This window comes from Caulobacter sp. GW821-FHT10A10 (genome assembly GCF_059415745.1).
Genome location: NZ_JBWKNV010000001.1, coordinates 930,570 through 984,163, shown reverse-complemented (window position 1 = coordinate 984,163; position 53,594 = coordinate 930,570). Strand labels below are relative to the sequence as shown.

Annotated in this window: 57 protein-coding genes, 1 tRNA gene and 3 pseudogenes (2 of these 61 cut by a window edge); 27 read left to right on the top strand and 34 right to left on the bottom strand. The window is 69.3% G+C overall.

The window, feature by feature from the left end:
- The 4 genes from AC07NS_RS04720 to AC07NS_RS04705 all read left to right on the top strand — a co-directional run.
- Positions 1-3,562, top strand: partial view of an NAD-glutamate dehydrogenase gene (locus AC07NS_RS04720; protein ID WP_494601813.1) — the 3' portion only. Its footprint begins 1,253 nt before the window's first position; only the last 3,562 of its 4,815 coding nucleotides appear in the window; its start codon lies beyond the left edge, outside the window; the stop codon is at positions 3,560-3,562.
- Between the two features lie 279 nt (positions 3,563-3,841).
- A complete protein-coding gene (locus tag AC07NS_RS04715) occupies positions 3,842-5,023 on the top strand; it encodes a DUF418 domain-containing protein (RefSeq protein ID WP_494601812.1) in 1,182 nt (393 codons plus the stop codon).
- Between the two features lie 380 nt (positions 5,024-5,403).
- On the top strand, positions 5,404-7,107 hold the full coding sequence (locus AC07NS_RS04710; RefSeq protein ID WP_494601810.1) for an alkaline phosphatase D family protein: 1,704 nt from the start codon (positions 5,404-5,406) through the stop codon (positions 7,105-7,107).
- An 85-nt stretch (positions 7,108-7,192) separates the two neighbouring features.
- Complete coding sequence (locus AC07NS_RS04705; RefSeq protein WP_494601808.1) at positions 7,193-7,726, top strand: hypothetical protein; 534 nt, start codon at positions 7,193-7,195, stop codon at positions 7,724-7,726.
- 8 nt (positions 7,727-7,734) lie between these two features.
- On the opposite strand, the gene AC07NS_RS04700 is transcribed toward AC07NS_RS04705, so the two are convergent.
- Both AC07NS_RS04700 and hisI read right to left on the bottom strand, forming a co-directional pair.
- The gene (locus tag AC07NS_RS04700) at positions 7,735-8,361 is read right to left on the bottom strand and encodes a LysE family translocator (protein WP_494601806.1); all 627 of its coding nucleotides are present in this window, start codon (positions 8,359-8,361) and stop codon (positions 7,735-7,737) included.
- Positions 8,348-8,770, bottom strand: a complete 423-nt coding sequence (gene hisI, locus AC07NS_RS04695; protein ID WP_494601870.1) for a phosphoribosyl-AMP cyclohydrolase — start codon at positions 8,768-8,770, stop codon at positions 8,348-8,350. The genes AC07NS_RS04700 and hisI overlap by 14 nt, the downstream gene beginning before the upstream one ends.
- A 75-nt stretch (positions 8,771-8,845) precedes the next feature.
- On the opposite strand from hisI, the gene AC07NS_RS04690 reads away from it, so the two are divergent.
- From AC07NS_RS04690 to AC07NS_RS04670, 5 genes are all read left to right on the top strand, one after another.
- Positions 8,846-9,730, top strand: coding sequence for a DUF817 domain-containing protein (locus AC07NS_RS04690; protein WP_494601804.1), 885 nt, complete (start codon positions 8,846-8,848; stop codon positions 9,728-9,730).
- A gap of 258 nt (positions 9,731-9,988) precedes the next feature.
- A complete protein-coding gene (locus tag AC07NS_RS04685; protein ID WP_494601803.1) occupies positions 9,989-10,291 on the top strand; it encodes a hypothetical protein in 303 nt (100 codons plus the stop codon).
- On the top strand, positions 10,288-10,557 hold the full coding sequence (locus tag AC07NS_RS04680) for a hypothetical protein (RefSeq protein ID WP_494601802.1): 270 nt from the start codon (positions 10,288-10,290) through the stop codon (positions 10,555-10,557). Before AC07NS_RS04685 ends, AC07NS_RS04680 begins: the two co-directional genes overlap by 4 nt.
- Positions 10,550-10,726 carry a hypothetical protein gene (locus tag AC07NS_RS04675; protein WP_199228617.1) on the top strand — a complete coding sequence of 59 codons (177 nt, stop codon included), beginning with the start codon at positions 10,550-10,552 and terminating at the stop codon, positions 10,724-10,726. Before AC07NS_RS04680 ends, AC07NS_RS04675 begins: the two co-directional genes overlap by 8 nt.
- A gap of 1 nt (position 10,727) precedes the next feature.
- The gene (locus AC07NS_RS04670) at positions 10,728-10,919 is read left to right on the top strand and encodes a hypothetical protein (RefSeq protein ID WP_494601800.1); all 192 of its coding nucleotides are present in this window, start codon (positions 10,728-10,730) and stop codon (positions 10,917-10,919) included.
- 165 nt (positions 10,920-11,084) lie between these two features.
- Here the strand turns inward: AC07NS_RS04670 and folE are convergent, their stop codons facing one another.
- Positions 11,085-11,726: a GTP cyclohydrolase I FolE gene (gene folE, locus AC07NS_RS04665; RefSeq protein ID WP_494601798.1), complete on the bottom strand. Its 642-nt coding sequence runs from the start codon at positions 11,724-11,726 to the stop codon at positions 11,085-11,087.
- A gap of 192 nt (positions 11,727-11,918) precedes the next feature.
- On the opposite strand from folE, the gene cysS reads away from it, so the two are divergent.
- Positions 11,919-13,310 carry a cysteine--tRNA ligase gene (cysS, locus tag AC07NS_RS04660; RefSeq protein ID WP_494601796.1) on the top strand — a complete coding sequence of 464 codons (1,392 nt, stop codon included), beginning with the start codon at positions 11,919-11,921 and terminating at the stop codon, positions 13,308-13,310.
- A 179-nt stretch (positions 13,311-13,489) separates the two neighbouring features.
- On the opposite strand, the gene AC07NS_RS04655 is transcribed toward cysS, so the two are convergent.
- Entirely contained in the window at positions 13,490-15,073 is a 1,584-nt protein-coding gene (locus AC07NS_RS04655; protein WP_494601794.1) for an ArnT family glycosyltransferase, read from the bottom strand.
- Positions 15,074-15,263: 190 nt separating this feature from the next.
- On the opposite strand from AC07NS_RS04655, the gene AC07NS_RS04650 reads away from it, so the two are divergent.
- The 8 genes from AC07NS_RS04650 to AC07NS_RS04615 all read left to right on the top strand — a co-directional run bounded on the left by AC07NS_RS04650 (position 15,264) and on the right by AC07NS_RS04615 (position 21,797).
- Entirely contained in the window at positions 15,264-17,765 is a 2,502-nt protein-coding gene (locus tag AC07NS_RS04650) for a TonB-dependent receptor (protein WP_494601792.1), read from the top strand.
- Positions 17,766-17,919: 154 nt separating this feature from the next.
- Entirely contained in the window at positions 17,920-18,924 is a 1,005-nt protein-coding gene (locus AC07NS_RS04645) for an agmatine deiminase family protein (protein WP_494601791.1), read from the top strand.
- A gap of 6 nt (positions 18,925-18,930) precedes the next feature.
- Entirely contained in the window at positions 18,931-19,812 is an 882-nt protein-coding gene (aguB, locus tag AC07NS_RS04640; protein WP_494601790.1) for an N-carbamoylputrescine amidase, read from the top strand.
- A 242-nt stretch (positions 19,813-20,054) separates the two neighbouring features.
- Complete coding sequence (locus tag AC07NS_RS04635; protein WP_492856340.1) at positions 20,055-20,378, top strand: ArsR/SmtB family transcription factor; 324 nt, start codon at positions 20,055-20,057, stop codon at positions 20,376-20,378.
- Positions 20,375-20,803 (top strand): SRPBCC family protein, encoded by a 429-nt coding sequence (locus AC07NS_RS04630; RefSeq protein ID WP_110121591.1) that lies wholly within the window; start codon positions 20,375-20,377, stop codon positions 20,801-20,803. The genes AC07NS_RS04635 and AC07NS_RS04630 overlap by 4 nt, the downstream gene beginning before the upstream one ends.
- On the top strand, positions 20,800-20,943 hold the full coding sequence (locus AC07NS_RS04625) for a hypothetical protein (protein ID WP_494601789.1): 144 nt from the start codon (positions 20,800-20,802) through the stop codon (positions 20,941-20,943). Before AC07NS_RS04630 ends, AC07NS_RS04625 begins: the two co-directional genes overlap by 4 nt.
- A 25-nt stretch (positions 20,944-20,968) precedes the next feature.
- Positions 20,969-21,385, top strand: a complete 417-nt coding sequence (locus AC07NS_RS04620) for a DUF1801 domain-containing protein (protein WP_494601787.1) — start codon at positions 20,969-20,971, stop codon at positions 21,383-21,385.
- 25 nt (positions 21,386-21,410) lie between these two features.
- Complete coding sequence (locus AC07NS_RS04615) at positions 21,411-21,797, top strand: DUF1801 domain-containing protein (protein ID WP_494601785.1); 387 nt, start codon at positions 21,411-21,413, stop codon at positions 21,795-21,797.
- 163 nt (positions 21,798-21,960) lie between these two features.
- Here AC07NS_RS04615 and cytX read toward each other — a convergent pair whose 3' ends face one another.
- The 4 genes from cytX to AC07NS_RS04595 all read right to left on the bottom strand — a co-directional run bounded on the left by cytX (position 21,961) and on the right by AC07NS_RS04595 (position 26,898).
- The gene (gene cytX, locus AC07NS_RS04610; protein WP_494601784.1) at positions 21,961-23,214 is read right to left on the bottom strand and encodes a putative hydroxymethylpyrimidine transporter CytX; all 1,254 of its coding nucleotides are present in this window, start codon (positions 23,212-23,214) and stop codon (positions 21,961-21,963) included.
- A 415-nt stretch (positions 23,215-23,629) separates the two neighbouring features.
- Entirely contained in the window at positions 23,630-24,823 is a 1,194-nt protein-coding gene (locus AC07NS_RS04605; protein ID WP_494601783.1) for a carbohydrate porin, read from the bottom strand.
- A 532-nt stretch (positions 24,824-25,355) separates the two neighbouring features.
- Positions 25,356-26,405: an acyltransferase family protein gene (locus AC07NS_RS04600; protein WP_494601781.1), complete on the bottom strand. Its 1,050-nt coding sequence runs from the start codon at positions 26,403-26,405 to the stop codon at positions 25,356-25,358.
- Between the two features lie 417 nt (positions 26,406-26,822).
- Positions 26,823-26,898: transfer RNA gene (locus AC07NS_RS04595), tRNA-Ala, on the bottom strand.
- A gap of 139 nt (positions 26,899-27,037) precedes the next feature.
- Here AC07NS_RS04595 and AC07NS_RS04590 point away from each other — a divergent pair.
- The 3 genes from AC07NS_RS04590 (at position 27,038) to AC07NS_RS04580 (ending at position 29,624) form a co-directional block, all read left to right on the top strand.
- A complete protein-coding gene (locus AC07NS_RS04590) occupies positions 27,038-27,352 on the top strand; it encodes a YggT family protein (protein WP_494601780.1) in 315 nt (104 codons plus the stop codon).
- Positions 27,353-27,381: 29 nt separating this feature from the next.
- The gene (locus tag AC07NS_RS04585; RefSeq protein WP_494601778.1) at positions 27,382-27,660 is read left to right on the top strand and encodes a DUF167 family protein; all 279 of its coding nucleotides are present in this window, start codon (positions 27,382-27,384) and stop codon (positions 27,658-27,660) included.
- A gap of 188 nt (positions 27,661-27,848) precedes the next feature.
- A complete protein-coding gene (locus AC07NS_RS04580) occupies positions 27,849-29,624 on the top strand; it encodes an ATP-binding protein (RefSeq protein WP_494601776.1) in 1,776 nt (591 codons plus the stop codon).
- 52 nt (positions 29,625-29,676) lie between these two features.
- On the opposite strand, the pseudogene AC07NS_RS04575 reads toward AC07NS_RS04580, so the two are convergent.
- Both AC07NS_RS04575 and AC07NS_RS04570 read right to left on the bottom strand, forming a co-directional pair.
- Positions 29,677-29,748, bottom strand: a pseudogene (locus tag AC07NS_RS04575) (hypothetical protein); the annotation flags it as partial.
- A 6-nt stretch (positions 29,749-29,754) separates the two neighbouring features.
- The gene (locus AC07NS_RS04570; protein ID WP_494601774.1) at positions 29,755-30,171 is read right to left on the bottom strand and encodes a very short patch repair endonuclease; all 417 of its coding nucleotides are present in this window, start codon (positions 30,169-30,171) and stop codon (positions 29,755-29,757) included.
- A gap of 23 nt (positions 30,172-30,194) precedes the next feature.
- Between AC07NS_RS04570 and AC07NS_RS04565 the strand changes: the two are divergent.
- A pseudogene (locus AC07NS_RS04565) lies at positions 30,195-30,299 on the top strand (hypothetical protein); the annotation flags it as partial.
- Positions 30,300-30,340: 41 nt separating this feature from the next.
- Here AC07NS_RS04565 and cysK read toward each other — a convergent pair.
- Both cysK and AC07NS_RS04555 read right to left on the bottom strand, forming a co-directional pair.
- Positions 30,341-31,327, bottom strand: coding sequence for a cysteine synthase A (gene cysK / locus AC07NS_RS04560; RefSeq protein WP_494601773.1), 987 nt, complete (start codon positions 31,325-31,327; stop codon positions 30,341-30,343).
- Between the two features lie 77 nt (positions 31,328-31,404).
- Positions 31,405-32,532, bottom strand: a complete 1,128-nt coding sequence (locus tag AC07NS_RS04555; protein WP_494601772.1) for a DNA cytosine methyltransferase — start codon at positions 32,530-32,532, stop codon at positions 31,405-31,407.
- 48 nt (positions 32,533-32,580) lie between these two features.
- Here AC07NS_RS04555 and AC07NS_RS04550 point away from each other — a divergent pair, with 48 nt between their 5' ends.
- A complete protein-coding gene (locus tag AC07NS_RS04550; protein ID WP_494601771.1) occupies positions 32,581-33,048 on the top strand; it encodes a COG3650 family protein in 468 nt (155 codons plus the stop codon).
- 195 nt (positions 33,049-33,243) lie between these two features.
- Here the strand turns inward: AC07NS_RS04550 and AC07NS_RS04545 are convergent, their stop codons facing one another.
- The 3 genes from AC07NS_RS04545 to AC07NS_RS04535 all read right to left on the bottom strand — a co-directional run bounded on the left by AC07NS_RS04545 (position 33,244) and on the right by AC07NS_RS04535 (position 34,619).
- Positions 33,244-33,381, bottom strand: a complete 138-nt coding sequence (locus tag AC07NS_RS04545; protein WP_199228285.1) for a hypothetical protein — start codon at positions 33,379-33,381, stop codon at positions 33,244-33,246.
- Between the two features lie 266 nt (positions 33,382-33,647).
- Entirely contained in the window at positions 33,648-33,956 is a 309-nt protein-coding gene (locus AC07NS_RS04540; protein ID WP_494601770.1) for a hypothetical protein, read from the bottom strand.
- Positions 33,957-34,262: 306 nt separating this feature from the next.
- Complete coding sequence (locus AC07NS_RS04535; RefSeq protein ID WP_110121077.1) at positions 34,263-34,619, bottom strand: cell surface protein; 357 nt, start codon at positions 34,617-34,619, stop codon at positions 34,263-34,265.
- A 133-nt stretch (positions 34,620-34,752) separates the two neighbouring features.
- Between AC07NS_RS04535 and fmt the strand changes: the two genes are divergently transcribed.
- The 3 genes from fmt to AC07NS_RS04520 all read left to right on the top strand — a co-directional run bounded on the left by fmt (position 34,753) and on the right by AC07NS_RS04520 (position 37,216).
- Positions 34,753-35,679: a methionyl-tRNA formyltransferase gene (gene fmt, locus AC07NS_RS04530; protein ID WP_494601769.1), complete on the top strand. Its 927-nt coding sequence runs from the start codon at positions 34,753-34,755 to the stop codon at positions 35,677-35,679.
- Positions 35,679-36,422 (top strand): tRNA pseudouridine(38-40) synthase TruA, encoded by a 744-nt coding sequence (truA, locus tag AC07NS_RS04525; protein WP_494601767.1) that lies wholly within the window; start codon positions 35,679-35,681, stop codon positions 36,420-36,422. Before fmt ends, truA begins: the two co-directional genes overlap by 1 nt.
- Positions 36,423-36,877: 455 nt before the next feature.
- Positions 36,878-37,216, top strand: coding sequence for an endonuclease domain-containing protein (locus tag AC07NS_RS04520; RefSeq protein ID WP_494601765.1), 339 nt, complete (start codon positions 36,878-36,880; stop codon positions 37,214-37,216).
- Between the two features lie 61 nt (positions 37,217-37,277).
- Here AC07NS_RS04520 and AC07NS_RS04515 read toward each other — a convergent pair whose 3' ends face one another.
- The 5 genes and pseudogenes from AC07NS_RS04515 to dapE form a co-directional block, all read right to left on the bottom strand.
- Positions 37,278-37,751, bottom strand: coding sequence for a DUF3916 domain-containing protein (locus AC07NS_RS04515; protein WP_494601869.1), 474 nt, complete (start codon positions 37,749-37,751; stop codon positions 37,278-37,280).
- Between the two features lie 53 nt (positions 37,752-37,804).
- Positions 37,805-38,176 (bottom strand): TonB family protein, encoded by a 372-nt coding sequence (locus AC07NS_RS04510; protein ID WP_494601764.1) that lies wholly within the window; start codon positions 38,174-38,176, stop codon positions 37,805-37,807.
- 86 nt (positions 38,177-38,262) lie between these two features.
- Positions 38,263-39,183 carry a glutaminase gene (locus tag AC07NS_RS04505; RefSeq protein WP_494601763.1) on the bottom strand — a complete coding sequence of 307 codons (921 nt, stop codon included), beginning with the start codon at positions 39,181-39,183 and terminating at the stop codon, positions 38,263-38,265.
- A 61-nt stretch (positions 39,184-39,244) separates the two neighbouring features.
- Positions 39,245-39,364: pseudogene (locus AC07NS_RS04500) on the bottom strand (hypothetical protein); the annotation flags it as partial.
- Positions 39,342-40,517 (bottom strand): succinyl-diaminopimelate desuccinylase, encoded by a 1,176-nt coding sequence (gene dapE, locus AC07NS_RS04495; RefSeq protein ID WP_494601761.1) that lies wholly within the window; start codon positions 40,515-40,517, stop codon positions 39,342-39,344. The gene dapE and the pseudogene AC07NS_RS04500, both read right to left, overlap by 23 nt.
- A gap of 66 nt (positions 40,518-40,583) precedes the next feature.
- Here dapE and AC07NS_RS04490 point away from each other — a divergent pair, with 66 nt between their 5' ends.
- Positions 40,584-41,063 (top strand): cupin domain-containing protein, encoded by a 480-nt coding sequence (locus tag AC07NS_RS04490; RefSeq protein WP_494601760.1) that lies wholly within the window; start codon positions 40,584-40,586, stop codon positions 41,061-41,063.
- A gap of 207 nt (positions 41,064-41,270) precedes the next feature.
- On the opposite strand, the gene AC07NS_RS04485 is transcribed toward AC07NS_RS04490, so the two are convergent.
- The 14 genes from AC07NS_RS04485 to AC07NS_RS04420 form a co-directional block, all read right to left on the bottom strand.
- Positions 41,271-41,720: a DUF805 domain-containing protein gene (locus tag AC07NS_RS04485; RefSeq protein WP_494601759.1), complete on the bottom strand. Its 450-nt coding sequence runs from the start codon at positions 41,718-41,720 to the stop codon at positions 41,271-41,273.
- Between the two features lie 40 nt (positions 41,721-41,760).
- Positions 41,761-43,059, bottom strand: a complete 1,299-nt coding sequence (locus tag AC07NS_RS04480) for a leucine-rich repeat-containing protein kinase family protein (protein WP_494601757.1) — start codon at positions 43,057-43,059, stop codon at positions 41,761-41,763.
- A 5-nt stretch (positions 43,060-43,064) separates the two neighbouring features.
- Positions 43,065-43,910: a 2,3,4,5-tetrahydropyridine-2,6-dicarboxylate N-succinyltransferase gene (gene dapD / locus AC07NS_RS04475; protein ID WP_494601756.1), complete on the bottom strand. Its 846-nt coding sequence runs from the start codon at positions 43,908-43,910 to the stop codon at positions 43,065-43,067.
- Entirely contained in the window at positions 43,907-44,572 is a 666-nt protein-coding gene (locus AC07NS_RS04470) for a pyrimidine 5'-nucleotidase (RefSeq protein ID WP_494601755.1), read from the bottom strand. The genes dapD and AC07NS_RS04470 overlap by 4 nt, the downstream gene beginning before the upstream one ends.
- Positions 44,573-44,708: 136 nt before the next feature.
- Positions 44,709-45,623 (bottom strand): acetylglutamate kinase, encoded by a 915-nt coding sequence (gene argB, locus AC07NS_RS04465; protein WP_494601754.1) that lies wholly within the window; start codon positions 45,621-45,623, stop codon positions 44,709-44,711.
- A 96-nt stretch (positions 45,624-45,719) separates the two neighbouring features.
- The gene (locus AC07NS_RS04460) at positions 45,720-45,995 is read right to left on the bottom strand and encodes a hypothetical protein (protein ID WP_494601752.1); all 276 of its coding nucleotides are present in this window, start codon (positions 45,993-45,995) and stop codon (positions 45,720-45,722) included.
- Between the two features lie 83 nt (positions 45,996-46,078).
- A complete protein-coding gene (locus tag AC07NS_RS04455; RefSeq protein WP_494601750.1) occupies positions 46,079-46,351 on the bottom strand; it encodes a SemiSWEET family sugar transporter in 273 nt (90 codons plus the stop codon).
- Positions 46,351-46,815, bottom strand: coding sequence for a response regulator (locus tag AC07NS_RS04450; protein ID WP_494601748.1), 465 nt, complete (start codon positions 46,813-46,815; stop codon positions 46,351-46,353). The genes AC07NS_RS04455 and AC07NS_RS04450 overlap by 1 nt, the downstream gene beginning before the upstream one ends.
- Positions 46,816-46,830: 15 nt before the next feature.
- The gene (gene lovK, locus AC07NS_RS04445) at positions 46,831-47,940 is read right to left on the bottom strand and encodes a photosensory histidine protein kinase LovK (RefSeq protein ID WP_494601746.1); all 1,110 of its coding nucleotides are present in this window, start codon (positions 47,938-47,940) and stop codon (positions 46,831-46,833) included.
- Between the two features lie 158 nt (positions 47,941-48,098).
- Positions 48,099-49,145, bottom strand: a complete 1,047-nt coding sequence (locus tag AC07NS_RS04440; RefSeq protein ID WP_494601744.1) for a sulfate ABC transporter substrate-binding protein — start codon at positions 49,143-49,145, stop codon at positions 48,099-48,101.
- 113 nt (positions 49,146-49,258) lie between these two features.
- The gene (locus AC07NS_RS04435) at positions 49,259-50,284 is read right to left on the bottom strand and encodes a sulfate ABC transporter substrate-binding protein (RefSeq protein ID WP_494601742.1); all 1,026 of its coding nucleotides are present in this window, start codon (positions 50,282-50,284) and stop codon (positions 49,259-49,261) included.
- A gap of 116 nt (positions 50,285-50,400) precedes the next feature.
- Entirely contained in the window at positions 50,401-50,688 is a 288-nt protein-coding gene (locus AC07NS_RS04430) for a hypothetical protein (protein WP_494601740.1), read from the bottom strand.
- A gap of 130 nt (positions 50,689-50,818) precedes the next feature.
- On the bottom strand, positions 50,819-52,264 hold the full coding sequence (locus tag AC07NS_RS04425; protein ID WP_494601730.1) for an OprO/OprP family phosphate-selective porin: 1,446 nt from the start codon (positions 52,262-52,264) through the stop codon (positions 50,819-50,821).
- A gap of 204 nt (positions 52,265-52,468) precedes the next feature.
- On the bottom strand, positions 52,469-53,594 hold the 3' portion of the coding sequence (locus AC07NS_RS04420) for an autotransporter domain-containing protein (protein ID WP_494601728.1). 2,111 nt of this gene lie beyond the right edge of the window; only the last 1,126 of its 3,237 coding nucleotides appear in the window; its start codon lies beyond the right edge, outside the window; its stop codon occupies positions 52,469-52,471.

Below are 53,594 nucleotides of genomic sequence, written 5' to 3'. Positions count from 1 at the left end.
CGGCGAACTGCTCAGCCAGGCCTTCGACGGCCGCGTCTCGGCCTACTACCCCAGCTTCTCCGACGCCCCCCTGGCGCGCGTGCACTACATCCTCGGCGTCAAGCCGGGCCAGCACGGCGACCCGGATCTGGCGGCCCTGGAAGCGGCCATCGCCGAGACCACCCGCACCTGGGACGACCGCTTCGAGGCCATCGTCCGCGAGCGCGGCGCCACCCGTCCGGTGGTCGACACCCTCTCCCGCTGGGCCGGCGCCTTCCCGCCCGGCTATCGCGACCAGTACGACGCCGCCGAGGCCCTGGCCGACATCGCCGTCGTCGACGACCTGAAGTCCGGCGAGGCCGTGCGCGTGCGCGCCTTCCGCCGCGAGGGCGACGACGCCCTGACCTTCCGCTTCAAGCTCTATCGCCCCGGCGCGGCCGCCCCCCTGGCCGACGTGCTGCCGATCCTCGAGCACATGGGCCTCAAGGCCCTGATCGAGGACGGCTTCAAGCTGAAGCCGGTCATCGACGGCCTGATCTCGCCGACCTGGGTGCATGAGTTCGTGCTGCGCGACGAACAGGGCGAGCACCTGGCCTTCGCCGACGTGAAGAGCGCCTTCGAGGCCGCCTTCGTGGCCATCTGGACCGGCCGCGCCGAAAGCGACGGCTTCAACCGCCTGGTGCTGGAACTCGGGGTCGACTGGCGTGAGGCCGCCCTGGTCCGCGCCCTGGCCCGCTACCGCCAGCAGACGGGTCTGGACCCGTCGCAGGCCGTGCAAGAGGCGGCCCTGGCCGACAATCCCGGCGTCGCGCGCCTGATCCTGGATCTCTTCCGCATCAAGTTCGATCCGGCCATCGCCGTCGACCTGGACGCTCGCAAGGAACAGGCCGTCGCGGTCGCCGACAAGATCACCGAGGCCCTGCAGGCGGTCGAAAGCCTCGACGCCGACCGGGCCTTGCGCCGCATCGCCGCCCTGGTGGGCGCGATCCAGCGCACCAACTTCTACCAGGTCGCCGAGGACGGCGCGCCCAAGCCGCACATCAGCTTCAAGATCGCCTCGCGCGAACTGGCCGACCTGCCCGCGCCCAAGCCCTATCGCGAGATCTACGTCTCGGCCCCGCATGTCGAGGGCGTGCACCTGCGCTTTGGCCCCGTCGCCCGTGGCGGCCTGCGCTGGTCCGACCGCCGCGACGACTTCCGCACCGAAGTCCTGGGCCTGGTGAAGGCCCAGCAGGTCAAGAACGCCGTCATCGTGCCGGTCGGCTCCAAGGGCGGCTTCTATCCCAAGCAGCTGCCGCGCGGCGGCGACCGCGACGCCATCCAGGCCGAGGCCATCCGCGCCTACAAGACCTTCCTGTTCGGCCTGCTCGACATCACCGACAACATCGACGCCGACAACAAGGTGATCGCCCCGGCCTCGGTCGTGGTCCACGACGGCGAGGATCCCTATCTGGTCGTCGCCGCCGACAAGGGCACGGCCACCTTCTCCGACATCGCCAACGGCGTGGCCGAGTCCTACGGCTTCTGGCTCGGCGACGCTTTCGCTTCGGGCGGATCGGTCGGCTACGACCACAAGGTCATGGGCATCACCGCCCGCGGCGCCTGGGAAGCGGTCAAGCGCCACTTCCGCGAACTGGGCAAGGACATCCAGACCCAGCCCTTCACCGTCGTGGGCGTCGGCGACATGTCGGGCGACGTGTTCGGCAACGGCATGCTGCTGTCTAAGCAGACCAAGCTTCTGGCCGCCTTCGACCACCGTCACATCTTCCTCGACCCCGATCCGGATCCCGCGACCTCGTGGGAAGAGCGCGACCGCATGTTCAAGCTGCCGCGTTCGTCCTGGGCCGACTATGACGCCAGCAAGCTCTCCAAGGGCGGGGCCATCGTGCCCCGGAACCAGAAGGAGATCCCGCTGTCGCCCGAGGTCCAGGCCATGCTCGACCTCAAGGCCGCCAGCGTCTCGCCGGCCGAGTTGATGACCGCGATCCTCAAGTCGCGCGCCGAGCTGCTCTATCTCGGCGGCATCGGCACCTATGTGAAGGCCAAGGGCGAGACCAACGCCGACGCCGGCGACAAGGCCAACGACGCCATCCGCGTCAACGGCTCGGACCTGCGGGTCAAGGTGGTGGGCGAGGGCGCCAATCTGGGCCTCACCCAGGCCGGCCGCATCGAGTTCGCGCAAAGCACGGGTCACCTCAACACCGACGCCATCGACAACAGCGCCGGCGTCGACAGCTCCGACCACGAGGTCAACATCAAGATCCTCACGGGCCTCTTGGAGCGCTCGGGCGAACTGACCCGCCCCGACCGCAACACCCTGCTGGCCTCGATGACCGACGACGTCGCCCATCACGTGCTGGAGCACAACTACGACCAGACCCTGGCCCTGACCCTGCTCGAAAGCGACAGCGTCGAGGAGCTCGACTCCCACGCCCGCTTCATGAGCGAGCTGGAAGGTCGCGGCCGCCTGGACCGCAAGGTCGAGGGCCTGCCCGAAGCTTCGGTGCTGGCCGACCGCGCCCAGGCCAAGAAGGGCCTGACCCGGCCGGAACTGGCCGTGCTGCTGGCCTACGGCAAGCTTGACCTGTTCGACGAGATCATCGCCTCGCGCGCCCCGGACGATCCCTGGTTCCAGGCCACCCTGCACGGCTACTTCCCCAAGGCGCTGGGCGTCTATGCCGACGCCATGCAGAAGCACCGCCTGAAGCGCGAGATCATCGCCACGGTGGTCGGCAACCAGATGGTCAACATGTGCGGCCCCACCTTCCCGAGCCGCCTGAAGGCCGCCGCCGGCTGCGACGTCGAGGCCCTGGTGGTCGGCTTCGCCGCCGCCCGCGAGATCCTCGGCATCGACGCCCTGTGGGATCAGGTCTCGGCCCTCGACAACCAGGCCGGCGCCGACGGCCAGACGGCCCTCTACAAGGCCCTGGCCTACGCCCTGCGCAGCCTGACCTTCTGGCTGGCCCGCCGGGCCTTCCGCGACAAGTCGAGCGTCAAGCAGCTGGTCGAGGCCTATGGCCCGTCGGTCGCCGCGCTGAAGGGCCTGACCCCGACGATCCTGTCGACCTTCGAGCAGAAGACCACGGCCAAGCGCGCCAAGGCCTATGTCGCCGACGGCGCCCCACAGGCCCTCGCCGAAGCCGTCGCGGCCCTGCAGCCGACGACCACCGCCGCCGACCTCGTCGACATCGGCAATGCGTCCAGCTGGTCGGTCGAGAACGTCGCCCGCCTCTACCACCAGGTCGGCGCGGCGCTGGGCTTCGACCGCCTGCGCTGGGCGGCCGGCCAGTTCGTCGGCGGCGACAGCTTCGAGCGCCTGGCCGTCCGCCGCCTGATCGAGGACCTGCTGTTCGAGCAGGCCGCCATCACCCAGGCGGTCCTCAAGTTCGCCGCCAACGCCCAGGCCGGCGACGACGAGTCCTCCGCCAAGGCCGCCGTCACCTCCTGGGCCGCCCTGCGCGCCGACCGCGTCAAGGCCGCCAAGCGCACGGTGGAAGACATCGAACAGGCCGGCGGCGGCTGGACCTTCGCCAAGCTCACCATCGCCAACGCGGCGCTGAGGGAGCTGTCGGTTCAGGGGTAGCGACAAGACGGGCTGAAGTCTCCTTCAGCCCGTCGTTCCGCCCCGTCTCCCCAACCTCCCGTCATTCCCGCCCTTGTGGCGGGAACCCCTCTGTCAGCCGCAGGTGCAGCAGGGGCGGCGTGCTGAGCACGCCGCTTGAATCCCACGTGTCAGCGGAACCAGGGTTTCCCGCCACAAGGGCGGGAATGACGGGCCATGGAGAAACCTGGCGCAAACCCGCTACCCGCCGCCCGCGAAGCCCGTCACCATCCCCCGACTCAACCCCGGGGCAAGCGCCGCATGGCCGCCGACAAAGACCGCATCCTCCTGCTCGACGCCCTGCGCGGCCTCGGCGTGCTGGGCATACTGCTGTGCAACGCGCCGGCCTTCGCCTTTCCGCTCGATCTCAGCGACAGCGTGACGGCCTGGCCGTTCGGGACGGGGCCGCAGACGATGTCGGTGTGGCTGGTCACCCAGTGGCTGTTCCAGCGCAAGTTCGTGACCCTGTTCTCGATGCTGTTCGGGATCTCGATGTTCCTGGTCGGCGGCCACAAAAGTCAGGGACGTGGTCCGCTCCTCTATCGGCGCCTCTTCTGGCTGCTGGCGTTCGGGATCGCCCACGGCTTCGCCATCTGGTGGGGCGACGTGCTGCTGAGCTACGCCCTGGCCGGCTTCGTGGTGGCCCAGGCGCGGTCTTGGCCGGCGCGGCGGCTGCTGGGCTGGGGCGTGGGGGTGTGGCTGGTGTTCGCCGCCCTGTCGGCCCTGGGCCTGGCGCTGCTGTCGGGCGAGCCGCCGTCCGAGACCGCGACCGAAGCCGCCCGCGAGGCGGCCAAGGGCGCGGCGGCGATCGCGGCCTATCGCGGCGACTTCATCCAGTCGATGGCCATCAACGCCCGCGAGCGGCTGGAAAGCCTGCCCTACGAACCGATCATCTTCCTGCTGACGACCAGCCTGATGATGATCGGCCTGGGCGCCTACAAGAAAGGCGTCTTCACCGGCGAGGCCTCGAAGCGGACCTACGGCGTGCTGATCGTCGTCGGCCTGCTGGCCCTGGCGGCCACCGGCTGGGCCTATTTCGCCTTCGTGCTGGGCGGGCTGTCGCAGCCGGTGCTGCACCTGGCCGAAGGCCTGCAGACCATCACCGCCCCCCTGACCACCCTGGCCTATGTCGGGCTGATGGCCCTGGCCGCGCGTTCGGCCGGCTTCTGGCGCAAGATCCCCGCCGTCCTGGCGCCGGTCGGCAAGATGGCCTTCACCAACTACCTCTCCCAGTCCTTGATCATGACCGCGATCTTCTATGGCGGCCGCGGCCTTGGCCTCTATGCGCGCCTCGACCGCCCGGCCCTGGCCCTGATCGTCGTCGCCGTCTGGATCGTCCAGATCCTGTGGTCGCGGTGGTGGCTCGACCGCTTCACCGTGGGCCCGCTGGAATGGGTCTGGCGCCGCCTCTATCGCGGCCCCGCGCCGCTGCGGCGGGTTTGAAACCCCTCTCTCTTAGAGAGAGGGAGGGGCCCATCGCGCAGCGATGGGAGGGTGAGTGGTTACACCTTCAGCCGGCGTGCCGGCACATCGTCCGCAACAGCGCCAGGATCGTCGCCAAGATCGTCCACGGGCTTCGCCTACCCACTCACCCTCCCACGCCTGCGGCGCGGGCCCCTCCCTCTCTCCATGAGAGAGGGATCCAAAGCGCGCTCCCCAAGGTCTCCGCTGCAAGGGCGGGGTTGAAAAGTTTGGCGGGCGGGCGATTGTCCATGCCGGTCACAAGAAACCGCCGAGCGAACGGCGTGCGTCACATGTCTGTCGCCGCTCGTCGCTAACGCCGCTTGCAGACGCCGTGGGCGTCCCGTCGGGGAGTGCGTACAATGAAGATCGATCGTCGCGGGCTTCTGGCCCTGCTCGGCACGGGCGCGGCCACGCCGGTCGCCGCCGCGGCTCCCAAGCCCTTCGAGGGCGAGGTCAGGTTCCTGCACGGCCTGGCCTCGGGCGACCCGCTGGCCGATCGCGTCATCCTCTGGACCCGGGTAACGGCTGACGGTGCGACCGCCCCGGTCGCCGTCCGCTGGGAGGTGGCGACCGATCCCGACTTCAAGACCCTCGTCGCCCAGGGCCGGACGCTCACCGACGCCGGCCGCGACTGGACCGTGAAGATCGACGCCACGGGGCTCAAGCCGGGCACGGACTATCACTATCGCTTCCGCGCCCTGAAGGCCGGCAAGCCGGTCGGCGAGGGGATCACGGGCGCGACCCGCACCTTGCCCGAAGGCGGCGTCAAGGACGTGGTCCTGGCCGTCACCTCCTGCTCGCTCTATCCGAACGGTTACTTCACCGCCTACGACGCCATCGCCAGGCTGCCGCGCGTCGACGCCGTGCTGCACCTGGGCGACTACATCTACGAGTACGGCGGCGGGCCCAAGGACTACGGCATGAACTCGCCGGTCGCCGCCCAGCGCCAGCCCGACCCGCCGCACGAGATCGTCAGCCTGTCGGACTACCGCCGCCGCCACGCCCTCTACAAGACCGACCCGATGCTGCAGGCCGCCCACGCCCGCGCGCCGTGGATCGTCGTCTGGGACGACCACGAGACCGCCAACGACAGCTGGGTCGGCGGGGCGGAGAACCACGATCCGGACAAGGGCGAAGGCGACTGGGCCGCCCGCAAGGCCGCCGCGCTCAAGGCCTATTACGAGTGGATGCCGATCCGCGAGCCGTCCAGCGGAACCCTGCCCGAGGCCGCCTGGCGCCGCTTCCAGTTCGGCGATGTCGCCACCCTGCTGATGGTCGAGACCCGCCTGACCGCCCGCACCGAGCAGCTGACCTACGAGCGCGACCTGCCCAAGACCGCCGACGGCAAGCCCGACATCGCCGCCTTCGTCGCCAAGTGGAAGGATCCCTCGCGCCGGATGATGGGCGAGGGCCAGGAGCAGTGGCTGGCCCGCGAGGTCGACGCCTCGGTCAAGGCCGGCACCGCCTGGCAGGTGCTGGGCAACCAGGTGGTCATGGCCCGCGTCGCCCCGCCCAACCTCAAGGCCACGATGGGCGACGAAAAGTTCGACGCCATGCTGGCGGCCTTGCCCGACTATGCCCGCGGCCGGGTGGCCGGCAGCGTCGCCATGTCGGCCTTCGACATCCCCTCCAACCTCGACGCCTGGGACGGCTATCCGGTCGATCGCCAGCGGGTCTACGACATCTTCAAGGCCAGCCAGGCCACCCCGATCGTCCTGGCCGGCGACAGCCACATGTTCTGGGCCAACGAGCTGTGGGACGACGCCGGCTCGACCCGCGTCGCCGCCGAGTTCGGGGCCACCTCGGTCACCTCGCCCGGCTACGGCGACATCATGCCCGGCGCCCCGATCGGCGAGGCCTTCGTCCAGCGCAACAAGGAAGTCAAATACGCCCACCCCAGCGCCAAGGGCTTCGTCCTGCTGACGCTGGAAAAGGGCCGCGCCGTCGGCGAACTGATCGCCGTCTCGACTATCCTGTCGACGGATTACACGACCAGCGTGCTCAAGCGGTATGTGGTGACGCCGGCCGACGGCGGGGGCGTGAAGGCGCTGAGCGAGGTTTGAGGTAGGCGACCCTGGGCCGGCTGTGCGTGAAGGCGCCGGTTCAGGATGCTATGCTTCCGGCGGCTGAAGAGGCCCGGGGGAGCACATGTATCAAACCGTCTATGACGTCACTCAGCTTGGCCTGAGAGCCTACGCCTTTCCGGCCTTTGGGCTGATCTTCGTCGCGATCGGCGGCGCTATCGCCGCGGCGCCGCGCCTTTCCGAGCGGATCCTGCCGTCGGGCTTCCGCGGCGGCGCCCGTCGGCCTTTCGGCCTTGTGTTCATGACGTTCGGCGTCGTCTGGACGACGCTCGCCTTTGGCGCGGTCCACGCCGCGCGTCAGGATCTGGTGTCGGCGCTCGAGGACGGGCGCGCCAGGCGGGTCGAGGGTCCGGTGCGTGATTTCCATCCCATGCCGGCGGAGGGACACGCCCTGGAGACCTTTCAGGTCGGTGGGGTGAGATTTGGCTATTCCGACTACGTCGAAGACGGCGCCTTCAATCAGACGGCGTCGCATGGCGGCCCGATCCGAGAGGGACTGCGGGTCCGGATCGACCATGTCGATGGCAAGATCGCCCGCCTGGCGGTCGCACAGGAGCCGCGGGCCGAAATTTCCAGGGGCGCGAAGGGGGCGCCCTAGGTTTCTACCTACCGCCGCTCCAGCGCCAGCCGCAGTCCAAACGCGATGAACACCCCGCCGCTGATGCGGTCGAGCCAGCGCACCACGGCGGCTTCGCGCAGCAGGCCGGCGAGCGGGGCGGTGGCGGCGATCAGCAGGCCGGCCCAGGCCAGGCCCAGCAGCACGTGGATCCCGGCCAGCAGCGTGCCGAACACGCCGGGATTGGCGCCCGCCGGCACGAACTGCGGCAGGAACGAGATGTAGAACACCCCGACCTTGGGATTGAGCAGGTTGGTGAACAGGCCGCGCCGGAACGAGTCCGCGATGCCGCCGCCGGTCGGCGACACCGCGCCCGGCTCGAAGCGGTCGCGGGGCTTGAGGAGCATCTTCACGCCCACCCACACCAGATAGGCCGCGCCCGCCCACTTCAGGGCGGTGTAGGCGATCTCCGAGGCGGTCAGCAGCGCCCCGGCCCCGAAGGCCGCGGCCATGCCCCAGATCAGGCAGCCCACGCCGATGCCCATGGCCGCCGCGGCCGCGCGGCGCGGGCCTTCGGTGGCGGCGCTGCGCAGCACCAGGGCGGTGTCGAGCCCGGGCGTGATGGTCAGCAGACTGGCGGCCAGGGTGAAGGCGACCAGAGCCTCAGGCGTGGTCATGGAGGTGGTCCTCTTCCCGTTCGACCAGCTGGCCGTTCTCCCAGACGCGATAGAAGCACGAGCGGAAGCCGACGTGGCAGGCCCCGCCGTCGCCCTGCGGCCGCACCTTGATCACCACGGCGTCCTGGTCGCAGTCGACGCGGACCTCGCTGACGATCTGCAGCTGGCCGCTGGTCTCGCCCTTCTTCCACAGGCCGTTGCGCGAGCGGCTGAAATAGTGGGCCACGCCCGTCTCCAGGGTGAGCTTCAGGGCCTCGTCGTTCATCCAGGCCAGCATCAGGATCTCGCCGGTGTCGGCGTGCTGGGCCACGGCCGCCACCAGGCCATTGGCGTCGAAGCGCGGGGCCAGGGCCGGCCCCCGTTCCAGGGCTTGCTTGTCGGGGGCGGAGGGGAAGAAGGCGCTGGTCATCAAAGACATATGGCGCAACACCCCCGGTTTGGGCTAGCCTCCCGCATCCGGCGGGGGACGGGAAAAGACGGGACGATGGACCTCAAGTCCAGGATCAAGGGCGGCGTGGCGGATTTGGACCGCTGGGCGCGGCCCTGGGCTGAACGCTCGAAGGCCAACGCGTGGGCCTACGAATTCCTGTTGTTCGGCCTCAAGCAGGCCTGGGCGTGCCTGTTCGGCGGCCTGATGCTGGCCCTGCTGGTCGGCACCTTCCTGTTCTGGCCCAAGGACGCGGCGCTGGCGCGCTACGACTTCCTCGTCATCGCCTCGGTCGCCATCCAGGCGGCCCTGCTGCTGCTCAAGCTCGAGCGCTGGGACGAGGCGGCGGTGATCCTGATCTTCCACCTGGTCGGCACGGCCATGGAGATCTTCAAGACCGCCCACGGCTCCTGGGTCTATCCGGAAGACAGCGTGCTGCGCATCGGCGACGTGCCGCTGTTCACCGGCTTCATGTACGCTTGCGTCGGTAGCTACATCGCCCGGGCCTGGCGGCTGTTCGACTTCACCTTCGTGAAGTACCCGCCGTTTTGGAGCGCCCACATCCTGGCGGTGCTGGTCTACGTCAACTTCTTCACCCACCACTACGTCACCGACATCCGCCTGGGTCTGTTCGCCCTGTCGGCGGTGCTGTTCGGCCGCACCTGGATCGTCTACACGCCCGACCGCCGGGCGCGGCGCATGCCGCTGCTGCTGGGGCTGATGCTGGTGGCGCTGTTCATCTGGTTCGCCGAGAACCTGGGCACCTTCGCCGGGGCCTGGATCTATCCCAGCCAGGCCGGCGGCTGGCACATGGTCGCCATCGAGAAGCTGGGGGCCTGGTACCTCCTGATGCTGATCAGCTTCGTCCTGGTCAGCCTCGTCCACCGCCCCCTCGACGCCTGCGTCGAGCGCCTGCGCGAAGGCATCCGCGCGGCCGCCTGAGGGGCGTTCCAAGGGGCGCGTCGAGCCGGAGAAATCCCGCCGGGATCGCCCGCTTCGTGCTATGATGATCCATGCGCCGAAGAGCGCGCCAAGGGGTTCCGTTCGCGGCGACCTCGACCTGGTTCGGCGGCCCGCCGGTTTCATGCCGGCGTCGTTCGTGGGCCTTTTCGTTCAAGGCCGTTTTCGTTCATCGCCGCCGACGTCCGGCGCGCCGTCCTATCGCCAGGACGTGCGTCGGCGCGCGCCTGGAGATCCTCGATGTCCCGCTTCCCGCCGACTGACCCGCCGATCGCTTCGCAGACCGAAGGGCGCTCGCTGCGCCTGTCGCGGGATCTTCGCCTGCTGGCCCTGTCGGATGTCCTGCGGCGCTATGCGGCCCGTTTCCAGCCCGACCTCAACGCCGCCGGCCTGCTGGCGCATCGCGCCATCGCGGCCGCGTTCGCCAAACCGGTCGCCGCCGCCGACGCCAAGGGGGCGATGGAAGCCGGGCTGCGCGCCCATATCGACGACAGCCTGGCCGATCAGGCCGCGAAGACGCCTCCTCCTGGCCGGCGCTCATGAGCGCCCGCAGCGTCAGTGGAAGCGCGCCGTTCGGGCGCCACGACTACGAGATCACCTATGGCTGGCGGGACGAGGCGCTCAGCGTCACGATCGGCGGCCAGCTGGCGACCCCGCCGGTCATCGGCGATGTCTACACCCTGGGCTCGCCCGACGGCGGCATCCAGGACTTCACGGTCATGCAGATGACGCGTGAGCGCGGACAGGGCTGGGTGGCGCGTTGCAGCGCCGCGGCTCGCCCGCCCCGCCTGGAGGGCTCCGATGACTGAGGAAACCGACCGCATCCAGCGGGAGAACGAGTATCTCAAGCGCCGCAACGCCCAGCTCCAGGCCGAGGTCGGCGACCTCACGGCCGAGGTGGTGCGGCTGCAGCAGCGCCTGGGGGCGTTCGCCGTCCGCGCCGCCGTCGCGCCCAACCCGCTGTCGGGCGGCCAATAGGATGGCCCTCTCGCCCGAGCAGGTGACGGCCCTGCGCAACCTCGCCCGCAAGAAGCAGGGCCACGAGGTCGACTGGATCAACATCGCCGACGCCCGCGGCCTCACCGACCTTGGCCTGGCCGAGCGCGGCCGCACCGGCTGGATCATCACCGCCGCCGGCGAGGCGGAACTGCTGGCGCACGAGCGGGGCTAGGGTCCGGGGTGGTTCGCATCTAATGACCCTCTCCCTGAAGGGAGAGGTGTCCGCGAAGCGGACGGAGAGGGAAGCAGCGCGATAGGCGGCCGCTTCAGCGGAAGCTGAAAACGGCCCCCCTCCGGCCCTCCGGGCCACCTCCCCCAGAGGGGGAGGGCCTTGTGCCTATTTCCGGGTCACCAGGTCCATGAACCGCTGCTGCAGGACCTTGTCGGTCTTGAACACGCCGCGGAACTGGGTGGTGATGGTCGAGACGTCGTGGTGGTGGACGCCGCGGGTGCTCATGCACTGGTGCTCGGCGTCGATCAGCACCGCCACGCCGGCGGCCGAGAGGTGGTCCTCGATGGCGTCGGCGACCTGCATGGTCATGGTTTCCTGCGTCTGCAGGCGCTTGGCGAAGATCTCGACCAGGCGCGCCAGCTTCGACAGCCCCACGACCTTGCCGGTGGGCATGTAGGCCACCCAGGCCTTGCCCAGGAACGGCGCCATGTGGTGCTCGCAGTGGCTCTGCACGTCGATGCCGCGCAGCATGACCATGTCGTCATAGCCCTGCACGTCCTCGAAGGTGCGCGACAGCTCCTTGGCCGGGTCGCCCGCATAGCCGGCGAACCACTCGCCATAGGCGTCGACCACGCGCTGGGGCGTGTCGAGCAGGCCCTCGCGGTCGGGGTTGTCGCCGGCCCAGGCCAGCAGGGTCCGGACGGCGGCCATGGCCTCGTCTCGGGAGGGGCGCTGGGCGGGTTCAAGATCAAGACCGGCGTTGTCATCAGAGCCGATCAGGGTTCGCTCGCGGGTCAGTGCGTCCATGTTTTCGAAGGGGGCTTTCCACGGGCTGAGTTGCGCCGGAGCGCCGTTCGCCCCGGAATTACGCGTGCCACCCGTTAAAGGGCGCGCCTCTCACGTCGCAAAGACGTGGTTCGAAGGCTCGCTCCCCGCTATATGGGTCCGGTTTTTCGTTCCGACAACACCCTTCCGCTGCGTCAAGGCGACCGAGTTTTCATGACCATCAGGCTCTACGACACCATGGCGCGCGAGAAGCGCGACTTCGTTCCCGCCGATCGCGACCGGGTGACGATGTATGTCTGCGGACCGACGGTCTACGGCTACGCCCACATCGGCAACTTCCGTCCGGTGGTGGCCTTCGACGTGCTGTTCCGCCTGCTGCGCCACGAATTCGGCGACGAGGCGGTGGTCTATGCCCGCAACGTCACCGACGTCGACGACAAGATCAACAAGAAGGCCGCCGACGAGGGCGTCGAGATCAAGGTCATCACCGACCGCTATCTCGCCGCCTATCACGAGGACGCCGACGCCCTCGGCGCCCTGCGCCCGACCCTGGAGCCCAAGGCCACCGACCACATCGACGCCATCGTCGAGATGATCGGCAAGCTGGTCGACAACGGCTCGGCCTACGCCGCCGAAGGCCACGTGCTGTTCGACACCCAGAGCTTCGCCGACTACGGCCAGCTGTCTGGCCGCCCGCTGGACGACATGATCGCCGGCGCCCGCGTCGAGGTCGCGCCCTACAAGCGCCACCCGGCCGACTTCGTGCTGTGGAAGCCGTCCAAGGAGAACGAGCCCGAGTGGGAAAGCCCCTGGGGCGCGGGCCGTCCGGGCTGGCACATCGAGTGCTCGGCGATGATCGAAAAGCAGCTGGGCCTGCCGATCGACATCCACGCCGGCGGCATCGACCTGCAGTTCCCCCACCATGAGAACGAGGTGGCGCAAGGCCGCTGCGCCCATGGCCTGCCGACCTACGCCCGCTACTGGATGCACAACGGCTTCCTCGACATGGCCGGCGAGAAGATGTCCAAGAGCCTGGGCAACGTCATCATCCCGCACGAGCTGGTGAAGACCGTGCCGGGCGAGGCCGTGCGCTGGGCCCTGCTGTCGGCCCACTACCGCCAGCCGCTGGACTGGACGCCCGAGCTGGTCGAGCAGTCCAAGAAGTCGCTGGACCGCCTCTACGGCGCCCTGCGCCGCGCCAAGGACGTGGTTCCCGACCAGGCCGTCGAGGCCCCGCAGGAGGTGATGGACGCCCTCTGCGACGATCTCAACACCCCGGCCGCCGTCGCCAAGCTGTTCGAGGTGTCGAGCGCCATCGAGAAGGCCGTCACCGCCGGCGACCTGACCGAGGTGGCGATCCACAAGTCGCGCCTGCTCGAGGCCGGCGCCCTGCTGGGCTTCCTGCAGGCCGATCCTGACGCCTGGTTCGAGGGCGACGCCTCCGACGACCTGAAGGCCAAGGTCGAAGACCTGCTGGCCCGCCGCGTCGCCGCCCGCGCCGCCAAGGACTGGACCGCCGCCGACGCCATCCGCGGCGATCTCGACGCCCTCGGCGTCGTGGTCATGGACAGCCCGACCGGCGCCACCTGGCGGATGAAGGACTAGGATCTAGGAAAGGCTCCCTCTCACGAGGGAGCCTTTTTCATATCCGTAAAATCCCCGCGAAAGCGGGGACCCAGGCGTTTTATCGTCGAGCGCCTTGGGTTTCAGAAAAAGCCTGGGCCCCCGCTTTCGCGGGGGTTTTACGGGTTTGGAACCGAATAGCTCGCTTCCCGCGAAGCCCCTTACCGCGCCGTGCTGCCACCCTTCTCAGGATCCGGCGGCAACCCCGTCTTCGGATCGCGGGCCACCGGCGCGAAGCCCTCGGCGATGAACAGGTCCGTCCGCCGGGTGCGCTTGCGATCCAGCCGCACACGGACGATCTCGTCGCCCGAGGTCGCCTTGAAGTCCTGCTCGATCTTGGGCTTGTAGACCCCCTCCAGGCTGGCGATCAGCGTGCGCTGACCATAGGCGGCGGTCATCGGGGCCTCGGTCTCGGCCTGGTTCTGCGGATGGGCCTCGTGCACCCAGATGCGCAGCGGCGGGGCGCCGACCGTGCCCCAGTAGTCGCGCCCGTAATAGGCGGCCACGTTGAACAGGAAGCGGTCGTCGACGGCCACCGAGGTCAGGCGCTGGCCGGCCTGCTCCTCGCGGGCGCGGTTGATGATCGCCTGCACCGTCTGGTCCCAGCCGCGCACGCGCTTGAAGCTGTTGGCGAGACCAATGCCGTCGGCCAGGCGCGGGCTGATCAGGCAGGCCAGGAACAGGGCGGCGAAGGCGGCTTGCAGGGCCAGGCCCCCGGCCAGCCAGCGCTTGGCGCTCCAGCGCACCATCCAGCCGGCGACCAGCACCGAGCCGGCGACATAGGCCGCCGCCGCCCAGTTGGCGTTGGCGCGGCTGACGAAGGCCTGGCCGGCCACGGTCAGCAGCGGCGGCAGGGCAAAGCACAGCAGCAGCACGTCGGCGGCCTGCAGCCGCTTCTTCACCGCCAGCACGATCCCGCCGCCCAGCAGCACGCCGAAGGGCAGGGGGCCGAACACCCCGAACTGCGAGCCGACGAACTCCACGAGCTCGCGCGGATTGAACAGCGACTTGGCGCCCCAGTTGGCGTTGGCGGCGGTGTGCTCGACCGTGGCGAACTTGTGGGCCGCGTTCCAGATCAGGTTGGGCGCGAAGACGGCGATCAGCACGCCGAAGAAGGCCAGGCCCATCGGCCAGGTCCAGGCCTTGCGGGCCTCGCGTGACAAGGCCAGGTGAGCGCCGATGCTGAACAGCACGTAGATCGCCGCGTACTTCGACAGGAACGCCAGCCCCAGGGCCGCGCCCAGGCCGGCCGCGGTCAGCAGGCGCTCGCGCGGGGTCTTGGCCACGGGCAGCGAGACATATGCCCAGATGGTCAGGGCGAGGAAGAACAGCAGCGGCGCGTCGGTGCCGATCACGCCCGACGACAGCTGCACGCCCGGCATCAGGGCGTAGACGCCGGCGGCCGCCAGGCCGGTCCAGCCGCCGTAGAGGCGCCGGGCGATGCGGTGGACGATCAGGGCGGTGGCGCCGTGCAGCAGCGGCCCGCCCAGCCGCAGCCAGCCCTCCGTGTCGCCGCCGATCGTCGTCGTCAGCCAGATCACCCAGGCGATCATCGGCGGCTTGGAATAGTAGCCGAAATCCAGGGTTCGCGACCAAAGCCAGTACTGCGCCTCGTCGGGGTACAGCTCCAGCGGCGTCGAAAAAATCGCCAGTACCCGGACGATCGTCAGCAGGGCGACGCCGATCAGGGTCAGGCGCCACGCGCGAGCTGCGGAATCTTCGGCGGCGTAGGGGGGCGCGGTCATGACGCGCTTCTTAGCGAAGTAAGGGAAATCTGACCAATTGTTCCGCAAGCGACTGATCGATGTGGCAGATTCTGGGCCATCGTGGCCTTTCCGTCACCAAACCTTCTAAATGTTTCGCTACACCGCCCAAACGATGCGGTTCGATGCTCGTTTTTCCGAACTAGCGTCAAAGAATGAGGGGATCATTGGAATGAACACGAAAAAAATCGCCTGTCTGGCGTCGACCGCGCTGGTCGGCAGCCTGCTGGCGGCGACGGCCGCGATGGCCCAGTCGACCGCCTCGACCGAAGTCGAACAAGTCGTCGTGACCGCCTCGGGCACGAAGTCCGTGGACGGCCTGGTTACCGCTGAAACGGCTCTGAAGAACCGTTCGGTCATCACCCAGGAATACATCGACACCCAGCCCGCCGGCCAGACGATCGCCCAGACGCTGAACCTGGTCCCGGGCTTCAACTTCACCAACAGCGATCCGTACGGTTCGTCGGGCGGCACCATTCGCCTGCACGGTCAGGACGGCGCCCACATCGGCCTGCTGGTCGACGGCGTGCCGCTGAACGACGCCGGCAACTACGCCATCTACACCAACCAGCAGCTCGACCCGGAACTGATCGAGCAGGCCAACGTCAACACCGGCTCGGCCGATGTCGACACCGCCACCGCCTCGTCGACGGCCGGCGTCATCAACTACACCACCCTGCGCACCACCAAGGACATGCGCTTCGTGGTGAAGCCGTCGGTCGGCACCGACAACTTCCGCCGCGTCTTCGGCCTGATGCAGACCGGTGAATTCGGTCCCTTCGGCACCCAGGCCTGGTTCGCCGCCAACTACACCAAGTACGACAAGTACAAGGGCCCGGGCAGCCTCGAGAAGAAGCAGTACAACTTCCGCATCTACCAGCCTGTCCGCGACAACGGCGACTTCATCAGCCTGACCGGCAACTGGAACGAAAACCGCAACGCCCAGTACTATTCGTTCAACATCCACGACGCGACCTACGTCGTGCGCGCGGACGAGACGAGCACCCTGGGCTGGGACGGCGACTACCTCGACACCTGGGTCACGCCGACCGCCGTCAACGGTTCGACCGACACCGTGCCGACCACCAACGGCGCCACCCGCGGCTTCTACGGCTTCCGCATCAACCCGTCGAACACCGGCACCCTGCGCGGTTCGTCGCGCTGGACCATCCGCGACAACCTGCACGCCACGTTCGACCCGTCGTTCAACTACACCCTCGCCAACGGGGGCGGCACCTTCTCGCTCAGCGAAACCGACCTGCGCGTCGTTTCGGCCTCGGGCGCCGGCAAGGACCTGAACGGCGACGGCGACACCCGCGACACCGTCCTGTTCTACGGCCCGAGCAACACCAACACCCGTCGCTACGGCTTCAACAGCTCGGTGATCTGGGACATCAACGACAGCAACCTGCTGCGCGTCGCCTACGCCTATGACGAAGGCCACACCCGCCAGACCGGCGAGTTCAGCTACCTCGTCGACGGCTTCGCCAGCGATCCCTTCAGCGCCAAGGACGGCCACGAAGACTCGACCGCTCTGATGATCAACGGCCACGTCGGCCAGAAGCGCGACCGTGACTCGATCGCGATCCTGCAACAGTGGAGCGCCGAATACCGCGGTCGCTTCATCGACGACCGTCTGCGCGTCAGCGTCGGCATCCGCGCCCCGCTGCAGAAGCGCGAACTGCACCAGTTCTGCTACTCGCAAGCCGGTTCGTCGACCTACACCTGCACCGACCGCACCCCGGCCACCTCGGTGAGCCTGGCGACCGACGCCGTCGCCAACGCGGTCACCTTCGGCACCTCGACCACCCGCTACTTCGCGCCGTTCCGCGCCATCCGGAAGTACGACGCGGTCCTGCCGAACTACGGCGCCTCGTTCCGCATCACGGATCACGGCTCCATCTTCGCCAGCTACAGCGAGCAGCAGTCGTCGCCGAAGGTCGACAACCTCTACACGCTGACCTCGACCGGCAAGCTGGGTGAAGTGCAGCCGGAAACCAGCAAGGGCTACGACTTCGGCTACCGCTACAACAAGGGCGGCATCGTCGGTTCGATCAGCGGCTGGGGCAGCACCATCAAGGACCGCATCGTCAGCACCCGCGACCCGACCGACGACACGATCATCGACCGCAACGTCGGCGACGTGAAGCTGTGGGGCGTGGACGCTCAGGCCGGTTGGTCGATCGACGAAGCCCTGACCGTCTACGGTTCGGCCAGCTACACCAACAGCGAACTGCAGAACAACCTGTTCGTCGGCGGTACGGCGGTCTATCCGGGCGCCGGTCTGGCGGCTGGCTACGCCCCGACCAAGGGCAAGGAACTGGTTGAAACCCCGAAGTGGATGTTCGGCGGCCGTCTGACCTACAAGGTCTCGGACTTCACCTTCGGCTTCCAGGGCAAGTGGGTCGGCGAGCGTTGGATGACCGACGTCAACGACGTCAAGGTTCCGCACTACACCGTGTGGGACATGGACGTCCGCTACGACCTCAACAAGCTCGGCATGGAGAAGAGCTACGTTCAGCTGAACGTCTCCAACCTGTTCGACGAGAAGTACTACGGCGACCTGAACGGCACGACCACGAGCGGCCTGTCGGGCGCTCCGGGCTACAGCGGTCCGTTCGCCCGTCGCGGCGCGCCCCGCGCGGCCATCCTGACCCTGCGCACCGAGTTCTAAGAACAAGGCGCGGGTTCAAGGACCTGAAATGGGGAAGGGCGGCTCTTCGGAGCCGCCCTTTTTCTTTTGTCGCACCAATTTGCTAGAAGGCGCGCTTGACCCTTCGACCCCCAGGGGCCATCTGCGCCCCCTCTCGTTGACCAGGCTTTCGAAAATGACCCTCACCGTTCCCGCCGAGTGGGCTCCGCACCGCGCCATGTGGCTGGGCTTCCCCAGCCATGGCGAGCTCTGGCAGGAAGACCTCGAGCAGGCCCAGCAGGAGGTCGCCGACCTCGCCCGCGCCCTGGCCGGCCCGGGCGGCGAGCGCGTGCGCCTGATGGTCGTCGGCGACGAGGCCGAGGAAGCGGCGAAAGCCCTGCTGGGTGACACCAGCGTCGAGATCGTCCGCGGCCAGTTCGGCGACATCTGGCTGCGCGACACCGGCCCGATCTTCACCGCCGGCGGTGACGGCGCTTCGGCCGCCGGCTTCAAGTTCAACGGCTGGGGCGGCAAGTACGACCTGGAGGGCGACGACATCGTGGCCGAGCAGATCGCCGCCGCCTCGGGCGCGCCGCTGGTCCGCAACGACTTCATCCTCGAAGGCGGCGCCGTCGACCACGACGGCCTGGGCACCGTGCTGACCACCCGCCAGTGCGTGCTGAACGAAAACCGCAACGAAGGCTGGGACGAAGCCTCGGCCACCTCGGCCCTGGCCGCCGCCCTGGGCGCCAAGAAGGTGCTGTGGCTGGGCGATGGTCTGCTCAACGACCACACCGACGGCCACGTCGACAACCTGGCCCGCTTCGTCGCCCCGGGCGTCGTCGCCTGCCCGATGGCCTTCGGCGCCGACGATCCCAACGCAGAGGTCTATGCCGAGACCGCCCGCCTGCTGGGTTCGATGACCGACAGCCGCGGCTCGCCGCTGCAGGTCGTGCGCATCCCCTCGCCGGGCCGGATCCTCGACGAGGACGGCGAGCCGATCCCGGCCTCGCACATGAACTTCCTGATCGCCAACGAGGCGGTGATCGTGCCGATCTACGCCGAAGAGTCCGGCGCCTTCGCCGTCGAGGTGATCAAGGGCCTGTTCCCCGAGCGCCAGGTCATCGGCCTGCCTTCCACCGCCATCCTGACCGGCGGCGGCTCGTTCCACTGCATCAGCCAGCAAGAACCCGAGGAGTAAGTCGACATGACCCGCACGCTCAGCGTCGCCGCCATCCAGACCTCCTACGGCATGGACCTGGACGCCAACATCAAGAAGACCGAAGCCTTCATCCGCGAGGCCGCCTCCAAGGGCGCGCAGGTCATCCTGCCGTCGGAGCTGTTCCAGGGGCCATACTTCTGCGTCGCCCAGGAAGAGCGCTGGTTCGCGCAGGCCCATCCGTGGCGCGAGCACCCGGTGGTCAAGGCCATCGCCCCCCTGGCCGGCGAGCTGGGCGTCGTGATCCCGATCTCGATCTTCGAGCGCGAGGGCCCGCACTACTTCAACAGCCTGGTGATGGCCGACGCCGACGGCTCCCTGCTGGGCGTCTATCGCAAGAGCCACATCCCCGACGGCCCCGGCTACATGGAGAAGTACTACTTCCGGCCGGGCGACACGGGCTTCAAGGTCTGGGACACGCGCTTTGGCCGCCTGGGCGTCGGTATCTGCTGGGACCAGTGGTACCCCGAGGCCGCCCGCGCCATGGCCCTGATGGGCGCCGAGGCGCTGTTCTATCCCACCGCCATCGGCAGCGAGCCGCATGACGCCAGCCTCGACACGGCCCTGCCGTGGCGCCGCGCCATGCAGGGCCATGCGGTCAGCAACGTGATCCCGGTCATCGGCGCCAACCGCATCGGCTTCGAGCCCTGGGACGGCTATCCCAACGGCGGCCAGACCTTCTACGGCTCGTCGTTCATCGCCGACCATCGCGGCGATCTGGTCAGCGAGCTCGGCCGCGCCGACGAGGGCCTGGTCCAGGCCAGCTTCGACCTCGACTTCCTGACCACCCACCGCGCCGCCTGGGGCTTCTTCCGCGACCGCCGTCCGGAGTTCTATGCGAGCCTGGCCGGACCTCGGCCGAGCGCCTGAGCCGTAGATGCTCCCCCTGAAGGGGGAGCTGTCGCGGAGCGACTGAGGGGGAAGTGATCGCGGCGCATCAGCAGCCGCTTCCCCCTCCGGCCCTACGGGCCACCTCCCCCTTCAGGGGGAGGACCTGATCAACGCCCCCTCCCACCGGAGGGGGCGTTTTTCATGCCTGCTTGACTCATCCATAACTCCTTAGTTATCAATAACCCATAGCCACTCGGTTATCGATCTCCCCAGGCCCAGGCATGACCCCCGCCCCCGACGACCTCTTCCGCACCCTCGCCGACCCCACCCGCCGGGCGCTGTTCGAGCGCCTGTGCCGCGAGGGCGAGCAGACGGTGGGGGCGCTGACGGCCCAGGCCGGGGTGTCCCAGCCGGCGGTCTCCAAGCACCTGGCCGTGCTCAAGCAGGCCGGCCTGGTCACCGACCGCCACGCCGGCCGCCAGACCCACTACAGCGCCCGGCTCGAGGCCCTGTCGCCCCTGGTCGACTGGACCCGCCGCATGGCCGGTTTCTGGGAGAGCCGCTTCGACCGGCTGGAGGATCTCTTGAACAGGATGGACCAATGATCGACCAGACCGCCGACCTGCGCTCCGTCGTCGTCGAGCGCGACCTGCCGTTCCCGGCCGACAAGCTGTGGCGCGCCCTGACCCAGCCGCACCTGATCGAGGAGTGGCTGATGAAGTCCGACTTCGCCCCCGTGGTCGGCCACCGTTTCAACCTGCGCGGCGAGTGGGGCGGGGTGCTGGACTGCGAGGTGCTGGAGGTCGATCCGCCGAACAGCCTCTCCTACACCTGGAACCACGCCCACCCCGACCCGGCCTACGCCCTGACCAGCGTGGTCACCTTCACCCTCACCCCCACGGCGGCGGGCACCCACCTGCGCATGGAGCAGTCCGGCTTCCGCCCCGACCAGAAACAGGCCTACGGCGGCGCCCACGCCGGCTGGAAGCAGTTCCTGGAGAAGCTGGAGGGGGTGCTGGGGAGGGATTGAGCGAAGCCGCGTTTCGACGCCATTCTATCGCTCGTCATCCCGGCCGCAGCGAAGCGGAGAGCCGGGACCCAGGGGCCGGCGCAATGCGGTCGCCCCTGGGTCCCGGGTCTGCGGCGCATTCGCGCCTTCGCCCGGGATGACGATGATGGGAGCAGGGAGAAGATCATGGGTGACGCCCCCAAGCTGCTCTCCGGCGGCAATCCCCAGATCGCCAAGGGCGACGGCGAGGCCCCGATCCAGGCCTATGTCGCCGCCATGCCCGGCTGGAAGCGCGCTGTCGGCGCCCGGCTCGACGCCCTGATCAGCGACGCCGTCCCCGGCGTGCGCAAGGCCGTGAAGTGGAACTCGCCGTTCTATGGCGCGCCGGATAAGGACAAGAGCTGGTTCCTCAGCTTCCACGTCTACGCCCGCTACGTGAAGATCGCCTTCTTCCGGGGCCAGGCCCTCGATCCCGTTCCGCCCGAACCGTCCAAGAGCGGCGATGTCCGCTATTTCCACATCCACGAGGACGAGCCCCTCGACGAGGCCCTGCTCACCGCCTGGATCCAGCAAGCCGCCGCCCTGCCCGGCGAGCGGCTCTAAGAAGAGAAGCGAACGAGGAAACGCCATGACCGACACCGTCGAGGACGCGACCAAGTACATCGACGAGCGCATCGTCAGCCTGGCCGATTGGCGCGGCGAGGCCCTGGCCCGCATGCGCGCCCTGATCCACGAGGCCGATCCGCAAGTGCTCGAAGAGGTGAAGTGGCGCGGCACGCCCGTCTGGTCGCACGCCGGCATCCTGTGCACCGGCGAGACCTACAAGGCCTATATCAAGCTGACCTTCGCGAAAGGGGCCTCGCTGCCCGACCCCGCCGGCCTGTTCAATTCCAGCCTCGACGGCAACACCCGCCGCGCCATCGACATCCGCGAGGGCGAGGCGGTCGACGCCGAAGCCTTCAAGGCCCTGATCCGCGCGGCGGTCGAGCTCAACACGGTGAAGAAGAAAAAATAGCCTCTTAAAACGCCCGTCATTCCCGCCCTTGTGGCGGGAAACCCTCTATCAGCCGCAAGGGCGGATGGGGCGACGTGCTCGGCACGTCGCTTGCGTCTCACGCGTCGGCGGACCCAGGGCTTCCCGCCACAAGGGCGGGAATGACGGGAGAGGAGAGGGGGGCTCAGGGCCTGCGGATCAGCCGCAGCCCCACATACGCCGCCCCCGCGACCGCCACGGCCGGCAGGGTCGCCCCCACCTCCGGCGCCAGGCGGCTCACCGCCTGATAGGCCGCGATGCCGATCGCCCAGGCCAGCAGGCCCGAAACGCTCACCGCCCCGCTCGCCGCGCGCTCAGCCTTGCGCCGGCGCACCACGAAGTGGTCGGCCAGCAGCACCCCGAACAGCGGCGCGAACACCGAGCCGATCAGCAGCAGGAAGCCCTCGTACCGGCCCATCGGGGCCAGCAGAGCGGCCAGGGTGCACACCGCCCCGAACGCCAGCGCCAGCCGCGCGGGCCGCACCGGAACCAGGGTGGCGGTCGAGACCGCGGCCGAGTGCAGGTCGGCGAAGGCGTTGTCGGTCTCGTCGATGATGATCAGCAGCAGGGCGACGCCGCCGCCGGCCGCCGCCAGGGCGCTCAGCAGCAGCCCCTCGCCGCCCGCGGCCAGGGCGTAGGCCGCGCCCAGCCCCATGAACCAGATGTTGGCCAGCACGTAGCCGGCGACGCTGCCCCGGAACATGCCGCCCGGGGTGCGGCCAAAGCGGGTGTAGTCGGCGATCAGCGGCAGCCACGACAGCGGCATGGCCGCCACCAGGTCGACCCCGGCGCCGAAGCTGGTCTCGCCCGTCCCGGCCCTGGCCATCAGGGCGGCCAGGTCGTGCTGGGCCAGCAGTCGCCAGGTCAGCCAGCCGGCCCCGCCCAGCAGCAGCCACAGGCCCCAGGCCCGCAGGAACCGCCGCACGAACGACACCGGCCCCAGCACCGCCAGGGCCGTGGCCAGCACCCCGAACAGCAGGGTCCAGGCCAGGGGATTGGAAAAGCCGAAGCTCTGCTTGGTCAGGGCGTCGGCGGCGTCGCGCATGGCGATGATCTCGAACGCGCCCCAGCCGGCCAACTGCACGGCGTTCAGCACCGCCGGAACCGCCGCCCCGCGCTTGCCCAGGGTCAACCGCAGCGCCCCCATCGACGACAGGCCGGTGTCGGCCCCGACCACCCCGGCCGCCGCCAGCAGCAGCGCCCCCAGCACCGAGCCGACCACGATCGCCGCCAGCGCCATCGGCAGGCTGAGCCCCGGCACGAGGAACGCGCCGGCCTGCAGCACCAGCAGGCCGATCCCCAGGCTGAACCACAGCGAAAAGGCGTCCCGCGCCCCGAACACCCGGCGCTCGGCCGGCACGGGGGTCAACGGATCATATGCATCGTCGAGCTTGGCCATGCGTCAGCCTTAGCAGGTCGCGGCGCAAGTCAAACCCCTCTCTCATGGAGAGAGGGAGGGGCCCGCGCCGAAGGCGTGGGAGGGTGAGAGGTTGCACCGTCGGCCGGAAAGGCCTCGGTCGCAGCGGCTGGATCGCCAAAAAAGGGCGGTCTTCCCGACGGCTCATCCATTTCTCGCCTTCCTCGCCCTTGTGGCGAGGATCCATGGCCGAGCCGGGCTCGCCCTCTTCGGACGGGGCGCCGCCAGCGTGGCCGCGCGGCCTCTGAGATCTGAGCGGCTGAAGCCTGGACCCTAGGCACGAGGCCTGGGGAGGCGGGTTGGGTAGGCTCGCGCCTTGTTCGGAAGGCTTGTTACCCCTCACCCTCCCACCGCTTCGCGGCGAGCCCTCCCTCTCCCTATGGAAGAGGGGAAGTGATCAGAACTCCACCCCCACCCGCAGGATCGCCACCACGGCGTTCTTCATCGCCCGGTCGCCGCCGGGACGGATCACATATTGCAGGTCCGGCTGCAGGGTCAGCGGGCCGACGGTGTCGGCATAGGTCACCTCGATGGCGGACTCCGTATCGCCCAGGTCCTGGCCCTCGTCGGCGGCGTTGGCCCGGTGCTTCTGGGTCAGGTAGGCCTGGTTGACGCCGATCGAGAAGGCGCTGCCTGGCCGGCTCGCGAAGACCCGGTCGATCTTGATCCCGGCCTGCCAGCCGCCCTGGAACGGCGTGGTGTCGCCGTCCGAGACGCCCAGGCGCGCGAAGGCCGTCGTGCGGCGTACGGCGTCCTCGGCCTCCGTCCCCGTCAGGCCCCGCTCCAGCAGCACATAGGCCCCCTGCGCCTTGCGCTTGGCCGGATCGCCGGTGGGGCCAAGGTCGCGGATGTCGTCCTGCTTGCGGGTGTAGCGCCAGGCGCCGAAAGCCACCTTGCCGGTCCCCGCCTTGCCCAGGCCGGTCCAGCCGCCCTCGGCGATCAGCAGGGCGCCGTCGTCCATGTGGAAGTCGATGCCGCCCGGATCGCCCAGCACCCCGGCATGGGCGTTGAGCACCGCCGCCTGCGCATAGACGTGCTCCGACGGCGTCCAGGCCAGGCGCACCGCCAGACTCGTGGAGGGAAAGATCGACGGCCCGTTCGGCCCCGTCGCCGCCAGCTCCGAGCCGATGCCGAAGGCCGGCGCGATCAGCAGGCCGGCGCTGTCGTTGGCGTAGAACTCGCTGTTCAGGTCATAGAGGCCGGCCTTCACCGAGCCTTTGCCGCCGGCCAGGTCCTGCTCGATCCAGGCCTCGTACAGCCGCAGCCGGTGGCGCGAGACCTCGATGTTGTCGACGCCCTGGATCGAGCCGGAGTCGCCGCCCGGCGCGCCGCCGGTGTTGTTCAGCACCAGGGCGTGGGCCCGCGCCCCCGTCCAGCCAAGCGCCTTTTCCAAATCGAGGTCCGCCCCGATCGTCAGGTTGTCCAGCACCCGCCCGCGCCGGGCCGCGCCGCCGTCGACCGTCGCCGCCAGGTCGGCCTTGTAGCCGAAGGAGAGATCCAGCGCCCCGGAGGCTTCCGCCTCCCGCGCCTGCGCCTGGCCAAAGCAAGCCAGGCCGGCCGTCAGGGCCGTTCCGATGATCAGGGTCCGCATTCTGCCGCCGCTTGATGAAGTGGCGGCCAGCATCGCGGCCCAAGGCTCAGAAACCCTTTATTCCCAGCCGTTTACGCCGCGACGCAACGTCGCGGCGCCCCAGGTGGAGCACTTGCGCGAACACAGCCGCGAGGCGCGAGGGCGCCGTCGCCGCCTACCACTGCCGCGCATGCCAGCAGTCGTCGCACTCGCCTTGGGCCAGGTGCTCGCAGCGGGGAGACGGCTGGGAGAAGGCCCACTTCAACGCCTTGAGCGTGGCCAGGCCGAGCGCACAGACAAATGCGAGCCAGGCCGGCAGCCCCGGCAGGTTCGAGGCGATGACGGAAGTTGCGGTGGCCAAGGCGGCTGGCGCGATAATCCACATAATCCCCCCCGGGATTTTGTTGTTCAGTACCGTATAAAGAGAGTTGAAGATCCGATCGTCAAGCTTGAGCCGCCCATGGGGCGACTCTTTGCCGCGGTTGGCGCCAGCGGCCTTTCACTGGGCCTTTCACTGGGTCTTTCACTGGGTCTTTCAAAGGGGTGCCGCGCCCTAGGCCGCCGCCGGAGCAAGCCGGTGTCGGTAGGTCGCCAGCCAAGTGTTCACGCGCGCCGTCAGCGGCCGCTCGACATAGAGATACATCACCAGCCCGACCCCCATCGACACGCCCAGAACCGCGCCGACGCCCAGCCAGCCCACCAGGACGTGGACATCGCCGGCCCGCGCGAACAGCTTGTTGGCGACCTGGGAGACGAAATAGTGGGTCAGGTACACGGCGAACGTCGCTTCGGCGAAGATGTTGAGCTTGGGCGGGAACAGGCGCGTCCCTGACCTTTCGAGCCAGATCGCGGCCAGGAGCAGCACGGCGCACGGCGCGCCGTTGCCGATCGAGCGCCACAGGATCTCGAAATCCCAGAACATCGGGCGGGCGATCAGCAAGGCGGCGGCGATCACGGCCAGGACGGCCAGGGCGGCGGTTCCCACGCGATCGACCTTTTTCAGGATCAGAAACGCCGCCAGGCCCCAGACGAGATCCAGGAGGATGGGGGCGGTGTAGAAGTCCCAGGGCGCCCATCCGTCAGGCGTGACCAGGCCGCCCGCGACCAGGGCCAGCAGCATCCCGGCGGCGGCGAGCGGCGCGCGGTCGCGTCCGGCCAGCTTCATGGCGGCGAAGTAGATGGCGGCGAACAGCATGATGTAGTTGAGCGTCCACGCGACGAAGACGACCGGCTGAATCTTTCCGCTGCCCTTGAGGTAGGGCACGAAGAAGAGCGATTTCAGGATGGTCTCGGCGTTGGCCACGGTCGATTTGAACAGATCGGGCTTCACCAGCGCGAGCGCGGCGACGGCGGCCGTCATCAGCCAGTAGAGCGGCACGACCCGCGCCGTGCGATCGACGATGAATTGCTCGGGGGTCTTCGTCGACCGCGACATGACGAACGCGGTCAGGAAGGCGCTGCACACCAGGAACAGGTCTGTTCCGAACCGCAGGAAGGACGCCGCGCTGTCGGACAGTCCGGCTGCCGCCGTGACGACCTCGGAATGTACGAGGACGATCAGAAGCGACGAAATCAGTCGCATGGCTTGGACATTGTAAAGCATTCGAGCCCCCCGGCTGAACAACCTTCGCGGTTGTTTCGTGAGCGCACGGGAGCAGATCAGGCAGCCACAACTGAAGCGGTAATCTCGTCTTGCGTGTCCAAAAAAGCCAGCGATGACAAAGGCGGCAGGGAGTCACGGTGTTCCGCCACGGCAATAGGCGCCGTTTAAGTTGTTCACGCTTTACGGGTGTTTCGGGCCGCGGCCCTGGGGTCGGAAGCCAGCCGCGCCTACGCACGGCCGCGCCGAGGCCGTGGCGATGGCTGTGCTGAGAGAGGAGAGAGGAGGGGCCCTGGACTCCAGAGCGCCCAAAAGGGGCCGGTCTGAAGCGGAGAAGGCCGAAATCTTCCTAGAGCCGAACCGACGACGGTCCCCGCCCAGGGAGCGCGAGCGCCTTGCGGATAAGCGGTGGGAGGTCCTTGGTGGAGCCGAGGGGAATCGAACCCCTGACCTCCTCATTGCGAACGAGGCGCTCTACCATCTGAGCTACGGCCCCAAGGAAGCGCGGAGATACGGTGGCCGGCGGCGTCCGTCAAGCGGCAGTTGCGCGGGTTTCGGTGGAAGCCGGAGGCGGCGCGGCCTTGCCAGGGGGGACGGGGCGCGGCAAGAAGCTTGCGACTTCGCATGGAACGCACATGGCCCCGCTGATCTACTTCGTTTTCTTCATTCTCGGCTCGCTGCTGAAGCTGCTGCAGTGGGTGGTGGTCATCAGCGCCATCCTGAGCTGGCTGGTGGCCTTCGACGTCATCAACCTGCGCAACCGCGCGGTCTATTCGATCAGCCGCTTCCTCGACGCGGTGACCGCGCCGCTGCTGGCGCCGCTGCGCCGGGTGATCCCGCCGCTGGGCGGCGTCGACATCACCCCGATCATCCTGTTCCTGATCATCGTCGGCGTGCAGTCGTTCCTGCTCTATCCGCTGCGCAACACGCTGCTGAGCCTGCTCGGCTGAGCCGGAACGCCCCAGTCGCCGTCCTCGCCGTGCGCCTGACGCCGCGCGGCGGGCGCGAGGCGATCGACGGCTGGGCGGCCGACGCCGACGGCCGTCCCTATCTGAAAGTCCGGGTTTCGGCCCCGCCGGTCGAGGGCGAGGCCAACGCCGCCCTCGTCGCCCTGCTGGCCAAGCGCCTGTCCGCGCCGCGCTCGGCCGTGCGGGTGGCCTCGGGCGCGACCGCCCGCCTCAAGCGCATCGAGGTCGAGGGCCTGGCCCAGGACGCCCTGGACCGTCTGCTGGACCGCCCTCCGAATTGGCCCGCCTGACCCCTTTTTCAACGCAAGGTGCGACAAATCGGCCGCCGGTCGCGCCGCGCCCTCGCAAGCGCGCTTTGGCTGTGCCATTGAAAGAATAGTGTTCTTTCACGACCTCCTTGAGGTCGTTCGCCCAGAGTTCGGGCGCCCAGAGTTCGGGCGAAAGACGGCGATCACCAGGGCCAGATGGGGGCCGCGCGATGAGCTCCACGGCCGTAGGCGACAAGGCCCTAAGCGTCAAAGACAGGCAAGCGGCGATCGTCCGCGCCGCTGCGGCCCGGCGGGGCAACATCTATCTGCGCCTGACGGCCACCATCTGCATGGCCGCCATACTGCACGTCTATATCGGCATGCGCTGGGTGTGGCTGTGGGCGGCCGCCTATGCGATCGCCCAGCTGTTCGAGCTGTGGCTGTTCCAGTCGCTGAAGGCGGCGCCCGAACGCGCCCTGGCCGGCTGGCGGCGCTGGGCCCTGGCGATCATGCCGGCGGTGACCTCGATCATCTTCGGGGCCCTGGCCCTGCCGCTGTTCGCCTCCAACCAGCGCTTCGCCCCCACCCTGGGCGGCATGCTGCTGGCCGGGGCCCTGCTCAACGTCATCGTCGTCAATGTCAGCCTGAGGTCGGCCACCCTGGCGGCCGCGGCGCCGCACATCGTCTATCTGCTGATCGTGCCGTTCATCGGCCGGGCGGCCAATCCGGGCGCGCCCCTGGCCAACGCCCTTTGGTTCGGGGTGCTGCTGCTGATCTTCTCGGTCGCCGTGGCCGCCCGCACGCTGGAGGCCGCCCTCAAGGCCGAGGAGGCCGCCAAGGCCGAGGCCGAGCGCCGCCGCCATGAGGCCGAGGAAGCCGTGGCCGCCAAGAGCGCCTTCGTGGCCATGGTCAGCCACGAGCTGCGCACCCCGATCAGCGCCATACTGGCCGGCGCCGCGCGCCTGCACAGCGAGGTTCCCGAAGCCTCGTCCAAGGTCCACGCCCAGCTGATCGCCGACGCCGGCGCGATGATGCGCACCCTGCTCAACGACCTGCTGGACTTCTCGCGGCTGGAAGCGGGTCGCATGGCGGTGGAGCGCGCGCCCTACAACCTGCGCCAGGCCCTGGCCGACACCCTGCGCCTGTGGCGGCCCGAGGCCCAGAAGAAGGGGCTGAAGCTGCGGGTCGAAGGGGCCGTGGGCCTGCCGCGCTGGGTGTCGGGAGACGCCCTGCGCCTGCGCCAGGTGCTCAACAACCTGCTGTCCAACGCCATCAAGTTCACCGAGCAGGGCGGCGTCACCGTGGCCCTGGCCGCCCACCGCCAGGGCGAGGGCTGGACCCTGGAGATCGCCGTCACCGACACCGGCCGGGGCATCGAGCCCGAGGTCATGCCGCGCATGTTCACTCCGTTCGACCAGCTGAACGCCGAGGTCATGCGCAGGCACGGCGGCTCGGGCCTGGGCCTGGTGATCAGCCGCGAGCTGGCCCGGCTGATGGGCGGCGACCTGGCCGCCTCCAGCGAGGGGCTGGGCCACGGGGCGACCATGCGCTTCACCCTGCGGCTCGACGAGGCCCAGGCGCCCGCCGCCGGCGACGCCGCCGCCTCGATCGCCGGGGCCCGGGTGCTGGTGGTCGACGACCACGTGGTCAACCGCCGGGCCATCGAGCTGGTGCTGCAGACCTTCGGCGTCACGCCCGTCCTGGCCGAGTCCGGCGAGCAGGCGCTGGAGGTCCTGGCCTCCACCGTGTTCGACGCGGTGCTGATGGACGTCTACATGCCGGGGCTGGGCGGCCGCGAGACCACCCGCCTGCTGCGCGCCGAGCCGGGCCTCAATCGCGGCGTGCCGGTGATCGCGGTCACCGCCTCCTCCACCCCCAAGGACTGGGACGCCTGCCGCGCCGCCGGCATGAACGCCCACGTCGCCAAGCCCATCGACCCGGCCCAGTTGCACGCCGCCCTGGTCGAGGTGCTGCCGGTCATCCCCGCGCGGACCGTGGCGGCTTAAGGCCGCCCTCTCCATCCTAAATCTCGTCATCCCGGAAAGCCCGCAGGGCTTATCCGGGACCCAGGGGCCACTGCACTGCGCCGGCTCCTGGGTCCCGGCTCTCCGCTTCGCTGCGGCCGGGATGACGACCCTAGGGGTGGGAGAGGCTGTCCCTCAGCCGCTCCACCAACCCCGCCTCGTCCTTCATCTGGCATTCCCAGACCGTCTCGACCCGCCAGCCGGCCTCGACCAGCGCGGTCTCGTTGCGGGCGTCGCGGGCCTTGTTGCGAGCCACCTTGGCCAGCCAGTAGTCGCGATTGGCCTTGGGCACGCGCGAGCCCCGCGCGCAGTCGTGGCCGTGCCAGAAGCAGCCATGCACGAAGAACACCAGCTTCCGCCCCGGCATGACGACGTCGGGCGAGCCGGGCAGGTCCTTGCGGTGCAGGCGGTAGCGGGCGCCGAGACCGGTGAGCAGGCGGCGCAGGGCGAGCTCGGGCGTGGTGCCCTTGCTCTTCACGCTGGCCATGACGGCCGAGCGCTTGGCCGGGTCGAAGACGTCGGTGGTCATCGCAAGGGAACGCGTAGGAGGGGCTGCATGCCCTCCATCGCGCCAAAATCAGTCGTCATCCCGGCCGCAGCGAAGCGGAGAGCCGGGACCCAGGGGCAGCGGCAATGCGCCGGCCCCTGGGTCCCGGATAAGCCCTGCGGGCTTTCCGGGATGACGAGCATGAGGCGCCTTACAGCCCCTCGAACAGGGCCGTCGACAGGTAGCGTTCGGCGAAGCTGGGGATGATCGCCACGATCAGCTTGCCGGCGTATTCGTCGCGCAGGGCCAGGTCGAAGGCGGCGGTCAGGGCCGCGCCCGAGCTGATGCCGACAGTCAGGCCTTCGGTCGAGGCGGCCTTGCGGGCCATGGCGAAGGCGTCGTCGTTGCTGACCTGGACGATGTCGTCGATGACGCCGCGATCGAGGATCCCCGGCACGAAGCCGGCGCCGATGCCCTGGATCTTGTGCGGGCCGGGCTGGCCGCCCGACAGCACGGCCGAGGCTTCCGGCTCGACGGCCACCATCTTCAGGCCCGGCTTGCGGGCCTTCAGCACCTGGCCGACGCCGCTGATCGTGCCGCCGGTGCCGACGCCCGAGACCACGGCGTCCACGGCGCCGGCCGTGTCGTTCCAGATCTCCTCGGCGGTCGAGACCCGGTGGATCAAGGGGTTGGCGGTATTCTCGAACTGCTGGGGCATCACCGCGCCCGGCGTGGCCTCGACGATCTCCTGGGCGCGGGCGACGGCGCCGCGCATGCCCTTCTCGGCCGGGGTCAGCTCCAGCTTGGCGCCGAGCAGCAGCAGCATCTTGCGGCGCTCGATCGACATGCTCTCGGGCATCACCAGGGTCAGCTTGTAGCCCTTGGCGGCGGCCACGAAGGCGAGCGCGATGCCGGTGTTGCCGCTGGTCGGCTCGACGATCGAACCGCCCGGCTTCAGCACGCCCTTGGCTTCCAGGTACTCGACCATGGCCACGCCGATGCGGTCCTTGACCGAGGCCAGCGGGTTGAAGAACTCGAGCTTGGCCACGACCTCGCCCTTGGGCTTCAGCTCGGCTGACAGGCGCGGCAGGCGGATGATCGGGGTGTCGCCGACGGTGTCGAGGATGGAGTCGTAGATCTTGCCCCGGCCGGCGCGCTTGAAGCGAGCGGCGTCGTACAGGCTGGAAGCGTCGTCCATGATGGTCTCTCGGAGCGTTGAATTGCGGCCCTTGGATGATCTCCACCTTAGGCCGTAGGCTTTTGCGTGTCAGCGACCTATTCGGCCGCCAGGGCCGCAGATTTCCTGGTCGCGAGCGGAGTCAGCAGGTGCTCGGCCAGCCAGCGCACGGCCGGGGCCGCCACGCCGTCGCCGATCACGTGCAGGCCGGCCGTGGCGCTCTTGGGCAGGGCGTAGCTGTCGGGCAGGCCCATCAGCCGGGCCCCCTCGCGCGGCGTGACCAGGCGCGAGCGCACCACGCCCTTGTCGATCACCAGCAGCGTCTGCCGCGAGGAGCCGCCGCGCGGGGTGCGCAGGCATCCCGCAAGACCGTCGAACCGCACTTCCGCCCGTTGCTCGCCGCCGCGCATCCGCCGGAACACGCCGCCGACGGCCCGTTCTCCGCTGGCGATCCGGGCGTCGACCGAGGCGCGGTGGGCCGGGGCCATCAGGTCCAGCAGGGCGGCGGTGGCTTCGTCGCTGCGCCATTCGACGGCGTCGTCGGTCTCGAGCACGGTGGAAAGGTCGGTGTTGCGGACAGGCGGGGCGGGCAGGGCCCACCACTGCCAGCGGTCCTTCAGGGCCTGCGGCAGGCGGGCGGCGGCCTCGCGCACGGCGCGGCTGTGGAACGGCCCCTGGCCGGTCAGGCCCTCGGTCGGCGCCCGCGTCGCCACCACGAACACGCGGGGCCGCGACTGCGGGGTGAAGCTGGCCGCGTCGATCTCCAGCGCCCCGAACTGGTAGCCCTGGTCGGCCAGGGCCTGGCACAGGGCGGTGAAGTCCTCGCCGCGGTGCGAGGTGAGCAGGCCGACCACGTTCTCGATGACGATGGTGGTGGGGGCGCGGCCCTCGTCTTCCAGCGCCTCGACCAGCCGCCAGAAGCCGAAGAACGCCGACGAGCGCCCGCCGTGCAGGCCCGCCCGCGCGCCGGCCAGGCTGAAGTCCTGGCAGGGGCTCGAGGCCCAGGCCAGGTCCGCCTGGCCCGGCAGGTCGGCCGCCTCCAGCTTGAAGACGTCGCCGGTGTGGAAGTGATCCTCGGCGTCCGCGAAATTGGCGCGGTAGGTCGCCGCCTTCACCGGGTCGAAGTCGTTGGCGAAGGCGCAGGTCCAGCCTTCGCCGAGGCCGATGCGGGCCATGCCGCCGCCAGCGAAGAATTCGTAGAAGACGGGGGCGGCGTTGTGATTCATCGTGCTGGCGAGATTAGCTTGAGCCGCCGCTTCGAGGATAGCGCCCGCATGATGCGTTTCACCGTCATCGCCGTCGTGGGAGCCGCCTGTGTGCTGTTGGCCGGGTGCGGCGACGGACCGATGGGCCAGTCCGAGGGCGCCAGCGCCGCGCCGGCCGACGCCCCGACGAGCGTGGGTCCCGACTATGGCGGCGACTTCGACCTGGTGGGAACAGAGCCGTTCTGGAGCGGCCGCATCCGCGAGGGCGGGCTCGTGCTCGACCGCATGGAGGGCGGCGCGGTCAGCCTGCCCAATCCGGGCGTGCGCATCGACGGCGAGCAGGGCGTCTGGGACGCCGAGCAACCGGGCGAGGCCGGCGCGGGTCACCGCCTGGTCTTTCGCCTGACGCCCCAGCCCTGCTCCGACGGCATGTCCGACCGCGCCTTCAGCCACGCCGCCGAGGTCTGGATCGACGGCGCGACCCTCAAGGGCTGCGCGGGCCGGGTGGAGGAACTGGAGAAGCAGGGGCGGCCGTAGACCCCCTCCGTCGTCATCCCGGGCGGAGGACCGCATAGCGGTCCGCAGACCCGGGACCCAGGGGACCGGGCTCCGTGGTCAGGCTTGCCGCCTGTCGGTAGCCGACGCCTTGCGCCGGCCCCTGGGTCCCGGCTCTACGCGCTGCGCGCTACGGCCGGGATGACGAGAAGGGGGAGGGCTGTCGCCCAGGCAGCCTTAGCTGCCCTTGATGTCGATCGTCTCGATCTGCGACTGGCTGGCCTGCGCCTTGTGCTGGCGGCCGGGGGTGGGCAGCAGCAGGCCGACGGCGATGGCCGCGACGATGGCGAGAGCGATGAGGGCCTTGGCGGCCATGGTGTTTCGGGTCCGTTGCGGGTCTGAAAATCCAGCGCCCGTGACCGTCATATGGTTCCGCCGGCGCCGCTTGCAAGGGCGGCGGAGAACGCCGGTATCCCTTCTCCCCTTGTGGGAGAAGGTGGCGGCCGAAGGCCGACGGATGAGGGGTCTCTCAGACTTGAGACGCCTCATCCGATCTGACCGTCGCACGCGGCTTCGCGTTCTGAGAGACCCCTCACCCGACCCGCTTCGCGGGCCACCCTCTTCCGCAAGGGGAGAGGGGCCTAGAGCCGCCCCCGCGCCCCGCCCTTCAGGGCGTCGATCTTGCGCTCCGGCCTCGGCGGGGCGGCCTCCTCGGGCTCCAGCGCCGACAGCCAGCCGCCGGCCGTGCGTACGGCGCGCTCGGGCGGCAGGGCCACGACGATCTTCCTCACCGTCGCGGCCATCTGGCCAAGCAGCCGCACCTTTTCGGACGCCTTGCGCATGGCCTCACGGTCGAAACCGTCCTCCATCGCCGCCCACAGATCATCCATCGCCGCCATCAGCCGCTGCTGGATCTTCGCGCACCAGGCGCGGGAGGTCTGTTCGCTCATGCCTGGAAGCATGCGGCCGGTTTGAAGGCCGGGGACAGGAAACGTGCGTTTTCTTGTAGGGTGTTGAATTCGTTGGGAGCGAAGCCGCGGCGGGCGGGGATAAACCCTCTCCCGCCCCCAAATTCTCCCGTCATTCCCGCCCTTGTGGCGGGAACCCCTCTGTCAACCGCAAGGGCAGAGGGGGCGGCGTGCTCAGCACGCCGCTCGCATCTCTCGTGTCAGCGGAACCAGGGTTTCCCGCCACAAGGGCGGGAATGACGGGAAGAGGGGGAGGCCTGTGGATAACCTTCGCCCCGCCGGCGCCCCCTACTTCGTCGCCTCGTGCACTTCCTTCTTGGCCGCGGTCCCCGCTTCTTTGCTCTCGCGGGTGATGTCCTTGCCGGCTTCCTGGGCCTTGTCGCCGGCCTTGGCGCCGGCTTCCTTGGCGGCGTCCACCGCGTCGCCGGCGGCGACCTTGAGGTCGGCGGCGGTTTCCTTGGTGCTTTCCTTCAGGGCCGTGCCGGCTTCCTTGACGTCCGGGTCGTTCTTGATCTCGTTGGCGGCGTCCTTGATGTCCTGGCCGGCGGCGGCGGCGCCTTCCTTGATCTGCTGGGCGTGCTGGTCCGAGCAGGCGGCGGCCGACAGGGCCAGGGCGGAGACGGCGATCAGGGCGAGGGTGCGCATGGGTCTTCCTCCAACGCTTGTGGCAACGGTCATGGTTGACGAGTCCGGCAAAGAACGGCGCGGCCAAGGTCGGGGTTCCGACTCTGCCGATGCGCCGCTTTCCCCGGAGCCCTTGCGGGGCTAAACCCCCGCCATGCGCATCGCCTTCCTCGGAACCCCCGATTTTGCCGTCGCCTGCCTGGCCGAGCTGGTCGCCAGCGGCCACGAGATCGTCTGTGTCTACAGCCAGCCGCCCGCCCCGCGCGGTCGCGGCCAGGAGCTGAAGCCCTCGCCGGTCCACGCCTTCGCCGACGGCCTGGGCCTGCCGGTGCGCACCCCGGTCTCGATGAAGACCCCCGAGGAGATCGAGGCCTTCCAGGCGCTCGACCTCGACGCCGCCGTCGTCGTCGCCTTCGGCCAGATCCTGGTCAAGGCCGTGCTCGACGCCCCGAAGCTGGGCTGCTTCAACCTGCACGCCAGCCTGCTGCCCCGCTGGCGCGGCGCGGCCCCGATCCAGCGGGCGATCATGGCCGGCGATCCGGTCACCGGCGTCCAGGTGATGCGGATGAGCGAGGGCCTCGACGAAGGCCCGGTCCTGCTGTCGGAGAGCGTGCGCATCGACGCGCTGGACACCGTGGCCAGCCTGCACGACCGTCTGGCCGCCGTCGGCGCCCGCATCCTGCCCGTCGCCCTGGGCGCCATCGAGCGCGGCCAGGCGATCGAGACGCCGCAGAGCGAGGACGGCGTCACCTACGCCAGGAAGATCAAGCCGGCCGAGGCCCGCATCGACTGGACCCGCCCCGCCGCCGAGGTCGACCGCCACATCCGCGGCCTGTCGCCCTTCCCCGGCGCCTGGTTCGAGGCGCCGTCGGAAAAGGGTCCGGTGCGCGTGAAGGCCCTGCTGTCGACGGTGGAAGACGCGGATGGCGCGGCGGGAACCGTGCTCGACGACGACCTGCTGGTCGCCTGTGGTGAGGGCGCGGTGCGCTTGCTCAAGGCCCAGCGCGAGGGCAAGGGCGCCCAGGACGCCGAGGTCTTCCTGCGCGGCTTCCCGCTGGCCGCCGGCACGGTCCTGGCCTGATGCCCCGCTACCGCCTCCTCGTCGAGTACGACGGCCGTCCCTATGCCGGCTTCCAGGCCCAGGCGACCCTGCCCAGCGTGCAGGGGGCGATCGAGGCGGCGGTGAAGGCCTTCAGCGGCCAGGAACTGCGCATCGCCGCGGCCGGCCGCACCGACACCGGCGTCCACGCCACCGGCCAGGTCGTCCATGTCGATCTGGAGCGCGACTGGCCGGCCCAGACGGTGATGAACGCCCTCAACGCCCACCTGATGCGCGAGGCCGTCTCGATCCTCGACGCCGAGGTGGCGCCCGAGGACTGGCACGCCCGCTTTTCCGCCAACGAGCGCCGCTACCTCTACCGCATCCTCAACCGCCGCGCCCCGCCGGCCATCGACAAGGGCAAGGTCTGGCACATGAAGAAGCCGCTGGACGCGCAGGCCATGCACGCGGCGGCGCAAGCCCTGGTCGGCCTGCACGACTTCACCACCTTCCGCGACATGCACTGCCAGGCGAAATCGCCGCTGAAGACGCTGGACGTCGCCCGCGTGCGCCAGGTCGGCGAGGAGATCCATCTCGACTTCGAGGCGCGGTCGTTCCTGCACCGCCAGGTGCGGTCGATGACCGGCACCCTGGTCGAGGTCGGCGCCGGCCGCTGGGCGCCCGGCGACGTCAAGGCCGCCCTGGAGGCGAAGGACCGCACCCAGTGCGGCCCCGTGGCCCCGGCCGACGGGCTCTATCTGGTGGGCGTCGGCTACGACGACTGACGGCCGCGAAGAAACCCGCGGCCTCCGCCGGCTCGACGGTCGGCGAAGGCTGCGGGAGAGGCCGGTGTGAGGGCGGCCTCGAGGGCGGAAACCCCGGGGAAGTCAGGGAAGGGGCTTCCGGTGGGGAGGTCAGTCCGGCTTGCGCTCCGACATCCGCTCGGCGATCCACATCGATCCCAGCGCCAGGATGAACACGCCGAAGCCGGCGAGCACGAAACCGAGATAGGCGATCTGACCGAACGACATGGCGGGCTCCGTTGGAGTTCGCCCCGACGTTGCGCCGCCGGCGCAAGCGTCGCCTTGATCTGGGTCAAACCGGCTTTTCGAATCCCTCTCTCATGGAGAGAGGGAGGGGCCCGCGCCGAAGGCGTGGGAGGGTGAGAGGTTTCACCCTCTGCCGGAAAACCCCAATTCCTTCCGTTGCATGCTTTCGCGGGCCATGCCCGGCTTTTGCCATGAACCCCACCGCAAACGCCCGCCGCCTTCGTCGTAGCCAGACGCAGGCCGAAAAAGCGCTCTGGACGCTCGTCCGCAATCGCCGCCTCGGCGGCTTCCGCTTCCTGCGCCAGGTTCCGATCGACCGCCATTTCGCCGACTTCGTCTGCGAAGCTTGCAAGCTGATCGTCGAACTGGACGGAGCCGCGCACGAGGAGCAGGAGGGCTATGACGCCCACCGCACCAAAGTGCTGGAGCTGTTCGGATACACCGTCCTGTGGTTTCCCAACGCGCGGGTTCTGACCGATCCCGGAACGACTGACGACATCCTGGCCGCCCTGCAAACCGGCCGGCGGTGAAACCTCTCACCCTCCCACCGCTTCGCGGCGGGTCCCTCCCTCTCTCTAGGAGAGAGGGATTTCAGACTGCCTCGCCGATCAGCCAAATCTCGCCGACAGTCTCGAACGGCGGCTCATCGTCGCGATCGAGGGTGTCGAACCCGCGAACGGTGAAGCCCGCCGGAACCGTCAGGCCCAGCCGCTCGACCAGCCCGGCGTCCGTCCGGGGCGTCCAGCGCTGATAGTCGCCGTCACGCTCGCAGAAGCCGGCGAAATCGCCGGGGTCGAAGAAGACGCAGACCTCGCCGCCGAACAGGTCCGGCCAGGGCAGCACGGCGACGACGCGGGCCTGGGCCAGGGCGCGAGGCTGCTCGCCGGACAGGCGACGGGCGGTGTCGATCAGCACCTGGGCGCAGGCCGCCTGCACCGGCCGCCGGGCGCTCTGGCCCCTCAGCAGCGCCGCGTGAACCGGCAGCTTCCAGTTCCAGTAGCCGCGCCCCTCCCAGGGGCCGTCCGGAAAGGCCAGGGCGTCTGCCCGCCCTCGCAGCCGGCGCATCTCGCGCACGGCGTCGTGCTTGAAGCGGCCCAGAGCCGTCAGCCCCAGGCGCCTCAGTTGGGGACCTGGAAGTTGACCGTGAGCACCCGCCGCACCACGCCCGCGCGGGTTTCCTTGCGGCTCGGCGCCTTCATGCGCATGAACTGGGTCAGCTTGATCGCCTGCTCGCCGAACCGGTAGCCCGCCGGCGTCTCCGAGACCACCCGGCAGTCCTCCAGGGTCTTGCTCCGCGTGACCCGGCAATCCAGCTGGACCACGCCGTTGATCTCCATGCGCTGGGCGGCGTCGGGATAGTAGCGCGAGGCCTGGTCTCCGGTGGGGTTCGCCAGCCAGTCGCGCAGCTCCGCCGGCCGCGCGGTTTCCGTCGCCACGCCCGCGCCGGGATCGGCCGCAGCCAGGATCGCCGCCAGAATGAACGCCTGCATGCTCGCCCTCAAACGCGTCTAACGCCACGAGAGCCATCCATAGGCGATGGCCAGGTCCTCGCACAACCGTCGCGGAAGTCCGGGTTTCAGAGCACCGAGCAGTTGGTCAGCTGCGCGAAGGCCTCCAGCGCCGACGCCCCCACCACCGAGGTCCCGAACCGGTCCAGCTCCGGCGACCACACGGCCACCGTCGCCTTGCCCGGCACGACCGCCACGATCCCGCCGCCCACCCCGCTCTTGGCCGGCAGGCCGACGCGGTAGGCGAAGCTGCCGACGCTGTCATAGATGCCGCAGGTCAGCAGCAGGGAATTGAGCCGCCGGGTCAGGCGCTCGGGGAAGATCGTCTCCTCGACCACCGGCGAGAAGCCGCCGGCCGCCAGCGGCAGGAAGGCCCGGGCCAGCTGGCGGCAGCTCATCGTCAGGGCGCACTGGCGGCAATAGGCGGCGACCACGGCCTCGGGGTCGTGGGTGATCGTCTCCTTGCCGCGCATCAGGTTGGCGATCGCCCTGTTCTGCCAGGCGTTGGCCAGCTCGGAGGCCGCCACCGCCTCGTCGATCTGCGCGGGGCTGTCGGCCAGGAAGCCGGCGAACCCCTGCACCAGGGCGGCGGGATCGCGCACCTTGTCCAGCAGGATGTCGGTCACCGCCAGGGCGCCGGCGTTGATGAACGGGTTGCGCGGAAAGCCGCCCTCGGACTCCAGCTGCGACAGGTGATTGAACGGCGTGCCCGACGGCTCCTTGCCGACCCGCGTCCAGACCTCGTCGCCGACGCGGTTCAAGGCCAGACCCAGGCTCAGCACCTTGGTGATGCTCTGGACGGAGAAGCCCTCGTCGGCGTCGCCGATCACGTGCTCGCCGCCGTCGACCGTGCGCACGGCCATGCCGAACTTCGTCCCTGGCACGCCGGCCAGCTGCGGGATGTAGTCGGCCGTCCGCCCCTTGCCGAAGTGCGGCTTCACCAGCACGGCGACCTCGGCGAGGACTTCGTCGATGGAGAGCTCGTTCATGCGCTGCGCATCCCCTCCGCCTACCCCCTAGTTCGTCATCCCGGAAAGCCCGCAGGGCTTATCCGGGACCCAGGGGCCGGCGCAGTGCGGCTGCCCCTGGGTCCCGGCTCTCCGCTACGCTGCGGCCGGGATGACGAGCATTTTTGCCTTCGAAGTCGTCAGCCTGAAAACGCCTCGAAATACCGCCGGATCAGCGCGGTGTAGGCCACCGCCAGCTGGCGCACTTCCTCCACCGGCACGCGCTCGTCCACCTGGTGCATGGTCGAACCCACCAGGCCGAACTCCACCACCGGGCAGATGGCGCGGATGAAGCGGGCGTCGCTGGTGCCGCCGGTGGTCGACAGTTCCGGCACGCGGCCGGTGGCGTCGCCCACGGCGCCGACGATCACGTCGGTGAAGGCGCCCGGCTCGGTCAGGAAGGCCTCGCCGCTGATCTTGCACAGCGCTTCGACCCGGCCGGAGAAGCCCTCGGCCGCCTCGCGGCACTCGTGCTCGATCCAGGCCGCCAGGTCCTTGCCCTTGTGGGCCGGGTTGAAGCGGATGTTGATCCGGGCCTTCGCGCTCGCCGGGATCACGTTCGTCGCCGGATTGCCGACGTCGACCGTGGTGATCTCCAGGTTCGACGGCTGGAAGCCGGTGTAGCCCTCGTCCAGCACCCGGCTCTGCAGGCGCGAAAGGATGTCGACCAGCACCGGGATCGGGTTGGCCGCGCGGTGCGGATAGGCCACGTGGCCCTGGCGGCCGTCCACGGCGATCCAGGCGTTGATGCTGCCGCGCCGGCCGATCTTGACCATGTCGCCCAGCAGGCTGGCGCTGGTCGGCTCGCCGACGATGCAGTGGTCGATGATCTCGCCCTCGGCGGCCAGGGCCTCGACCACCTTCACGGTGCCGTCCTCGGCCACGCCCTCTTCGTCGCCGGTGATCAGGAAGCTGATCGAGCCGGGAACTTCGTTCGTATTGCCCACGGCCGCGACGAAGGCGGCGATGGCCGACTTCATGTCGACCGCGCCACGGCCGTACAGCACGCCGTCCTTGATCTCGGCCTCGAACGGACCCGCCGTCCAGGCCGCGTCGTCGCCCACCGGCACCACGTCGGTGTGGCCGGCGAAGCAAAGGTTGGGCCGCGCCGTGCCGCGCTTGGCGTAGAGGTTCTCGATCTCGCCGAACTTCATGCGGCGGCAAGCGAAGCCCAGCCCTTCCAGCTGGCGCTGCAGCACGTCCATCGCGCCCTCGTCGGCGGGGGTGACGGAGGGGCGGCGGATCAGGGCTTGGGCCAGCGCAACGGCGTCGATGGGGGCGTCGATGCTGACGGAAACGGGCGAGGGACTGGTCATGGTGCAGGCTTTAGGCTTCCCTTCCGCGCGACGCAATTTCTCAGGCCCATCCTTTCAAAGGCCGGCATGCCCAAGATCGACATCGACAAGGCCCCCACCCGCCACGGCACGGCCTATCCGCCGCCGTTCGACGAACCCTGCCGCGCCCGTCAGCGCTGGAAGCTGGGCGACGCCGTCGGCCTCACCCAGTTCGGCGTCAATCTCATGCGGCTCCAGCCCGGAACCTGGTCCAGCCAGCGCCACTGGCACACGGCCGAGGACGAGTTCGTCTGGGTCGTCGAGGGCGAGGTGGTGCTGGTCGAGGATGAGGGCGAGACCATCCTGCGGCCCGGCGACTGCGCGGGCTTCAAGGCCGGCGTTCCCAACGGCCACCAGATCCAGAACCGCTCCGACCGCGTCGCCGTCCTGCTGGAAATGGGCTCCCGCCGTCCGGAAGAGGACGGCTGCGACTACCCCGACCTCGACCTGATCATCCGCCCCGGCGAGGAGACCTACCGGCACAGGGACGGCACGCCGTACGAGGTCGAGAGCGGCAGGAAGCGGTGAAAAGAACCCCCTCTCTCTTAGAGAGAGGGAGGGGCCCATGCGGAGCATGGGAGGGTGAGTGGTTACACCGTCAGCCGGCGTGCCGGCACATCGCTCGCAACAGCGCCAAGATCATCCAGGGGCTTCGCCTACCCACTCACCCTCCCACGCCTTGCGGCGCGGGCCCCTCCCTCTCTCCATGAGAGAGGGGTCATTTATGAGCCGTTCCTACCGCCGCGCCGCCCCGTAGCGGTTCTCGCCCTTGGTCCCGCGCAGGAAGCCCAGCTCCACCCATGCCCAGATCGATAGGGCGAAGGCCGCCAGGCCCAGCAGGGGGGCGGCCAGTTCGGCGCCGTTGGGGCCGCCGCCTTCGTAGAGGCCGGCGGCCAGGGCGGTCAGCGCGTAGGGGCCGACGGCGAAGATCAGGATCCACCAGGCCGCCTTGCCCCGGTCGTGCAGGCGGCGCACGGCCACGCAGACCCCGGCGGCCAGGATCGGCAGGAACAGCAGGCAGGGAACCGCGCCCAGCCAGCCGCCGATGCGGGTGGCCAGCACCACCAGGCTCATGACCACGGCGGCCAGGGCGATCTGGACGACCTGCACCCGCCAGTATTCCAGCCGGGCGGCCCGGCCCTTGAGCGAGAAGAACGGTTTCAGCTTTTCGACGAGGCTCGACATGGCCTCCACTAGAGCTTGATCCGGGCGTTTCGGAAAGGGCTCAGCGCAGGGCCGCGAGGGCGTCTCCCATCGACGGCCGCGCGCCGCCGTCCGGCTGCACGCAGGCCGCCTCCAGGGCGCGCAGGGCGGCGGGGACCTCGCCTTCGACATGGTCCAGCACCTCGCCCAGCAGCAGGCCGAAGGCGCGCACGTCCAGCGCCGACCAGCGCCGTTCCTCGCCCGGCGGCAGGAAGGCGGCCGCGCCGAAGTCGCTGAGCACGGCCGCGCCGGTTTCTCCGTCCCACAGCACGTTGTGGGCGTAGAGGTCGCCGTGGCTCAGGCCCCGCGCGTGCAGCCGCGCGGTCCCGGCGGCGACGTCGCGGACCAGGCGGCGGGCGACGTCCAGGGAAAGGCGGAAATCGGCGGCGTAGACGTCGCGGCTGCAGCTTTCCAGGCTGGGCGGGCCGGCCAGCACGCGCCAGCCGTCCGGCAGCAGCGGCATCAGCAGGCCCTCGACGCCGTCTGGATGCTCGACCACGCGGCCCAGGGTTCCGGTCAGGTTCGGATGCTCGCCCACGGCCAGGCAGGCGGCCATCTCGCGCTCGGGCAGACCATCGCTGGTCATGGTCCCGCGGAACAGCTTCAGGGCCGCTGGCCTGCTCGTCCCTTGGCCGCTCCACGAGACCTCGAACACATCGCCCGAGGCCCCGCGGCCCAGGACCCTGCCGATGGCCAAGTCGCGCCAGGCGACGGGCGCAGCGGCGGCCTCGGGGAGGGCTGTGTCGAAGGGGTTGCCGGCCCAGGCGAGCCAGGCCAGCGCCGGCAGGTCGGCCAGCCAGCCGGGCAGGGCCTCGAAACGGTTGGCCGAGACCCGCAGCAGCTCCAGGCTCGGCGCGCCCGCCAGACTCCCGGGCAGGGCCGACAGCCGGTTGCCGGCCAGCATCAGCTTCTGAAGCGCGGGCCGCTCGCCCAGGGCGGACGGCAGGGTCGAGAGGCGGTTGTCGGTCAGGGTCAGCCAGCGCAGGGCCGGCGGCAGGGCCTCGGCCGGGACCTCTTCGATCCCACAACCCCGGAAGCCGACCTGGCTGAGGGCCGGGCAGTCGCCCAGGACGTCCGGCAGCCGGCGGAACGGCGCGCCCGAGGCGAACAGCACCTTCAGCCGCTTCAGGCGGGAAAAGTCGTGGGGAAGGTCAAGGATGGCGGTGCGGCCAAGGTCCAGCACCTCCAGCGTCTCGGCAAGGCCGAACACCTCCGGCGGAACCTCGGAAAGGTCCGCGCCGGAGAGGTCCAGCCTCGTCGCCCCGGCCAGGTCGCCGGCGCGCAGGGCGGCCAGTGTGTCGTTCGCGGCCGCCCCCGTCACGCGGATCAGTCGCGCAGCAGGTCGTTGATCGAGGTCTTCGAGCGGGTCTGGGCGTCGACCGTCTTGACGATCACGGCGCAGTAGAGGCTCGGGCCGCCGTTCTTGTCGGGCAGGCTGCCCGGCACCACGACGCTGTAGGGCGGCACCTTGCCGATGTGGATCTCGCCGGTCTTGCGATCGACGATCTTGGTCGAGGCCGACAGGTAGACGCCCATCGACAGGACCGAGCCCTCGCCGACGACCACGCCTTCCACGACTTCCGAGCGGGCGCCGATGAAGCAGTTGTCCTCGATGATGGTCGGGTTGGCCTGCAGGGGCTCCAGCACGCCGCCGATGCCGACGCCGCCCGACAGGTGGACGTGCTTGCCGATCTGGGCGCACGAACCGACCGTCACCCAGGTGTCGACCATGGTGCCTTCATCCACGAAGGCGCCGATGTTCACGAACGACGGCATCAGGATGACGTTCTTGGAGATGTGCGAGCCGCGACGCACGATGGCGCCCGGCACGGCGCGGAAGCCGCCGGCCTCGAACTGCGGGGCCTCCCAGCCGTCGAACTTGTTCGGCACCTTGTCCCACCACGGACCGACGCCGCCGCCCAGGGCGCCCGAGCGCATGACGGTGTTGGGGTTCAGGCGGAACGACAGCAGCACGGCCTTCTTCAGCCACTGGTGGGTGGTCCACTCGCCGTCGATCTTTTCCGAGACGCGGGCCTTGCCGCTGTCGAGCAGCAGCAGGGCCTCTTCCACGGCGGTGCGGACCGGGCCGCTGGTGGCGGTGGAGACGCCGTCGCGGGCCTCCCAGGCGGCTTCGATCTCGGTCTGCAGATCGGCGAAGGTCAGGGCGGTCATTGGTCGGATCCCTTCAGGCGCGCCGAGCTCAGGAACCCGGCGAGGTCGTTGGTGCGATGGTGGACGTGTTCGGAGGTCGAGGCGGCCGCGTGGGCGCCGACCAGTATGGTGGTCATGCCGATGCGCGCGGCCGGGACCAGGTTCTTCTCGCTGTCCTCGAAGAAGGCCGTGGTCGGCGGATTGATGGCGTGCAGCTTGGTGATCTTGTCGAAGGTCGCCAGCGACGGCTTGGGGATGTAGTCGGCCGTCTCGATGGCGAAGATCTCGCCGAACAGGCCGCGCAGGCCCAGATGCCCCAGCACCCGCTCGGCGTGGCCCAGCGAGCCGTTGGTGAACACCAGCCGGCGGCCCGGCAGGGCGGCGATCGCATCGTGCAGCGCCTGGTCGGGGACCAGGTTCTCCATCGACACGTCGTGCACCTCCTCCAGGAACTGGGCGGGGTCCATGCCGTGATAGGTCATCAGCCCGGCCAGGGTGGTGCCGTGCTCCAGGTAATACTTCTTCTGCAGCGCCCGGGCTTCCTCGCGCGGAAGCCCGGTGTAGCGCTCGACGAAGTCGGTCATGCGGCCCTCGATCAGGCCCATGAACTGCGTCTCGGCCGGGTAGAGGGTGTTGTCGAGGTCGAACAGCCAGGTGTCGACGTGCGAGAGGTCGGCGCTCATGACTGGAACCTCCCCCCGTGGGGGAGGCGATCGCGAAGCGATCGGAGGGGGGAGGATCCTCGGCGCGGCGGAAGCTGAGAACGGCCCCCCTCCGGCCCTTCGGGCCTCCTCCCCCAGAGGGGGAGGTTCTCTGAAATCATTTCGAGATCAGCGTGCCCGCGCCGTGTTCGCTGAACAGTTCGACCAGCATGGCGTGCGGGCGGCGGCCGTCGAGGATGACCACGGCTTCGACGCCGCTCTCCACGGCGTGGATGGCGTTTTCGAGCTTGGGGATCATGCCGCCGGTGGCGACGCCGTCGGCGATCAGCTGGCGCGCCTGGTCCAGCGTCATCTCGCGGATCAGCTCGCCATTGGCGTCGAGCACGCCCTTGATGTCGGTCAGCATCAGCATCCGCTTGGCCTTCAGGGCGCCCGCGAGGGCGCCGGCCACGGTGTCGGCGTTGATGTTGAAGGTCTCGCCCTGCTCGGACACGCCGATCGGGGCGATCACCGGGATGTAGTCGGTTTCCGAGCCCAGCAGGGCCTGGATCAGGTGCGGGTCGACCTTGGTCGGCTCGCCCACGAAGCCCAGGTCGACGGCCTGCTCGATGTTGCTGTCCGGGTCCTTGCGTGTCCGGGTCACCTTCTCGGCGGTGATCAGGCGGGCGTCCTTGCCCGACAGGCCCACGCCGCGCACGTCGGCTTCGGCGCCGGCGAGCGTGATCCAGTTGGCGATTTCCTTGTTGATGGCGCCGGACAGCACCATCTCGGCCACTTCCATCGTCGCCTCGTCGGTGACGCGCAGGCCGTCGACGAAGGTCGACTTCACGCCGGCCTTGTCGAGCATGCGGCTGATCTGCGGACCGCCGCCGTGGACCACGACCGGATGCACGCCCAGCAGCTTCAGCAGCACGGCGTCGGCGGCGAACAGCTTGGCCACCTCTTCCTGGCCCATGGCGTGGCCGCCGTATTTGATCACCACCGTCTCGCGGTCGTAGATCTGGATGTAGGGCAGGGCTTCGGCCAGAGTCTTGGCGGTGGCCCAGCCAGCTTCCTCGGCGACTTCGGTCAAGGCGGTGGTCCTGGTGCGCGAAATTAGGCGGGCCTCGATAGCGGACCCCGCCCCCCCTGTCACCAAAAACGGCGCGACCAGGCGCCTGGGAGGCGCTCAGGGCCTGGGCGGGGCGGGCTTGACCGGGACCGTCGATTGCTTCTGGGCCAGCCTCGGCCCGCAGGTGCATGTGCAGGTCTGGCGTCTGTCGTCCTTCACGACCTTCGGAACCCTGCCGACGTTGCAGGCCGGCTTGAGCTGAATCAGGCAGGAGAGCCGTCTCTGATTGAAGACGGCCAGGCAGCTTCCATCGTCCGCCCGGGCCACCCCGCCAATCAGGGCCGGCAGCGCCGCCAGCGCGACGGCCGAGCGCACCACAAGTCTGAAGGTCATGACGTCTTCCCCCGAGGACAACGCAGGAACCCTACATCGGTCCGCGGCCAGCGACGAACGGACGTCCTACTCAGATCGAGTGCTCAGCGCTTGCGGTCAAAACGCCACTTCATCGCCAGCACGGCGGCCGACATCAGCAGGCAGGCCAGGTTCGAGGCGATCACCGGCCAGGCCTGGATCAGCACGCCATAGGCCACCCAGCAGCAGAAGCCGCTGACGGTGACCACGTAGGTCCGCAGCGACACCGACGAGGCGTCCTTCTCCTTCCAGATCTTGACGATCTGCGGAGCGAAGCTGGTGATCGACAGCAGGGCCGCGGCCGTGCCGACAAAGACGGCGAGCGGCGAGGCGGCCATCAGGCCGAGCGCGGCATTTCGGTCAGGCCCCAGCGCTGGGCATAGGCCGGCGCCAGCTCCAGTCCCACCGGCGGCAGGCCCGGCGCGTGGTCCTCTTCCAGGCAGACGGCCAGATAGGCGAGAGCCGTCTTCACCCCGTGCTCGGAATAGGGCTTGCCGATCACCCCGCAGGCGCCGGCGAAATCCTCGGGCAGGCGCTTGACGTTGGCGGTCATGAACAGGGCCACGCAGCCGCAGTCGTCATGGATCTTGCGCACCACCTCGACGCCGGTCGGGCCGTCCTGCAGGTGCACGTCCACCAGGGCGAGGTCGGGCTTCAGGGCCTTGGCCAGGTCCACGGCCTCGTCCGAACTCATGGCCAGGCCCACGGAGTGGTAGCCCACTTCCTGGGCGAGGAACTCCAGCTCGGTGGCCAGCAGGACCTCGTCCTCGACGATCAGCACATCCAACGCACGCCCGGCCATGGGTAAGCTACTTCCTCAGTGGTGCGCGCCGTTGACTGGCAGATGGACGACGACGCGCGTTCCGGGTCCGGCGTCCGTGGTCTCGGACCGCGCCTTCAGCTGCTGGCACAGCAGCTGGACGATGGTCAGTCCGAAACCCGAAGATCGGGCCCCTTCAACTGCTCCAACGCCGTCATCGGCGATTTCGATCCGGAAGTCGCCGTTTTGGCGAGTGATCGATACCGAAATCTCGCCGGCGCGACCGTCGGGGAAGGCGTGGCGCAGGGCGTTGGAGAACAGTTCGCTGATCACCAGGGCCAGGGGCGCGGCCTTCGAGGCGGCCACGTCCACCCGCTCCAGGTCCAGCCGCACGCGGATATCCTCGCGGTTGGCCGAGCCGGTCATGTCGGCGACCAGGTCCCGCACGAAGGCCGAGACGTCGAAGCGCTCGACGTCCTCGCTCTGGAACAGCCGGCGGTGGACGGTGGCGATGGCGTTCACCCGCTCCAGCATGCCGCGCAGGCTGTGCTTGAGGGCCGGGTCCTTCTCGCGGCGGTTCTGCAGCAGCAGCAGGGACGAGATGAGCTGCAGGTTGTTCTTCACCCGATGGTCGACCTCGTGCAGCAGGGCGGTCTTCTGCTCCAGGGCCAGGGTCAGTTCGCGGGTGCGGCTATCGACGGCCTCTTCCAGGTCGCTGCGGGTCTCGCGCAGGTGCTGCTCGGTCTGCTTCTTGTCGCTGACGTCCAGCTGCGAGCCGAAGAAGTAGATGATCTGGCCCTGCTTGTTGCGCACGGGGCTCAGATACAGCGCGTTCCAGAAGGTGCTGCCGTCCTTGCGGTAGTTGAGGATGTCCATGGCGATGTCGTCGCCGTCGGCGATGGCCCCGCGCAACTCGGCGATCGAGGCCGGATTGGTGTCGGGCCCCTGCAGGAAGCGGCAGTTGCGGCCGATCACGTCGGAACGCGCATAGCCGGTCAGCCGCAGGAAGGCGTCGTTGGCGAAGATGATCGGATTGTCGGCCTGGGTGGCGTCGGTGACGATCATCGCCATGCGGGTGGCCCGGATCGCCGCGGCGAAGGGGTCGTCGATGCCGTGCTCGGCCGCGAGCTGATCGCCCGCCCGCTGCGACTTCAGATAATCCGTCATCCTGCGCCCGACCCCGGCTTTTGTTATTGGTACGCCCCGTCAGGCCTGAACGCCCGGTCGATAGTCGGGTTCCCGACCAAGCTTGGGCGGAAAACGCAAAACGCGGCGGCCCATGGGGGACCGCCGCGCCTTGAAAGGTCAAGCTTTCTGACCAGCCCTTACTTCGGCTGGTAGATCTTGTCGAAGACGCCGCCGTCGGCGAAGTGCGTGGCCTGGGCCTTGCGCCAGCCGCCGAAGGTGTTGTCGATCGTCACCAGCGGGATCTTCTTGTACTTGGCGGCGTACTTGGCCGCGACCTTGGCGTCGCGCGGCCGGTAGTGGTTCTGGGCGATGATGTCCTGGGCCAGCGGGCTGTAGAGGAAGCGCAGATAGCCCTCGGCGGCCAGGCGGGTCTTGTGGCGGTCGACGTTCTTGTCGACCACGGCCACCGGCGGTTCGGCCAGGATCGAGATCGACGGCACGACGATCTCGAACTGACCCGGAATTTCCTCCAGCGCCAGGAACGCCTCGTTCTCCCAGGCCAGCAGCACGTCGCCGATGCCGCGCTGGGTGAAGGTGGTGGTGGCGCCGCGGGCGCCGGTGTCGAGCACCGGCACGTGCTTGAAGAGGTCGGCCACATAGGCTTGGGCCTTGGCGGCGTTGCCGCCCTTCTGCTTCAGCGCCCAGGCCCAGGCGGCCAGGTAGTTCCAGCGCGCCCCGCCCGAGGTCTTCGGGTTCGGCGTGATGACCTCGACGCCCGGCTTGGTCAGGTCGCCCCAGTCCTTGATCTTCTTCGGATTGCCCTTGCGGACCAGGAACACGATGGTCGAGGTGTAGGGCGTGGAGTTCTGCGGCAGGCGCGACTGCCAGTTGGCCGGCAGCAGCTTGGCCTTGTCCGAGATCTCGTCGATATCGTAGGCCAGGGCCAGGGTGACGACGTCGGCTTCCAGGCCGTCGATCACCGAGCGGGCCTGCTTGCCCGAGCCGCCGTGGCTCTGGTTGATGGTCAGGGTCTGGCCGACCTTCTTCTTCCAGTAGCCGGCATAGGCGACGTTGATCGCCTTGTAGAGCTCGCGGGTCGGGTCGTAGCTGACGTTCAGCAGGGTCAGCGGCTTGGCCTGGGCGAAAGCCTGGCCGGCCGTGAGGGTCGAACCCCCGAGGGCGGCGGCGGCGCCGGCCGCGCCCAGCAGGCCGCGGCGGGTGGGAGACTTCAAGGCGGTGGTCATGGCGATGTCGCTCTGTCTCGGTGTTATCTCGGGTGGTCCATGCGGATAACGCACGAACGTGACAGAAGCGCTATATCCTATTGCCTAGGTAGGCTTCACGCCCAAGAAGACTCTCAAGGCCGGTAGATTTGGTCGAAGACGCCGCCGTCGGCGAAGTGCCGGGCCTGGGCTTTCGCCCAGCCGCCGAACTCGCGGTCGATGGTCGCCAGCGGGATGTCCGGGAACTTGGCGGCGTACTTGGCCGCCGCCTTCGGGTCGCGCGGCCGGTAGTGATGCTTGCCGATGATGTCCTGGGCCAGCGGACTGTAGAGAAAGTTCAGGTAGCCCTCGGCCACCAGCCGCGTGCCGCGCCGCTGCACCACCTTGTCGACCACGGCCACCGAAGGCTCGGCCAGGATCGAGCGCGACGGATAGACGATCTCGAACTTGTCGGCGCCGAATTCCTCGCGGGCCAGGTGGGCCTCGTTCTCCCAGGTCAGCAGCACGTCGCCGACGCCCCGCTGGGCGAAGGTGGTCATCGAGCCGCGCGCGCCGCTGTCGAGCACCGGCACCTGGCGATAGAGTTGCTGGACGAAGGCGCGGGCCTTGGCGTTGTTGCCGCCCTTCTGCTTCGCCGCCCACGACCAGGCCGCCAGATAGGCCCAGCGCGGCGCGCCGCCGGTCTTGGGATTGGGGGTGATGATCTCGACGCCCGGTTTGACGATGTCGCCCCAGTCCCGGATCCCCTTCGGATTGCCCTTGCGGACCAGGAAGATGATCGTCGAGGTGTAGGGAGCCGAGTTCTTGGGCAGGCGCGATTGCCAGTTTTTGGCGATCAGGCCGCGGGCGGCGATCTGGTCGATGTCGTCCGCCAGGGCCAGGGTGACGACGTCGGCCTGCAGCCCGTCGATCACCGAGCGGGCCTGCTTGCCCGAGCCGCCGTGGCTCTGCTTGATGTCCAGCGTCTGGCCGACCCGGCGCTTCCAGTAGGCGGCGAAGGCCGGATTGATCTCCTGATAGAGCTCGCGGGTCGGGTCGTAGCTGACGTTCAGCAACGTCACGACCTTGGGGGTCTGGGCGAGCGCGCCCAGCGGAGCCGCCGCCGCTACGGCGCCGACGCCGATCGACAGGTCTCGGCGGGAAAGACGGGGCAGGGTCATCGGGCGTCCTCTGGATAACGCCGAACCTTGACCGATCTCGCTCCCGTTGTACGCGCGAATGTTTCTGATGGAGGTGTGAGAAAGGGGGCGGTCGCCGGAGCGCCTTGACCGGTCAGCTAGATCGGTCCTCCGCAACGGGAGCAGTCGCGGCCGGGGCCTCCGATGAGATAGCCGCCGCCCTTCAGCTTTCTGAGCCAGACGGGATAGCCGCAGCTCGCGCAACGCGAGACCGCCATCAGGGCGCCCATGGCGACCAGAAACAGAACGAGATGCAGGCCAGGCGCGACGATCGAGAAGTACGCCGAAGCGAATGGCGTCAATGGCGCGCCGAGGAACCACGCGAAGATCACGACGCCGCCGAGAAGCCAGCGTGTCGACGGTTTAAGCTGAGGGAAGCCGCGCATGGGAGGAAGAACGCACGTTATCGCCTGGTCCGAAAGGGGCTCGGCGATGCGCCGTCGCCAACTCAGCGGGTCACCCCCATCCCCGGCCCTTCCCCCATCAAGGGGGAAGGGAGAGGGTGAAGGCTCTTGCCTAGAACGCGAACTGGCTGCGCAGGTTGACGGCCTGGTAGCCCTGGCTGAGCGCCACGGTCCCGCCGGCCGGATCCAGGCGGTCGATGTCGACGTCCAGATAGTCGAGCGAGAACTTGGTCACCGAGTTGGGGAACCAGTTCACCCCGGCCGTCCAGATCGTCTGCTCGCCGCCGCGCACCCGGTCGGCCGCCAGCGTGGCGGTCTCGTGGTGGTTCAGGTCGAGCACCGAATAGCGCGCCGCCAGCTCCCAGGCGCCCCACTTGCCGGCCTTCGGGTCGAAGGGGTTGGCGATCGACGGGGCGTCGAAGGCGAAGGTCGAGCCGTTGTAGCGGCGGCTCTCGCCGGTCAGCACCCAGCCGCCCTCGACGTACCAGCCGCCGAACTTCGGATTGCTGACGCCGGCCGCCGGGTTGCGGCGGTCCAGGGCGATGTCGAAGTACTCGCTCTGCACCAGCAGGTTCTTGTGCTGAACGGCCAGTTCCACGCCCACGTGGCGCAGGTTGTCGGCGTCGATGGCGCCGGTGGTGACCAGGGTGGTCCCGTCGACGCGCAGTTCCGGACGCTCGGTCAGCGTCAGCGGATAGGCGCCGCCGACGGCCGTCTGGGCCGGAGTGACGATGTAGCCGGCGCCGACGCCGGTGTGGACGATCCAGTCCTTGGTCTTGACCGGCAGGAAGGCGGCGCGGGCCACATAGCCCTGCTGTTCGTCGAAGGTCTGGGCGTCGCCGGTCTTGCCGCCGGTGGCGGCGGCCGACAGCAGCCAGCGCTCGCCGCTGGTCTGCACCTGCAGGGCGTAGCGGCGGTCGGCGGCGGCCAGGCCGCGCGTCAGTTCCGAGATCGCCGGGCGCTCGGCGAACAGCGAGCCGTTGGTCGAGCCGGCGTCCTCCAGGCCCACGTTCGGGGCGAAGGCGCCGACGCGCACCTTGAACGGCGCGTAGTTGTACTGGAGGAACAGCTCCTGCAGCACGCCCGAGCCGTCGGTGCCGGCGCCGCCGAAGTCGAGCAGCACGCTGTAGTCGAAGTTCTTGAAGACCTTGCCGTCCATGCCCAGGCGCGCGCGGCGGAAGTTGCTGCCGCTGTTGAGGTCGCGGCCGTTGCCGATCACGGCCGGCAGGCCCTTGTCCTGGAAGTAGTGGGCGGTGTCGAGCTGCATCACCCCGTGCAGGGTGGCGCTGAAAGCGCCGTCGGTCGAGGCGATGGTCGGGCGGCCGCCGGCGATGCTGACGGTCGCGGCGGGCGCGGCGGCGGGAGCCGCCTTCGGGGCCGCGGCGGTCGCGGTCTTGATCTCGGCGATCTGCTTCTGGAGAGCCGCCAGCTGGGCCTCCAGGGCCTCGATGCGGGCCTGCTGGTCGGGAGCAGCTTGGGCGTGAGCGCCGCCGGCGACGACGAGCGTCGCGGCGCCGGCCAGGGCGGCGGCGCCCCGGGCGAAGCGATGGATGGTCAAGGTCTTCCCCTCACGGCGATCAGGGCCGCCGTCTGTTATCGATGGGAACAGCCTTAATATTAGTCCTTAAACGGACCTTTAGCGTGGCGAGCCGGGAAGGCCGTGACGACTGCGGCGGATTGTCGCCAAGATCGGCGCAAAGTCCTTATGAAAAAGGCCCCGCACGTTGTGCGAGGCCCTCTTCTCCACCTAGGCGGACGATGCTTAGAACATCGTCCGGCCGGTGAGCTTCACGTTGTAGCGCTTCTGGCGCTTGGTGCTTTCGGCAGTGCCTTCCAGCGCCACGTAGGACATCGCCGTGCCGGCCCGCAGGGCGAAGCCCAGGGTCAGGGCGCCGTCCTTGTCGTCGAACGGCTCCAACACATAGGTCTGGCCGTTCAGAGTGGCGACGGTGTCGGCCAGCTTGCCGGCCAGGGTCTTGCGGTAGCCGACGCGGACTTCCGGGCGCACCCAGACGTCGCGGCCGAATTCGGCGCCCAGGACGACGCCCACGTCGCCGCTGAGGTTGCTCCACTTGCGTCGGCCGATCTCGTTGTCCATCACCGTGCCGCCGCCGGTCTCGTCGTGGCTCGACTCGTTGAGGTAGGTGTAGTCGACCCGCGCTTCCGGACGCGAGAAGAAGCGGCCGAACTTCACTTCATAGGCCGTGCCGGCGAAGGCGTTGGCGGTCAGGGCGCCCCAGTCGCTGCTGGCCTTGCGCTTTTCCTCGTAGACGCCGTCGCCGTTGGCGTCGACCAGGAACACCCGGTCGCTGTCGAACCAGCCGTAGCCGACGCCGCCGCCGAGGTTGAAGCGCCACGGACCCACCGACCGGCGCCAGTAGACGCCCGTCTGGACCAGCGACGAGGTGGTCTGTTCGCCCACCTGGGCGACGGTGTCGTGCTCTTCCAGGGCGGTGTAGGCCAGGGTCACGCCAAGCGCGCCGCCCGCGTCGCCCATCGCCTCGTAGCCGGCGACGAAGCCGAAGGCCTGGGTGTCGGTGCCCAGGGTCGGGCCGTCCTCGCGACGGACCAGGGCGTTGATCTCCTGGACCCAGATGCTGTCGGGCCCGTAGCGGTCGCCCGGATCGGGCCGGATCGAGGTGGCCTGCGAGATCTGCTGGGTGACGGTCTGCAGGGTGGCGAACATGCCCTCGCCCTGGTCCGGCAGCAGCTGGTTGTAGCGGTTCAGGAACGTGCCGCGGTCGCTGATGCCCAGGAAGCCGCCGGCCACGTCGGCGTCGCCGCTGAGGGCGTTGAAGATCGCGTCGTAGGCGGCCGCGCCCGAGCGGGCCATGCCGATCTCGGCGGCCGTGCGGCGGCGCACGTCGATATAGACGTTGTTGGCGTCG

What these genes read in the sequence shown, in the direction of transcription:
- AC07NS_RS04715 (WP_494601812.1), top strand. Translation starts at nt 3,842, where the DNA reads ATGGCCGCCGACAAAGACCGCATCCTCCTGCTCGACGCCCTGCGCGGC.
- AC07NS_RS04710 (WP_494601810.1), top strand. Translation starts at nt 5,404, where the DNA reads ATGAAGATCGATCGTCGCGGGCTTCTGGCCCTGCTCGGCACGGGCGCG.
- AC07NS_RS04705 (WP_494601808.1), top strand. Translation starts at nt 7,193, where the DNA reads ATGTATCAAACCGTCTATGACGTCACTCAGCTTGGCCTGAGAGCCTAC.
- AC07NS_RS04700 (WP_494601806.1), bottom strand. Translation starts at nt 8,361, where the DNA reads ATGACCACGCCTGAGGCTCTGGTCGCCTTCACCCTGGCCGCCAGTCTG.
- hisI (WP_494601870.1), bottom strand. Translation starts at nt 8,770, where the DNA reads ATGACCAGCGCCTTCTTCCCCTCCGCCCCCGACAAGCAAGCCCTGGAA.
- AC07NS_RS04690 (WP_494601804.1), top strand. Translation starts at nt 8,846, where the DNA reads ATGGACCTCAAGTCCAGGATCAAGGGCGGCGTGGCGGATTTGGACCGC.
- AC07NS_RS04685 (WP_494601803.1), top strand. Translation starts at nt 9,989, where the DNA reads ATGTCCCGCTTCCCGCCGACTGACCCGCCGATCGCTTCGCAGACCGAA.
- AC07NS_RS04680 (WP_494601802.1), top strand. Translation starts at nt 10,288, where the DNA reads ATGAGCGCCCGCAGCGTCAGTGGAAGCGCGCCGTTCGGGCGCCACGAC.
- AC07NS_RS04675 (WP_199228617.1), top strand. Translation starts at nt 10,550, where the DNA reads ATGACTGAGGAAACCGACCGCATCCAGCGGGAGAACGAGTATCTCAAG.
- AC07NS_RS04670 (WP_494601800.1), top strand. Translation starts at nt 10,728, where the DNA reads ATGGCCCTCTCGCCCGAGCAGGTGACGGCCCTGCGCAACCTCGCCCGC.
- folE (WP_494601798.1), bottom strand. Translation starts at nt 11,726, where the DNA reads ATGGACGCACTGACCCGCGAGCGAACCCTGATCGGCTCTGATGACAAC.
- cysS (WP_494601796.1), top strand. Translation starts at nt 11,919, where the DNA reads ATGACCATCAGGCTCTACGACACCATGGCGCGCGAGAAGCGCGACTTC.
- AC07NS_RS04655 (WP_494601794.1), bottom strand. Translation starts at nt 15,073, where the DNA reads ATGACCGCGCCCCCCTACGCCGCCGAAGATTCCGCAGCTCGCGCGTGG.
- AC07NS_RS04650 (WP_494601792.1), top strand. Translation starts at nt 15,264, where the DNA reads ATGAACACGAAAAAAATCGCCTGTCTGGCGTCGACCGCGCTGGTCGGC.
- AC07NS_RS04645 (WP_494601791.1), top strand. Translation starts at nt 17,920, where the DNA reads ATGACCCTCACCGTTCCCGCCGAGTGGGCTCCGCACCGCGCCATGTGG.
- aguB (WP_494601790.1), top strand. Translation starts at nt 18,931, where the DNA reads ATGACCCGCACGCTCAGCGTCGCCGCCATCCAGACCTCCTACGGCATG.
- AC07NS_RS04635 (WP_492856340.1), top strand. Translation starts at nt 20,055, where the DNA reads ATGACCCCCGCCCCCGACGACCTCTTCCGCACCCTCGCCGACCCCACC.
- AC07NS_RS04630 (WP_110121591.1), top strand. Translation starts at nt 20,375, where the DNA reads ATGATCGACCAGACCGCCGACCTGCGCTCCGTCGTCGTCGAGCGCGAC.
- AC07NS_RS04620 (WP_494601787.1), top strand. Translation starts at nt 20,969, where the DNA reads ATGGGTGACGCCCCCAAGCTGCTCTCCGGCGGCAATCCCCAGATCGCC.
- AC07NS_RS04615 (WP_494601785.1), top strand. Translation starts at nt 21,411, where the DNA reads ATGACCGACACCGTCGAGGACGCGACCAAGTACATCGACGAGCGCATC.
- cytX (WP_494601784.1), bottom strand. Translation starts at nt 23,214, where the DNA reads ATGGCCAAGCTCGACGATGCATATGATCCGTTGACCCCCGTGCCGGCC.
- AC07NS_RS04605 (WP_494601783.1), bottom strand. Translation starts at nt 24,823, where the DNA reads ATGCGGACCCTGATCATCGGAACGGCCCTGACGGCCGGCCTGGCTTGC.
- AC07NS_RS04600 (WP_494601781.1), bottom strand. Translation starts at nt 26,405, where the DNA reads ATGCTTTACAATGTCCAAGCCATGCGACTGATTTCGTCGCTTCTGATC.
- AC07NS_RS04590 (WP_494601780.1), top strand. Translation starts at nt 27,038, where the DNA reads ATGGCCCCGCTGATCTACTTCGTTTTCTTCATTCTCGGCTCGCTGCTG.
- AC07NS_RS04580 (WP_494601776.1), top strand. Translation starts at nt 27,849, where the DNA reads ATGAGCTCCACGGCCGTAGGCGACAAGGCCCTAAGCGTCAAAGACAGG.
- AC07NS_RS04570 (WP_494601774.1), bottom strand. Translation starts at nt 30,171, where the DNA reads ATGACCACCGACGTCTTCGACCCGGCCAAGCGCTCGGCCGTCATGGCC.
- cysK (WP_494601773.1), bottom strand. Translation starts at nt 31,327, where the DNA reads ATGGACGACGCTTCCAGCCTGTACGACGCCGCTCGCTTCAAGCGCGCC.
- AC07NS_RS04555 (WP_494601772.1), bottom strand. Translation starts at nt 32,532, where the DNA reads ATGAATCACAACGCCGCCCCCGTCTTCTACGAATTCTTCGCTGGCGGC.
- AC07NS_RS04550 (WP_494601771.1), top strand. Translation starts at nt 32,581, where the DNA reads ATGATGCGTTTCACCGTCATCGCCGTCGTGGGAGCCGCCTGTGTGCTG.
- AC07NS_RS04545 (WP_199228285.1), bottom strand. Translation starts at nt 33,381, where the DNA reads ATGGCCGCCAAGGCCCTCATCGCTCTCGCCATCGTCGCGGCCATCGCC.
- AC07NS_RS04540 (WP_494601770.1), bottom strand. Translation starts at nt 33,956, where the DNA reads ATGAGCGAACAGACCTCCCGCGCCTGGTGCGCGAAGATCCAGCAGCGG.
- AC07NS_RS04535 (WP_110121077.1), bottom strand. Translation starts at nt 34,619, where the DNA reads ATGCGCACCCTCGCCCTGATCGCCGTCTCCGCCCTGGCCCTGTCGGCC.
- fmt (WP_494601769.1), top strand. Translation starts at nt 34,753, where the DNA reads ATGCGCATCGCCTTCCTCGGAACCCCCGATTTTGCCGTCGCCTGCCTG.
- truA (WP_494601767.1), top strand. Translation starts at nt 35,679, where the DNA reads ATGCCCCGCTACCGCCTCCTCGTCGAGTACGACGGCCGTCCCTATGCC.
- AC07NS_RS04520 (WP_494601765.1), top strand. Translation starts at nt 36,878, where the DNA reads ATGAACCCCACCGCAAACGCCCGCCGCCTTCGTCGTAGCCAGACGCAG.
- AC07NS_RS04515 (WP_494601869.1), bottom strand. Translation starts at nt 37,751, where the DNA reads ATGCGCCGGCTGCGAGGGCGGGCAGACGCCCTGGCCTTTCCGGACGGC.
- AC07NS_RS04510 (WP_494601764.1), bottom strand. Translation starts at nt 38,176, where the DNA reads ATGCAGGCGTTCATTCTGGCGGCGATCCTGGCTGCGGCCGATCCCGGC.
- AC07NS_RS04505 (WP_494601763.1), bottom strand. Translation starts at nt 39,183, where the DNA reads ATGAACGAGCTCTCCATCGACGAAGTCCTCGCCGAGGTCGCCGTGCTG.
- dapE (WP_494601761.1), bottom strand. Translation starts at nt 40,517, where the DNA reads ATGACCAGTCCCTCGCCCGTTTCCGTCAGCATCGACGCCCCCATCGAC.
- AC07NS_RS04490 (WP_494601760.1), top strand. Translation starts at nt 40,584, where the DNA reads ATGCCCAAGATCGACATCGACAAGGCCCCCACCCGCCACGGCACGGCC.
- AC07NS_RS04485 (WP_494601759.1), bottom strand. Translation starts at nt 41,720, where the DNA reads ATGTCGAGCCTCGTCGAAAAGCTGAAACCGTTCTTCTCGCTCAAGGGC.
- dapD (WP_494601756.1), bottom strand. Translation starts at nt 43,910, where the DNA reads ATGACCGCCCTGACCTTCGCCGATCTGCAGACCGAGATCGAAGCCGCC.
- AC07NS_RS04470 (WP_494601755.1), bottom strand. Translation starts at nt 44,572, where the DNA reads ATGAGCGCCGACCTCTCGCACGTCGACACCTGGCTGTTCGACCTCGAC.
- AC07NS_RS04460 (WP_494601752.1), bottom strand. Translation starts at nt 45,995, where the DNA reads ATGACCTTCAGACTTGTGGTGCGCTCGGCCGTCGCGCTGGCGGCGCTG.
- AC07NS_RS04455 (WP_494601750.1), bottom strand. Translation starts at nt 46,351, where the DNA reads ATGGCCGCCTCGCCGCTCGCCGTCTTTGTCGGCACGGCCGCGGCCCTG.
- AC07NS_RS04450 (WP_494601748.1), bottom strand. Translation starts at nt 46,815, where the DNA reads ATGGCCGGGCGTGCGTTGGATGTGCTGATCGTCGAGGACGAGGTCCTG.
- lovK (WP_494601746.1), bottom strand. Translation starts at nt 47,940, where the DNA reads ATGACGGATTATCTGAAGTCGCAGCGGGCGGGCGATCAGCTCGCGGCC.
- AC07NS_RS04440 (WP_494601744.1), bottom strand. Translation starts at nt 49,145, where the DNA reads ATGACCACCGCCTTGAAGTCTCCCACCCGCCGCGGCCTGCTGGGCGCG.
- AC07NS_RS04435 (WP_494601742.1), bottom strand. Translation starts at nt 50,284, where the DNA reads ATGACCCTGCCCCGTCTTTCCCGCCGAGACCTGTCGATCGGCGTCGGC.
- AC07NS_RS04430 (WP_494601740.1), bottom strand. Translation starts at nt 50,688, where the DNA reads ATGCGCGGCTTCCCTCAGCTTAAACCGTCGACACGCTGGCTTCTCGGC.